Origin of the sequence: uncultured Xylophilus sp. (assembly GCA_913776965.1) — a bacterium.
In the GTDB taxonomy this organism is placed as follows: domain Bacteria; phylum Pseudomonadota; class Gammaproteobacteria; order Burkholderiales; family Burkholderiaceae_C; genus Xylophilus.
Genome location: CAJYQL010000123.1, coordinates 57,672 through 103,503 on the forward strand (window position 1 = coordinate 57,672; position 45,832 = coordinate 103,503).

Sequence of the window (45,832 nt, forward strand, 5' to 3'; positions counted from 1 at the left end):
CGGCGTGGATCGAGGCGGTGGCTGTCATGGCGGTGCAGAAGGAAGGGAACGGGCCATTGTCCTCCCGTGCGGCCCGTCCCGCCCCGGCCCCGCCGCTACGCCAGCCGCGCGTGCAACTCGTGCCGGGAGTGGATGCCGAGCCGGGCGAACGCGCGGTTGCGGTAGGTCTTGACGGTCGGCACCGCGAGCGCCAGATCGGCCGCGATGCCGTCCTGCGTCATGCCCTGCAGCAGCCGCACGCAGACCGCGCGTTCGCGCACGGTGAGCGCCGGGCAGACCTGCTGCAGGCGCGCGTCGAAACCGGCCGCCGGCGGGCCGGCCGGCAGCTGCGCGGCCAGCACGGTATGCCTGCGCACCAGCGCCAGCAGCGGCAGCGCAAGAGCGCCGAAGTCGTCCAGCGCGGTGTCGGTGAAGGCGCGCTGGTGGCCGTGCCGGTAGAAGTTGACGGCGAACACGGTGCCGTCGGCCTGCGCCTCGGCGACGGAGATGCGCTCGGCCATGCCGTGCGCCTCGTAGACCTTGGCCCGGTGCTCGGCCGACACCTCGCCGGCCGTCAGGTGGCAGAGCAGCGGCGCACGGGCCGCGGCCGCGCCGGTCGGCAGGCTGCGGTCGCGCCGGTGCGGCCCGCTCAGGTAGGCGCGCCAGCAGTCGTGGGTGGTGTCGGGCACGCCGCGGCTGGCCGACAGGAACAGCCGGGGCGCGGCGCCGACGCGGTAGACCGACCAAGACGCCGCCGGCAGCAGGTCCTGCATGCCGTCGAGCACCGCCTGGCCGAAGTCCGGGCTGCCGACATGGCCGACCCAGTCGGCCAGCACCCGGCTGCGCCGGTCGGCGACGGGTGCGGGCTGCCAGCGTCTCATGCCTGTCATCTTCCGGGATGACAGCCGCCCGTTGCCCCCGGACTTACGCTAGCCGCATGACCGCGCCGCCCCTGCTGACCGTACCGCTCGCCGCACCCGCGCTGCGACCCTTCGCCGACCTGCGGGTGACGGTCGGCGCGCCGCAGGATGCGGGATGCGGCCCGCGCGGACGGCGCAGGCTGATCCCGATCACCGGCGGCGAGATCGCAGGCGACGGCTGGCGCGGCCGGGTGCTGCCGGGCGGCGCCGACTTCCAGTCCATCGCCGTGGACGGGCTGACCGACCTGGATGCCCGCTACACCGTCGAGACCGACGCCGGCGAGCTGCTCTACGTGCACAACACCGCCTTGCGCAGCGGCCCGCCCGAGGTGATGGCGCGGCTCGCACGCGGGGAGCCGGTCGATCCGGCGCAAGTGTATTTCCGCTGCGCGCCGCGCATCGAGACGGCCGCCGCGTCGTTCGCCTGGGTGCACGCCCGCATGTTCGTCGGCGTCGGTGCGCGCTACCCGGACCGGGTGGAGATGCGCTTCTTCGTGCTCGACTGACCGTGCGCCTGCTGCGGGCCGCCGTTCGCTTCCATTCCGCCCTCCCTTGCACTGCCCATAAAAACCACCGGAGACCGTCATGCCCCTCGCCCCGTCCACCCCCCGCCAGCCGCGCCGCGGCCTGCTCGCGGCCGCCGTGCTGCTCGCCGCCGCTGCGACCGCCCTGCCGGTCGTCGCGCAGACGGCCGCCGGCTATCCGGCACGGCCGGTGCGCATCGTCGTCGGCTTCCCGGCCGGCACCGGGCCGGACATCGTGGCGCGGCTGCTCGCGCAGAAGCTGTCGGAAGGCTGGGGCCACCAGGGCGTGATCGTCGACAACAAGCCGGGCGCCGGCGGCCTGATCGCAGCCGGCGAGGCGGCACGCGCCGCGCCCGACGGCTACACGCTGCTGCTCGCCGAGACCGGCCAGCTGAGCATCGCGCCCAACAGCTACAGCCGCCTGCCCTACGACCCGAAGAACGACTTCGTGCCGGTCAGCCAGGTCGCGACCTCGGACTTCGTGCTGCTGGTCAATCCGCAGAAGACGCCGGCTCGCACGGTGCGCGACTACGTGGACTGGAGCCGGCAGCAAAAGGGCCTGTTCCTCGCGACCTTCGGGGCGGGCACGCCGGGCCATTTCGGCGCCTACATGTTCGGCGACGCGGTCGGCCAGCAGCCGGAACCGGTGCACTACAAGAGCACCGCCGACGCGCTGTCGGGCCTGTATGCCGGCGACGTGTCGGGCGTGTTTGCGACGGTCGGCCTCGCGGCGCCGAACGTGAAGGCCGGCAAGCTGGTCGCGCTCGGCAGTACCGGCGCCACCCGCAGCCCGTCGCTGCCCGACGTGCCGACCATCAAGGAACAGGGTTATCCGGGCCTGGAGTTCACTGCCTGGTTCGGCATCGTGGCCCCGGCGAAGACGCCGGCCGACATCGTGCAGAAGCTGAGCGCCGACATCGTGCGGGCGGTGCAGTCGGCCGACGGCCGGCAGAAGCTACTGGATGCGGGCTTCCGCGCGACCGGCACCGACCGCGAGGCGTTCGCCCGCACCATCGCCGCCGACACCGCGACCTGGGGCAAGGCGGTCGCCGCGACCGGCTTCAAGGCCGACTGACGCTTTGCCGGCACGACGTACGCAGGCTCAACCTGCGGTGCGCTCCAGCTCCGCCAGCCGCTCCGGCGTCCCTACGTCGGTCCAGGCGCCGGTGAACAGCGTCGCGCCGACCCGGCCGTCGGCGATCGCGGCGCGCAGCAGCGGCGCGAGCGGTGCGGCGACGCCGTCGGGATTGCCAGTAGGCAGCGGGCAATACGGCGCCGCGAACAGGGCGCGCCGGTACAGCCCGATGGTGGAATAGGTGTATCGCGGCGCCGCATCGTCCGCCGCCGGGTCGGTCGCCCGGCCTGCGGCGTCGATGCCGAAGTCGCCGCGCGGGTGGTGCGGCGGGTTGGGCACCAGCCATAGGTGCGCCAGCCGGTCGCTGGCGGCGAAGCGGGCCATGGCGGCCGGATCGAACACGAAGCCCGGCGCATGCACGTCGCCGGCCGCAAGCCAGAACACGTCGGCGAGTTGCGGCAGCGCCCGCACGATGCCGCCGGCCGTCTCCAGCGCCGCACCGTCGCCGCGCGGCTCGGAGGAATACACGATGTCCAGCGGAGCCTGCCCGCCGCCCACCGACAGGTGCGGGCCGACCTGCGCTTCGATCCGGTCGCCCAGCCAGCCGGTGTTGACCAGCAGCCGCCGCACGCCGCCGGCGGCCATCGCCTCCATCGTCCACTGCATCAGCGGCTTGCCGCGCAACGGCAGCAGCGGCTTGGGGCAGTGGTCGGTCAGGGGCCGCATGCGGCTGCCGCGGCCGGCGGCCAGCAGCATGGCGGTGGCGGGCGCGTGGGCGGGATCGGTGGGGGCATTCATCGCGCCGGATTATCCCCATCGGATGCAAAAGAGCGCCTTGCGCAGGCGGGGCCTGCGCAAGGCGCTATCGTTTGAGGAGCATCAGCCCCGTGGTGTCAATGGAAGAACAGGGCGATCAGGATGATGATCGGGATCGGCACGCCGAGGAACCAGAGCAGAAGCGAACGCATGGAAGTCTCCTGAAAAAGGGGGAATGGACGGACGGCATCAGAGGTCGCGCTGGCGGCCACCCCAGGTGGCGGCGAAGCTGGCGACGAAGGCGCCGACCAGCAGCGAGACGAAGAGCCACAGCGAGGCGGTCGCGCCGGCCTTGCGGGCGGTGTCGGCGGCTTCGCGGGCGGTGCGTTCGGTGTCCTGCAGCTTGGCCTTGGCACGGCCGTAGACGTCGGTCACCCGCTTCTCGGCTTCCTGTTGCGACAGGCCGGTGCGCTGGGCGACGATGCCGCCGACATAGCGCACGTCCTCGGCCGGCAGGGCGTCGGCGCGCAGGCTGTTGACCAGGATGCGGCCGACTTCCGTGACCGTGGCGGCGTTGACCGGCTCGTTGGCGGCCGGACGCGGCGACGGACTCGGAGCCGCGGGCGCCGGTGCGGCAGCCGGGGTGCTGCCGGCAGCAGTGGTTTCGGTGGCGGGCGTGTCCGGCGTGGCGGCGGCATCGCTGCCGGCAGGGGCCGCGGTAGCGGCAGCCGGGGCGGGCTGCGCACTGCCGGTATCGGCCGGGCGGAACAGCGAATCGATGAAGTAGTGGTACCCGGCCATCGCCGACGGACCGCTGGTGGCGCCCGACGTGCCGCCCGCAGCGGATGCAGCCGCACCGGCCACGCCGGCGGCTCCCGCACTGACCGCCGTGCCGGCCACCGCCGCACCGGTCTTCGCGCCGGCGCCGAGCACGCTGCCGATAGCCGAGGTCAGGAAGGCGGCGGTCACCAGCGTCGCCACCGCCCAGGCCAGGAAGCCGTGCACCGTGTCGCGGAAATAGACCTCGTCGGCCTGCACCGCCACCCAGCGGGTGCGCAGCCGGCCGGCCAGGTAGCCGCCCATGCCCGATGCGGCGAGCTGCGTGAAGGTGATCCACACGATGCCCGCGATGCCGAGCGTGCTCGCCCCCGCGCCCTGCGACGCCCAGGGCGACGCCGACGACAGCCCCAGTCCGGAACCGAGCAGCAGCAGGATCAGCGACAGCGATGCGGCGCCGACGGCACCGGCGAAGACGGCGCCCCAGGCCACGGCGCTGGCGGATGCCGCGCCTGCGGCCGGGCGGTCCTGCCACGGACCCGTGTCCACAGCGGCAACGGAGGGAGGAACAGTGTTCATGGTGCAGGCCTCGCAGTGGAAAGTCCTGCACCGTGCACCCGATATGCCCGCCGTGCTGTGGGCGACGGGGGCATCGGCACGTAGTCTGCGGCCCCGGCATGTGCGCCGCGGGGGCCGCCGATACGGCGTCAGGTGGCGGTCACTGAAGAGTGATGCGGAAGGCGCCGGCGGCGCAGGCCGCGGTGTACGTGTAGCGCAGGTTGGCAGCGCCCATCACACCGCCCTGGCCCGCCACGCTCTGGCTGACCGCGGCGTTGTCGGCACTGCAGGAGCCTGCGGCGATGCCGGTGATGCAGTAGTCGATGTTGAGCGGCACGGTGAATCCGGCCGACGACACCGTGCCCTGCACGTTCACGCCGCAGGTACCGGTGCCGCCGCCGGCCCCCGTTCCGCCGACGGCCAGACCGTTGCCATCGAACGCGAAGGTCACGGTGCTGCCCGGGTTGGCGGCCCGGTACGCGTTGTTGAACGGTCCGGTGAAGGCCTGCCATTGCGCGGTGTTGTACGTCTGGCTGGTGAAGGTCTGCAGGGTGGTGCTGCTGTCCTTCAGGTACTGCGACAGCCCGCGCAGCACCTGGCCGTAGGCGTTGAGTTGCGCGCCCGACACCATCGGCACCGTGGACGCGAGGTTGACGCCGGTCAGCTGGAACTGCCGGCCGATCGCACCGAGCGAGGTGTTGAAGGCGCTGCTGTTGACGCCGGTGGCGGCGGTGCCGAAGGCGTAGGTATAGGCCAGTGTGGTCAGGGGTGTCACCACACCGGTCACATCGCCACCCGCGGCATTCACGACGGCGCGCATCGGCGCTGCCAGCGTGGTGGTGGCCCCGGTGGCCTCGTCCACATAGGTGCCGCCGCTGACCTCGACGATCGCATCGCCGGTGTACGCGACGGCGACGCTGTAGGTCCCGTCGGCCCGGGTGGTGGTGGTGCCGACCACCGCGCCGGTGGCGGCGTTGCGCACGGTGACCGATGCCTGCGCGACGGGACCCTTGACCGCGGCACCGGAAATGGTGGTGCCCGTGGCGGGCGCCGGTGCGGGTGCCGGCGCGGGCGACGGTGCAGGGGTCGGGCTGGGTGCCGGGCTCGGGGATGGGGTGGGTGCGGGGCTCGGCGCCGGCGCGGGGGCAGGCGTCGCGGGGCCGCTGTCGCTGCCGCCGCAGGCTGCGAGCAGCAGACCCAGCGCCATGGTGGCGCAGCCTTGAAGGACAGTGGTGGATGGCATCGAAAGACTCCGGTCGGCGCCTGGGCGCAAGAGTTGCAGACCCGGCGATTCTTCGCGGCGCCCCCGGTGCGCGATACCCCGCGAACAGGGGGTTGCGCTGCTGTCCCCGTTCAGGTCAGGCCGCGCCGCGCGGCCTCCAGCGCGGCTTCGGCCCGGGAACCGATGCAGAGCTTGCGGTAGATCTCCTTCACGTATCCCGCCGCGGTGTGCGGGCTGATGCCCAGCAGCGCCGCGGCCTCGCCGATCCGCAGGCCCCGGCCGATGTAGCCGAGGACTTCGGTCTCCCGCGGGCTGAGCACCGGCTGGACGGCTGCTGCGCCGCACCCTGTCGGCCCGGCCGTCGCCGCAGCAGGCGCAGGCCCGAAGTCCCGCAGCACACGCCGCGCCAGCGCCGGCGACAGCGGGGGAATGCCGGCCTGCAGCTGCTGCAACTGTGCGAGCAGCAGGTCTTCCGGCTGGTCCTTCAGCAGGTATCCCTGGGCGCCGGCCCGCAGCGCATCGAACAGATGACCGTCGTCGTCGTAGATGCTGGTCACCACCGCCACCGCCTGCGGACAGTGCGCGCGCAGGCGGTGCAGCAGCGCGAGGCCGGACCCGTCCGGCAGGCCCAGGTCGACCAGCGCCACTGCCCAGTCGCGCCGGGCGTCCACCAGCGCCAGCGCCGCATGCAGGCAGTCGGCATGGCAGACCTCGGCGCCGGGCCAGGCGCGCCGGGCGAGCGCGGCGAGCCAGACGGCCTCGGCCGGCCGGTCCTCCAGCAGCAGGACCGGGATTCCGGTCATGCGGCCGCCACCGGCGCTGCCGTTGCCGTTGCCGTTGCTAGTTCTCGTGCCGGTGCCAGCGGAAGGACGATGTCCAGCACGGTACGGCCGGGCGCCGACGTCACGGTCAGCGCGCCGCCGACCTCGGCGAGCCGCTGGTGCATGTGCCGCATGCCGTGGCCGCCGCCGTCCGCCCGCGGGGCCTGCGGGCGCCTGTCCGCCGCATCGAAGCCGCAGCCGTCGTCCTGGATGCGGGTCCGCAGCCGGCCGTCGGCGCAGTGCACCTCCACCGTGACCCGACCGGCACCGGCATGGCGCACGATGTTGCTGACCGCTTCGCGGACGACCGACAGGTAGTGCCGGCAGACCCGCCAGTCCAGCGGGCGCTGCAGGTCGGGCCCTTCCTCGGGCAGGGGCCACTGCAGCGCCAGGCCCGCGGCGTCGAGCCGCTGCGCGGTTTCGTGGCGCAGCTCGGCCAGCACGGTGCCCAGCAGCGGCTGCGCGCCCGCCATGCCGCCGACCAGCGCGCGGATCTCGGTCAGGCTCTGGCGGATCAGCACGCGGGTCTGGTCCACGTCCGGCTGGTGCAGGCCGCTGAGCAGCCGGGCGCCGATGTCGTCGTGCAGGTCGCGCGCGATCCGGCGCCGCTCTTCCTGCACGCCGCGGTCGTACGCCCGCCGGCCGGCTTCGGCCTGTTGCAGCAGGGCCACCAGCCGTGCAGCCAGCGTCGCGTCGCGCAGACCGAAAAGACGCCGGCCGCCGCCCGCATAGGCCAGCCGCAAGGCCGGCGCGCCCGCGGCGGCCGGCAGTTCCAGCGCGAGGCCGTCTTCCGCGAGCGCCGGCTGCACCGGCGGCGCAGCATCGCCGGCGCAGGGCGCGATCTCCAGCGGATCGAACAGCCGCCGCAGCAGGGCCTGCCAGCGGTCGGACCGTTCGGCGGCGACCGGCGCGAACGACACGTCGATCGCCGCCTCGAACAGTTCTCCGGTGGTCGGCACGCCGCGCCGGGCGATCCGCGACCAGGCCCAGCCGCGCAGCGGCAGCCAGGCGAAGCCGCAGACCAGCAGCGCCAGCCCGAGCGACAGCTGCGGCCCCAGGTGCAGCCCGAGCAGCAGCAGCGCATCGAGCGCCAGCAGCGCCAGCGCGCCCAGCACCGCGAACAGAATGCGGAACGCCCAGTCGCCCACCTCGAACAGCCGCCAGCGGCGCAGGCCCAGGCCCAGGCCGACATACATCAGCAGGAAGAACCCGAAGGCGTAGCCCTGCGGCATCGGCGGCAGTCCGCCGAGCAGGCTGGCGCCCGGGATCGCGACGATGAACAGGCTGCAGCCGACCAGCATGGCGAGGCCGAGCCAGCGCAATGCCGCGCGTGCCGGCGGGTCGCCCCGGGTGGCCCGCCATTGCCAGACCGCGAAGACCAGCGCCAGACCCATCTCCAGCAGACAGGGCAGCCGCAGGCCCGCATCGTGGCCGTCGACCCACTGCAGCTGATCGGCCAGCAGCGCCGTACCGGCGAGCAGCGGTGCCAGCCCTTGCCAGCGCGGCGGCACCAGGGTCCGCGGATAGGACAGGAACAGCATCACCAGCGCGCTGCCGAAGGCGAGCGTGCCGACATGGTTGACACCGGAAAGGCCGCGCAGCAGCGCAGCCGGCAGCGCCAGTTCCCGGGTGCTGTAGACCGCGGCGGTCGTCGTCGCCAGCGCCAGCGTGACGCCGAGCGCGAAGAACAGCCGCACCGCCCGGTCGCGCGGCCGCAGCACCAGCATCCAGGCACCGATCAGGACCGCTGCGGCTCCTACCGCCAGCTGGAACCAGAACAACAGCGGCAGATCGGCCGCCGGCCGCAGGCCGCCGGGCAGCGGTACACGGGCCCGGCTGCCGTCGGGCCGTTCGACCAGCAGCGCTGCGTCGGCCGTGGCCTGTCGCTGCGCCAGCGCATCCTGGCGGCGGTAGAAAGCGTTCAGATCGTCGTAGCGGTCGATGAAGTCCGGCTCTTCCACCAGATCTTCGGCCCGCAGCGGCTGCGGCGCGAGGCCGGGCGCCTCGATCGCACGCACCGCCGTGCCGGCCGGCAGCCCGTGCGCGTCGGTCGCCGCGACGACCACCCGATCGGCCGCAGCGTCGGCCGCCAGGGCGATGCCGAGGGCCGGCTGCCGCAGCGCGAGCACCGTCGCCAGCGCGCAGAGGAGCAGCACGCACAGGCCGGCGCCCAGCAGCCATTGGGAAGGAGACAACCGCAGCCGTCTGTCGCTCATGCGCGCCTCGCCGAAAAGTGGACCGGAAAGGGAAAAGAGGTAGTGGTGGCCCGGACGCCCGGGCCGACGCGCGGATTGTTACCAGATTTTTCCGCCGCTCCTTGCCTGCTGAGCGGCGCGCCGGGACTATTCGGTCATTCCGCCCTGCAGGTCGCCGCGTCGCAGCGCCTGTTGCTGCACACGCATCGGGACGAACAAGGTCAGCAGCGAGGCTTCCAAATTCCGGGCCGCCGCCTCGTGGTCGCCGCTCCCGTTGCACACATACACGTCGAGCGTCACCGCGCCCCGTTCCGGCCAGGTGTGGATGCACAGATGCGATTCGGCCAGCAGCACGGTGGCCGTCACGCCGCCGGGGCCGGCGGCGGTCGCCGGAAAGGCATGCGCCAGTCGGGCGACCGGCCGCAGGCCCGCCGCCTGCACGCGGGCCTCGCAGGCGGCGAGCAGCGCGTCGGCATCGGTCAGCCAGCGCATGTCGCAGCGGCAGTGGTGGAGATCGGCGGTCAGGTGCAGGCCCTGCATGGCGGCGACTGTAGCGGAGCGCCCGCCGGAGGGCCGCCGGTAAAATGCGCGGTTTCCCGCATTTCCCGCCTCCTTTTCCGGAGCTGCCGACCCATGGCCCACACCGAATCCCCCGCGTCCTCCGCTTCCACTGCCGCCGACGCGGCCTCCGTGCCTGCAGCCGCCGACGCGCTGTCGCTGCAGGCGGTGCCGCGCGAGACGGCGATGGCCAACGCGATCCGCGCCCTGACGATGGACGCGGTGCAGCAGGCCAATTCCGGCCACCCGGGCGCGCCGATGGGCATGGCCGACATGGCCGTCGCCCTCTGGGGCCGCCACCTCAAGCACAACCCGTCCAACCCGCAGTGGGTGGACCGCGACCGCTTCGTGCTGTCCAACGGCCACGGCTCGATGCTGCTGTACGCGGTGCTGCACCTGACCGGCTACGACCTGCCGGTCGAGGAACTGAAGAACTTCCGCCAGCTGCACAGCAAGACCCCGGGCCATCCGGAAGTCGGCTACACCCCCGGCGTCGAGACCACCACCGGCCCGCTCGGCCAGGGCATCACCAACGCGGTCGGCTTCGCGCTCGCGGAGAAGCTGCTGGCGGCCGAATTCAACCGCGACGGCCACACGGTCGTCGACCACCGCACCTACGTGTTTCTGGGCGACGGCTGCCTGATGGAAGGCATCAGCCACGAGGCGGTCACGCTCGCCGGCGCCTGGAAGCTGAACAAGCTGGTCGCGCTCTACGACGACAACGGCATCTCGATCGACGGCCAGGTCGCGCCCTGGTTCATCGACGACACGCCGGCCCGCTTCCGCGCCTGCGGCTGGAACGTGGTCGGCCCGGTGGACGGCCACGACGCCGAGGCCGTCGCCGTGGCGATCGCCAGCGCCAACACCTCGGCCGACAAGCCGACGCTGGTCGTCTGCAAGACCGCCATCGGCAAGGGCTCGCCCAACCGCGCCGGCACCAGCAAGGCCCACGGCGAGCCGCTCGGCGCCGACGAGATCGCCCTGACCCGCAACGCGATCGGCTGGGCCCATGTGCCCTTCGAGATCCCGGCCGACGTGTACGCCGCCTGGGACGCGAAGGACGCCGGCGCCCAGGCCGAGGCCGACTGGCAGCAGCGCTTCGATGCCTACGCCGCCGCCCATCCCGCGCTCGCCGCCGAATTCACCCGCCGCATGCGCGGCGATTTGCCGAAGCACTTCGCGCAGACCGCGGTCGACGCCGCCATCGGCGCGCACACCAAGGCCGAGACGGTCGCGAGCCGCAAGGCCAGCCAGATCGCGCTGGAAGCCTTCACCGCCGCGCTGCCCGAACTGCTCGGCGGCAGCGCCGACCTGACCGGCTCCAACCTGACCAACACCTCGAGCACGCCAGCGCTGCGGTTCGACGCGGCCGGCGCGGTGGTCACCACGGACAGCGCCGTCGGCACCAAGGTCGGCGGCCGCCACATCAACTACGGCGTGCGCGAGTTCGGCATGGCCGCGGTCATGAACGGCATCGCGCTGCACGGCGGCTTCATCCCGTACGGCGGCACCTTCCTCACCTTCAGCGACTACAGCCGCAACGCGATCCGCATGGCCGCGCTGATGAAGGCGCGGGTGATCCACGTCTTCACCCACGACTCGATCGGCCTTGGCGAAGACGGCCCGACCCACCAGTCGATCGAGCATGCGGCCAGCCTGCGGCTGATACCGAACCTCGACGTCTGGCGCCCCGCCGACACCGCCGAGACGGCCGTCGCCTGGGCCGTCGCATTGGAGAACAAGGACCGCCCGACCGCCCTGCTGCTGTCGCGCCAGAACCTGCCCTACGCCCCCAAGACCGACCTGGGCGAGATCAGCCGCGGCGCCTACGTGCTGCGCGAGCCGGCCGCCGTCGGCCTGAAGAAGAAGCCGCAGGCGGTGATCCTGGCGACCGGCTCCGAGGTCCAGCTGGCGCTCAAGGCCCAGGAGATGCTCGCGCTGCAGAAGATCGCGGTGCGCGTGGTCTCGGTGCCGAGCACGACCGCTTTCGATCGCCAGGACACCGCCTACAAGAAGTCGGTGCTGCCCAAGGGCCTGCCGCGCGTCGCGGTCGAGATGGGCGTGACCGACGGCTGGTGGAAGTACGGCTGCGACGCGGTGGTCGGCATCGACCGCTACGGCGAATCCGCTCCCGCCGCCGTGCTGTTCAAGGCATTCGGCTTCACGCCCGAGAACCTCGCCGCCACGGTCCGCAAGGTCCTGGGCAAGAAGTGACGGCCGTCCCCGCATCCCCCGGTTTTCTTCCATCCTCAGGAGTTGACGACATGACCACCAAGATCGGCATCAACGGCTTCGGCCGCATCGGCCGCAACGTGCTGCGCTCGGCCGTGCAGAATTTTTCGGACATCGAGATCGTTGGCATCAACGACCTGCTCGAGCCCGACTACCTCGCCTACATGCTGCAGTACGACAGCGTGCACGGCCGCTTCGAGGGCACGATCGCGGTCGAGGGCAACACCCTCATCGTCAACGGCCAAAAGATCCGCCTGACCCAGGAACGCGATCCGGCGAACCTGAAGTGGGACGAGGTCGGCGCCGAAGTGGTGATCGAGTCCACCGGCCTGTTCCTCGACAAGGCCGGTGCCGGCAAGCACCTCGCCGCGGGCGCGAAGAAGGTCATCATCTCGGCGCCGTCGAAGGACGACACCCCGATGTTCGTCAAGGGTGTGAACTGCGGCACCTACGCCGGCCAGGACATCATCTCCAACGCCTCCTGCACCACCAACTGCCTGGCACCGCTCGCCAAGGTGCTGCACGACAAGTGGGGCATCAAGCGCGGCCTGATGACCACGGTGCATGCCGCCACCGCCACGCAGAAGACGGTGGACGGCCCGTCCAACAAGGACTGGCGCGGCGGCCGCGGCATCCTCGAGAACATCATCCCCAGCTCCACCGGCGCGGCCAAGGCGGTGGGCGTGGTGATCCCCGAGCTGAACAAGAAGCTGACCGGCATGAGCTTCCGCGTGCCGACCTCCGACGTGTCGGTGGTCGACCTGACGGTCGAGCTGGAAACCGAAGCCACCTACGATGAGATCAAGGCCGAGATGAAGGCCCAGTCCGAAGGCGCGCTGAAGGGCATCCTGGGCTACACCGAGGACAAGGTGGTCGCCACCGACTTCCGCGGCGACACCCGCACCTCGATCTTCGACGCCGACGCCGGCATCGCGCTCGACAAGACCTTCGTCAAGCTCGTGTCCTGGTACGACAACGAGTGGGGCTACTCGAACAAGTGCCTGGAAATGGTCCGGGTCGTGACGGCGAAGTAAGCCGCTCTCCGCACACCGCACGACGCGCCCTCCGGGGCGCGTTTTCGTTTCCGGCAGGCGTTGTCCCACAGACGGACCGGGCGGCAACGGGCGCGACCGGGCTGTCGCGCGCCTCACCCTCCGGTGTCATTTGCACCGGAGACCACCATGCCGCGCGGCGACAAGTCCAGCTACACCGACAAGCAGAAACGACAGGCCGAACACATCGAGGAAGGCTATGAGAAGCGGGGCGCGCCCAAGGCCGAAGCCGAGCGCCGCGCCTGGGCCACCGTGAACAAGGAAACCGGCGGCGGCAAGAAGAGCGGCTCCGGTCGCGAGAAGGCCGAGAACCATGCGCCGTCGCGCAAGGGCGGCCGGGCCGGCGGCGCAGCCGCTGCCAGCCGAACCGCGGCCGAGCGTTCGGCGTCGGCCAAGAAGGGCGCCGAGACCCGCAAGCGCAATGCGGCGGCGTGGGCTTCGGCCAAGAGCTGATTCCCGGCGCTTCTATCCCGCGGGCGAAAGGCCGACGTCGCGGCCGGCCCGGTCCTACGTAGGCGATGGTGGGGCTTCACTAGCGTGGGTGGCCCTCTTCCCCACGAAACGACGCCATGCCGCCCTCTTCCCGCAGTCCCGCCGCCTCGCCGGCGGACCCCAAGCCGCGCGCCGCCGCCAAGGCCGCCGCACGCAATTCCGACAGCGCACCCGCCCGGCCCGCAGCAGGCGACACCGACGATCCGGCCGTGCAGCGCGCGGCCGACACCCAGGCCACCGTGGCCGGCATGCCGCACAACCCGAACAAGGCGCAGGAGCACGGCCACGATGCCGCACTGTCGCCGCCGGTCGGCGCCCGATCCCCGGTTCCGTCGCGCCTCGTGACCGGCAGCACGCTGTCGGAGACCCAGGCGTCCGACAAGACCGGCGGCGTGATCGCCGAAGGCGTGAACGCGACCGTCGGCACCCTCGACCGGGTCCGGGTGGATTCCGGCGGCCAGCGGCTCACCACCAACCACGGCGTGCCGATCGCCGACAACCAGAATTCGCTGAAGGCCGGCGTGCGCGGCCCGGCGCTGCTGGAGGACTTCATCCTCCGTGAGAAGATCACCCACTTCGACCACGAGCGCATCCCCGAGCGGATCGTGCATGCGCGCGGTTCCGGCGCGCACGGGTATTTCGAATGCTATGCACCGCTGACCGACCTCACCCGGGCCGCGCCGTTCCGCGAGGCCGGCAAGATCACGCCGGTGTTCGTGCGCTTCTCGACGGTCGCCGGCGAGCGCGGCTCCAAGGACACGGCGCGCGACGTGCGCGGCTTCGCGGTCAAGTTCTACACCGACCAAGGCAACTGGGACCTGGTCGGCAACAACATGCCGGTGTTCTTCATCCAGGACGCGATCAAGTTCCCGGACCTGGTCCATGCGGTCAAGCCCGAGCCGCACCACGCGATGCCGCAGGCCGCGTCGGCGCACGACACCTTCTGGGACTTCGCCTCGCTGATGCCCGAATCGACCCACATGCTGCTCTGGCAGATGTCGGACCGGGCGATCCCGCGCAGCTACCGGATGATGCAGGGCTTCGGCGTGCACACCTTCCGGCTGGTCAACGATGCGGGCGAGTCGCGCTTCGTGAAGTTCCACTGGCAGCCGAAGCTCGGCACCCATTCGCTGGTCTGGGACGAGGCGGTGAAGATCTCCGGTGCCGACCCGGACTTCCACCGCCGCGACCTGTGGGAAGCGATCGAGGCGGGCGAATATCCCGAATGGGAACTCGGCCTGCAGGTCTTCACCGAGGAAGACGCGGAAAAATTCAGCTTCGACATCCTCGACGCGACGAAGATCGTGCCGGAAGAGCTCGTCCCGGTGCAGGTGGTGGGCCGCATAGTACTCAACCGCAACCCCGACAACTTCTTCGCCGAAACCGAGCAGGTCGCGTTCTGCACCGCGCACATCGTGCCGGGCCTGGACTTCACCAACGATCCGCTGCTGGCCGGCCGCATCCACTCCTATGTGGACACGCAGATCAGCCGGCTCGGCGGCCCCAACTTCCACGAGCTGCCGATCAACGCGTCGATCGCACCGGTGCACAACAACCAGCGCGACGGCATGCACCGCCAGGCGATCCACCGCGGCCGCGTGGCCTACGAGCCCAACTCGCTTGCCGGCGGCTGCCCGTTCCAGGCCGGCGCCGGCCAGGGTTTCATGAGCGTGGCGCGGCGCATCGACGCCCGGGAGTCGAGCGACAAGGTGCGCGGCAAGCCCGAGAAGTTCGCCGACCACTACACCCAGGCGACGCTGTTCTACGAGAGCCAGACCCCGGTGGAGCAGGCCCACATCGCCGCCGCATTCCGCTTCGAGCTGAGCAAGGTGACGGTGCCGGCGATCCGCGAACGCATGGTCGCCTCGCTGGTCAACGTGTCGACGACGCTGGCGCAACAGGTCGCCGACGGCCTGGGCATGGAGTTGCCCGCGGCGCTACCGCGTGCGCTGGAGAAGCCGGCCAAGCCCGAGGTGAAGGCCTCGCCCGCGCTGTCGCTGACGGCCCGGCCGGGCGACGGCGGCATCCGCACCCGCAAGATCGCGATCCTGGTGGCACCCGGCGTCGCCGGTGCGCCGCTCGCGGCGCTGCAGGCCGCACTGGTCGCCGAAGGTGCGGTGGCGCGGCTGGTCGGCCCGCGGCTCGGCGCGATGGCGACCGCCGACGGCGGCGAACCGCTGCAGGCCGATGCCACGCTGGAAAACGAGCCCGGCTTCCTGTTCGATGCGCTGGTGCTGCCGGACGGCGAGGCCGGCGTGCAGACCCTGGCCGGCATCGGCAACACGCTGGAATTCGTGAAGGACCAGTACCGCCACGGCAAGACGATCCTGGCGCTGGGCATGGGCCGGATGCTGCTGGAGGAGGCCAAAGTCTCCGCCCAGCTGCCCGACGGCAGCGACGACCCGGGCGTGCTGATCGCGACCGGCGACGACGACGTGGCAGCCGCCTTCATCGCGGCGGTGGCCCAGCACCGCCATACGGTGCGCGACCAGGACCCGCCGCCGGTCTGATGCCGAAAGTCTGCGGCGCCCGCACCGGGCGCCGCGGGCCGAACGGCTATCAGGTCGCGGTGGTGGCCGGGTAACGCCGCACCAGCGACTCGGCCACGCAGGCCGGCTTGTCGGCACCTTCGCGTTCGACCGTCACCTGCCAGGTGAGCTGCAGGCCGCCCTGCTCCACCGGCGTGCAGCCCAGCAGGTGCAGCCGCCCCCGCAGACGGCTGCCGACCGGCACCGGTGCCATGAAGCGGACCTTGTTCAGGCCGTAGTTCACGCCCATGCCGCCGTCGGTGATCTGCAGCGCGCTGTCGAAGAACGCGGGCAGCAGCGACAGCGTGAGAAAGCCGTGCGCGATAGGGGCGCCGAACGGGCCGGCGCGGGTGCGCTCGACATCCACATGGATCCACTGGTGGTCGCCAGTGGCGTCGGCGAAGCGGTCGATGCGCGACTGGTCGATGGTGATCCAGTCGCTGACGGCAACATCCTGGCCGACCAGGGTGGGCAGGTCGGCGAAACGGTAGGCATGGGCAGGCATGCGTGCACTGTCCGTCGCCGCCGCCCGCCGCGCTGTCGTGCCGGCGACAAGCAGGCACCCGACAGGGCGGGCGCGGCCGGTGACCGTCAGGCCAGCAGGTCGCCGTCGTCGCCCAGGAAGTCGCCCCCGCCGTCGTCCGACCAGCCGCCCCCGTCATCGGCAGCGGCCAGTCGCGCGTCGTCGCCGGCCCGGTCGTCGAAGAAGTTGTTGTTCGTCACCTCCTCCACGACCGGGGCGTTGCCGGGGCCCGGCGCATTGTCGAGCAACGACGACGACGATGCTTGGTGGCCACCGGCACGGTCCTGCATCAGGTGCTCGATGCCGTTGTAGAGGAACATGCCGCCCGCCACGCCGGCGGCGGCCGAGGCCGCGGTGCCGAGAAAGCTGGGCCCGCTGCGGGCGGCCGCCGGCGCGGCCTGCTGCGGGGCGGCGGCACCGCCGCCGAAGAGCCGCTCGCGCCAGCCGGCCGGTGCCGGAGCCGGCGCATAGCCGGCCGGTGCGGGGCTGGCGGACCCGTACGACGCGGCCGGTGCCACCGCGGCGCCGATCAGTCCGGGCGAGGTGGGCGCACGGCCGAAACCGGGTTCCAGCCCGCCGTGCAGGAAGCCGGCGCCGCCCGGGTCCCCGCGGCCGTCGGCCGTGCGCTCCAGTTCGGCGATGCGGGCATTGGCCTTCTCCAGCGCCTGCTCCAACAGCAGCGTGCGCTGCACCAGCAGATACGGGGCGTCGGGCTGGCGGTCGAGGGCGGCGCGGATCGCGGCGTCGGCCTGCGGGTCCTTGGCCACGCCGTGGGCGGCGGTGAGACGCTGCAGGAAGGAGTCGAGGACGTGTTGTTCGTGCGGGGTCATGGGACGGCCTTTCGCGGCAGGAAGCGGTTCGGGCCTCCTAGATCGGGACCGCGGCCGGGCGCATCAAGCCCCCGCCGGCCGCCGGACCGCCGTCTTTACGCACGGTTGCACGGCCCGGCCGCGCGCTGGGGCGGGCCGGGCGGCAGTATCAGCCGGGCGCCGCCTCGGCCGGCCAGTCGACCAGTTCGGCCAGCCGCTGGACCACCCAGCGGGCCTCGGCCGGGTTCAGGCCGGCTTCCGGTGCCAGCAGCGCCTCGTGGAAGCGGCCGAGCAGTTCGCGCTGGTCCTGCAGCGTGTCGTGGACCAGGCCCTCGGTCTGGCCGACCAGTACCTGCGCCAGGTCCTCGCAGAGTTCGTAGCGGGCCTGCACGTCCTCCAGCGGAGCCGTCAGGCGCTGCTGCCCGTCGAGGTAGAGCGCGTGGAAGGAGGCGGGCAGCTGCAGCTGGTTCTCGTCGTAGGCCATGAAGACTCCTCGGGTCAGGCGGAAGGGGGTGTCGGCGGCGTCGATGCGGCAGCCTCGGGCAGGCCGAACGCATAGGACTCCATCGACAGTACCCCGTAAAGGATGCCGCCGTCCAGCACGCGCACCGGCGCAGCGTCGCCGGCCGCGCCGGCGGCCACCAGGAGCGGCAGGAAATGCTCGGTGGTCGGATGGGCGCGGGCGGCGTGGGGTGCATCCTCCAGCGTGCGGCGCAGGCGGGCATGGTCGCGGTCGGCGACCGCCGCGCGCACCCAGCCGGCGAAGGCCTGCGCATAGTCCGCCGCGGCGGCGCCGGGGGCGGCGATCTCGTAGAGGTTGTGGGTCAGGCTGCCGGAGCCGACCACCAGCACGCCCTCCTGCCGCAGCGGCGCGAGCGCCCGGCCGAGCGCGTAGGCGCCCTCGGCGTCCAGCCCGGCGGGCATCGCGAGCTGGAACACCGGCACGTCGGCCGCCGGGAACAGGTAGCGCAGCGGCACCCAGGCGCCGTGGTCCAGGCCGCGCGCCGGATCGGCCTGCACCGGCCAGCCGGCGGCCTGCAGCAGCGCCTGCGCGCGGGCGGCGACCGCCGGCGCGCCCGGGGCGGGGTAGGCGAGGCGGTACAGCGGCGCGGGAAAGCCGCGGAAGTCGTGGATCGTCGCCGGCGCGGCGGTGGTCGCGACCCGCGCCTGCGGTGCCGTCCAGTGCGGCGACACCACCAGCACCGCCCGGGGCACAGGCAGCGCCGCGCCGAGGGCCTGCAGCTGCGGCCCGAGCCGGCCGGGCTCCAGTGCGAAGGTCGGGGCGCCGTGGGAGATGAAGAGGACCGGCATCGGTGCCGTCGTGTCGGTCAAAGGGAGTGCGGCGGAATCGCGTGTCATGCCTCCCAATCTATTGTCACCGGATCGCGCGATAAAGGGTCTGCCGCACAACAGACTGTCGCGCCCACCGCGACAATCGGCCGCATGAACAAATGGCTGGAGATGCAGGTGTTCGCGCAAGTGGTGGAGGCCGGCAGCTTCGTCGGCGCCGCCCGCACGCTCGACATGTCCCGGGCGGCGGTGTCGCGCTACGTGAGCGACCTGGAGGCGCGGCTCGGTGCGCGGCTGCTGCAGCGCACCACCCGCACCCTGTCGGTCACCGACGAGGGCGAGCGCTTCTACCAGCGCTGCCGCGACCTGCTCGAAGGCGTGGCCGCCGCCGAGGCGGAGATCACCGCGCACGGTGGCGAGGCGGTCGGGCCGCTGAAGGTCAATGCGCCGGTGAGCTTCGGCATCCTGCACCTGGCCGGCGTCTGGGCCTCGTTCGCCGCGCTGCACCCGAAGGTGAGCGTGGAGGTCACCCTGACCGACCGGCTGTCCGACATCGTGGAGGAAGGCTTCGACCTCGCGGTGCGCATCTCGCGGCTGCAGAACTCCAGCCTCGTGGCCCGCCCGCTCGCCACCGCGCGCATGGCGCTCTGCGCATCGCCCGCGTATCTGGCGCGGGCCGGCACGCCGGTCCACCCGCGCGAACTGGCCGGCCATGCGGTGCTGGCGTACAGCCACTGGGCCGGCGGCGACGAATGGGAGTTCCAGGGCCCCGACGGCCGGGTGTCGGTGCGGACCACCCCCTTCCTCCGCGCCAACAACGGCGACACCTGCCGCGCCGGCGCGCTGCTGCACCAAGGCGTGGTGCTGCAGCCGACCTTCCTCGTCGGCGAGGACCTGGCGCAGGGCCGGCTGGTGGAACTGTGCCCCGGCTACCGGGCCGACGGCATGGGCATCTATGCGATGTACGGCAGCCGCAAGCACCTGCCGCCGCGGGTGCGGCTGCTGATCGACTTTCTGGTGGCGCACTTCGCCCAGCCGCGCTGGCCGGATGGGGCGTGAATCGACCTCCAGCGCCCGCTGCACCTACACCAGCAGCTATGCATTCGATAGCATGAGCGCCCGCACCGCCATCGACGCGCCGAGCAGCCCCAGCCCGATGAAGAAGCAGCGCCGGAACACCGGCACCGGCAGCCGGCCGCGCAGCGCCTGGCCGAGCGCCATCCCGACCAGCGCCGGCGCCAGCATCAGCACCGAGCCGAGCGCCGGGAACCCGCCGCCGCCCGCCCCGGCCGGCCCGGCGAGCCACAGGCCGGCCGCCAGCGCGAGGGTCGAGGTGGTGAAGGACAGCCCCATCGCCTGCACCAGCGCATCGCGCTGCAGCCCCAGCGCCTGCAGTTAGGGCACCGCCGGCACCACGAACACGCCGGTGAGCGCGGTGACCAGCCCGGTCGCGGCGCCCACCGCCGGCCCCGCCCAGCCCTCGTGCCGCGGCGCGATCCGCAGCGTGCGGCCGGCCAGTCCCCAGGCGGCATAGGCGACCAGCGCCAGGCCCAGCAGCAGCGCACCGACCGGCCCGGCCGGCGCACCGAACAGCGCTGCCCCGCCCAGCGTGCCGACGACCACGCCCGCCTGCATGCCGCCGAGCCGGCGCAGCAGCGGCCCGAGCGTGCCCCAGGGCCGCATCTACCAGACGTTGGTGACCAGCGAGGGCACCACCAGCAGCGCCGCCGCCTGCGCCGCTGGCATGCGCAGCGCGAGCAGCCCCATCGCCACCGTCGGCAGGCCGAGCCCGACCACGCCCTTGACCAGGCCGGCGAGCACGAAGACGGCCGCCGCGGCGGCCCACTGCGACGGGGCGACGGCGGAGAAGGTGGCGAGCAGGCTGGATTCCACGGAAAAGGACCTCGTACGGCGGTGGGCAGGAACGCGCCGACTGTGCCCGCCCGCCCGGTGCCCGACCAGCCGGAATGCGCAGACCGAGCCTCAGGCTCCGGCTGAGGCTCTGCAACTCCGACCTCGTTTGATGACTACTTTTCGGGCGCACATGAGAACAGGCGTGCGCTCATGCTCATCGGTGCTTACGCTTGCGGCGCGTTTGGAGGCCTCACGCCCCCTGGGACCGTATTGTTACTTTCAGAAGCCCTCTGACGACATTAGTCGAACCGAATGTATGTCCGCGTATTTCCTAGGTATGGTTTATTGCCTTTCTTTTGACTTCATAACATCGAACACCTGCTTCACGAGGAGGGCAATTCCGGCGCCACGCTTGGATTCTTCTGGATTGTTACGGTACTTTTTAAAATATTGATCCGCTTCTGAAACTATATTGACCATACATTTCAACTTTTCGGGAAATCTGGAATAATCATTCCAAGCGATGCCGTGATATCGTGCCAACTGTGTATCGATTGATGCCACAGCACCATGACGGATGTTGATTTTGGAAAAAGACGATTTTAATTTTGTTCCCGCCTTAAAATCCTCCAAACTCCAGAGTTCAGAAAAGATTTCAGAAAAGCTTTGTTTAGTAATCGACTCTATCGGGCGCGAACCATTGAAATGAGGCACCTTAACTTTGTAAGAATCGATAATTCTGAGCAGATCCTGCGTCATCCCGTTTAATTGCGCAAGCTTTATCTCCAGCTTGCTGACCCAACGATCGATGTCGTTTGGCGTAGTAGCAATCAAATAGGTCGAACCAGTAAATGGAACGAACGCTTCGGCACCGCCTGCCCGCAACGCCCCTGCGCAAGCACCGGCACAATTGTGAGTTTTACTTTTAAGTTTATATGCCGAATAAGTTTCGTATTGATCCGTATCCCTGTTGAACGTGGTTGTAAGGTTTTCTTCCAAGAATTCATTCCACCACTTGGCCATGCGGATTAACGACAAGCCCCATACCGGCGTTTTGGGGTTGTCGGGCAAACCGGTAGTCATACAGGGGAGCGTGCGGAAGATTTCGGCCTGCGTTCCAAAATTCTTGTCGATGAAGTAGCTCGTATGGTATGTATCGGCATCTTGGTCAGGCAGATAATCCGTCTCCCACACTTGGTTGCCACGAGAATCGAAAACACCTTCTACTTTGCGATGCTGTAGATGAAGTCTGTCTGCGATTACTTGCCGACTGTGGGGAACATACACCTTATGCTCCACTTTTCTCCTGTCTACATAATTTCGCGTTTGATGAATCCATCGGCTCTCTCCGTTGACTCCCTGTTCCTCCTTGAGAAAAACCGAATGCAGCTCTTCTAATTCCGTCTCGGCCTTTTTGACGGCCCTAAGCAAAGCTTTTCTTTCTTGTGGCTCCAACGTGCCTCGAAGTTTGGTGTAGAGATTTTCAATGTACTCTTTATTGTATTCAATGTCCTCTTTCAGTTCGCGCCCTTTTCCCAGACCCTTTTGCGCCCTTTCACCTGTTTCCCTGATGGTATCCTCAATATACGTCTGCGGCATTGTGCCGCCAGGCCAAAAGCTCAAATAGAGCTGGTGCTGTGCAGCCATCACACCTTCATAAGCACCCACGTCTCTGGATCCCAGATCAGGAAATTCGGTGTTATTCAAACGCGCAGAGCGCATGCCATCAGCTACCAGCTTTCCGGCCTCCATCAATCCTCGCATAGGTAATTCGCTTATTAAATTTGGGCGATGCATGCGCATCGCTACGTGACCGGGCACTGTGCCCCCAAACCCACGTGTCGGCCAGATGAAAAAAGTAGCGCTCGACTCGAATAATTTTTCTTGAATCATTATTTATTGCCGATCTATTCAATAAAATGCAAACAGAATGATTGGAGCAATGGTAGTTGGCGTTGACCAGTCGTCAAGTGCAAAACGTCCCAGATTGACAATGAATATGCTGAAACGTCACTTTTCCACCTTTGAGCGCATCGCACCTGCGTTAATCAGTGCGTGCTCTCGCGACATCGAGAATCTGAAAACAGGGCTTTGAACTCCTGCGCCATGCGTTTCGACCTGACCGACCTGCAGTTGTTCATTCATGTGGCCGAGGCTGGCAGCCTGACCGCGGGCGCGGCGCGCAGCCACCTCACGCTCGCCAGCGCCAGCCAGCGGGTGCGCGGCATGGAGGACGTGCTGGGCGTGCCGCTGCTGGTGCGTGGCGCTCGCGGCGTACAGCCGACCGAGGCGGGCCGCACGCTGCTGCGGCAGGCGCACCGGGTGCTGCAGCAGATGGAGCAGCTGCGCGGCGAGCTGGCCGCCTACGGCTGCGGGCTGCAGGGCCAGGTCCGGCTGCTGTGCAACACCTCGGCGCGCTGGCCGAGCACCTGCCGCGGCCGCTGGCGCGGTTCCTGGCCGACCATCCGCGGCTTTCGGTCGACCTGAAGGAGCGGCCGAGCGACGAGATCGCCGATGCGCTGCGCGCCGGCTGGGCCGACGTCGGCATCGTCAGCGACGCCGCCGACACCGACGGCCTGCACTGCCGGCCGTTCCGGCCCGACCCGCTGGTGCTGGCGGTGCCGCGCGGCCATGCGCTGGCTGGCCGGCGCAGCGCCACGCTGGCGGATGCGGCCGCGTTCGACCTCGTCGGCCTCGCGGCCGGCAGCCCGCTGCAGGCGCTGGTGGCGCGGCAGGCCCGCCGCCTCGGCTGGCCGCTGCGCTGGCGGGTCCGGGTGGCCAGTGCGGAAGCGGTCTGCCGCATGGTCGCCGAAGGCATCGGCGTGGGCATCGTGCCCGCCGCGACCGCACGCCGGCTCGGCCGCTCGGTGGCGATCGCGCGGGTGCCGCTGACCGAGCCGTGGGCCCGCCGCCACCTGCTGCTGTGCACCGGCCCCGACCCGGCGGCGCTGACGCCGCATGCGGTGTGGCTGGTCGAAGCGCTGCAAGCGTCCGGCTGACGCCGCGTGGTGGTCGCCGGCCCTCAGGCGCGGGCCAGGAGAAAGGCTTCCAGGTCGTCCGGCGCCAGCGGGCGGCTGAACAGGAAGCCCTGCAGCTCGTGCACGCCGAGCGCGGTGAGCCGCGCGGCCTGGTCCTCGGTCTCGACGCCCTCGGCCACCACCTCCTTCTGCAGCGCGGTGCCGAGCGCCACGATGGCCGCGGCGATGGCGGACGCCGAGGCGTGGACGCCCACGTCGTTGACGAAGCTCTTGTCGATCTTCAGCGTGTCGAACGGCAGCAGGCTCAGGTAGCTCATCGCCGAATAGCCGACGCCGAAGTCGTCGAGCGCGATCGAGAAGCCGAACGCCCGCAGCCGCTCCAGGCGCCGCACCGCCTCGTCGATGTCCTTGATCAGCGCGCCTTCGGTGACCTCCAGCTCGATCGTGCCGGGCAGGATGCAGTGCGCGGTGACGATCTGCTCGATCCGGTCGAGGAACTGGTCGTGCATCAGCTGCACCGGCGACAGGTTGACCGACACCTGCGCCACCCCAAGGCCGCCGCCGGCGGCCCAGGCCTGCTGCTGGACGATCGCGGTCTCCAGCACCCAGTAGCCGATCTCGACGATCAGCCCGGACTCCTCGGCGAGCGGGATGAAGCGGGCCGGCGACACCGGGCCGCGCACCGGATGGTTCCAGCGCAGCAGCGCCTCGGCCGAGCGCGTGCGCCGGTCGGCGCAGGACACCCGCGGCTGGTAGACCAGGTGCAGCTGGCCCCCGGACAGCGCGTCGGCCAGCTCGCGCCGCAGCTCGATCCGCTCGGCCGAGGCGCTGTCGAGCGTGGCGTCGTAGTACACGGCCTGGTTGCGCCCGCGTGCCTTGGCGGCGTACATCGCGAGGTCGGCGCTTCGGAGCAGTTCCGAATGGTCGGCACCGTCCTGCGGGAACACCGCCACGCCCAGGCTCGCACCGACCTGGATGCGCAGCTCGTCCAGCGCGAACACCGTCTGCAGGTCGTGGAGCACCGCCAGGATCGTCTTGCGGTAGTCGCCGTCGGCATCGGCGGCCAGGGCGAACACGAATTCGTCGCCGCCGAGCCGCGCCAGGGCCGGCGGCAGGCCGCCGAGCGAGGCGGCGATCCGGCGCGCCACCAGCACCAGCAGCCGGTCGCCGGTGTCGTGGCCGTAGGCGTCGTTGACTTCCTTGAAGCCGTCGAGGTCGAGGTACACGACTGCGAAGGCGCTGCCCTCTTCCGCATGGCGCTGCGCCAGCCGGTCCAGCCGCTCGACCAGGCCCAGCCGGTTGAGCAGGCCGGTGAGGCTGTCGCGCGCCGCGCGCGCCACCAGGGTGCGTTCGTGCTCCTCGGCATTCAGCGCGACGGCGACGCGGGATTTCAGCGCCTGGAACTCGGCGGCCACCACGCCGGCGGCGGCCGGCAGGAAGGCGTAGGCCGACTGCGACGCGGTGCGGGCGATGCGTTCGCTGCCGTCGCCGGACAGCGGCACCGCCGCCTGCGGATGGACGACCGTCTCGACTGCACCCTGGGCGATGCGCAGGACGGTCGTCTCGCCGGCATGCTGGTCCACCACCGTCAGCCGCACCCCCTCGGCCGCCGGAAACTGCGCCATATGCGCGAGGCCGGGGCGGATCAGGTCGGGGATCGGGCGGCGCGCGACGATCGCCTCGTCGATCGCCGAGAGGATCTCCATGTAGGCGACGTCCTCGCCGATGGTGGCCGCCATCTGGTTGAAGGACACGGCCAGGTCGCGGAACTCGTCGTGCATGCCGGACAGCGGGATCACGTGGCCGTAGTCGCCGGCCCGCAGCGCGCGGGTGGCGCCGATCAGGGTGTCGAGCGGCGTGGTGGCGCGCCGGATGAAGAAGGCGCTGATGGTCAGGGCCGCCAGCAGCGCGGCGGCGGCCACGTAGCCGAACAGCTCGCCCATCGCGATCGGCAGATAGTCGGCGAGGTCGGGCGCCGCGACGGCCTGCAGCGTCCAGGCTTCGCCGTTCAGGTAGGGCCGCATATGGAACGGCCGTTCGATCTCGACGGTGGCGGCGGTCGGCGGGTCCGATCCGATGCACAGCGGCCGCGCGAAACCCGGTCCCCGCAAGCACAGGGTGTACAGCGGGCCGTCGAGGTTTTCCCAGAGATAGCTGTCCGACAGCACCCCCCGCGCCACGATGCGGCGCGGCCCGTCCTGGAAGGTGATCCGCACCCGCGGCTGGCCGTCGGCGCCGGTGTCGACCTGCACCCGCGCGGGCTCGTCGACCGCGGGTTCGGCAGCGGCCGGCGGCAGGCGTTCCACCATCACCTCCGCGAACACCGCCGCGCTGCGGGCCCGCGCCTCCTCGGCCGCGGCACCGGCGCCTGTGGCCTCCGCAGACCGGATGCGCAGCAGCGCCTCGGCGTGGCGCAGCCGGTCCATCAGGTTCAGGCCGGCACTCTTCGAGGCATCGCGCAGCAGCTGCTCGGTGGAGCGCTTCAGCACGTATTCGCTGAGTTCCCGCGACAGCAGCGAGGTGCAGACCAGCGGCACGGCGACGATCGCCAGGAATATCAGGAAGATCTTCTTGCCCAGGCGGCTCCGCACGAAGGCCCGCGTACTGCCTTGCATGGCCACCGGATCAGTAGTCTTCGGCCACGCCGATGAAGGCGCCGTCGTTCGCCCGGATGATGTCGTCCTGGCTGATCTTGGCGGTGAGCGGCGTGGTGGTCTTGCCGTCGGGGCCCGCGCTGTAGAGGTCGTAGTCGCTGTTGAGCGGATGGAGCGACCGGTCCTTGCGCTTCTGCCCGACCGAGGCACCTTCCATCTTCAGGTAGTAGTAGGGGTTGCCCCATTTGTCGGGCTTGGTCCAGCCGATGTCGGCCAGGCTGTCGGGCAGGGTGCCGTTGTCCTGTTCGTAGGCCTTGACCATGCTGCTGATCAGGGTCATGTCGACGATGGTCTGGTAGCGCTCGGCTTTCAGCACATAGGCCCGGTAGCTCGGCAGGGCGATCGACAGCAGCACGCCGAGCGCGGCCAGCGCCAGCATGATCTCGAGCAGCGTGAAGCCCCAGAGCGCACGCCGCGGTGCGAGCAGTTGATGCCGGGCCGCCGCCCAGCGCGGCCTGCTCATCGCAGGCCGGACAGCGGTCCGAACCGACGGCACACCACGACGCCCGCACCCGCCGGAAGACCGGCGTGGCGCGGCACGCAGAGCAGGACACGGCAGGGGGAGGCGCACATGCGGCGGGAGCATAGCCCTGTTGCACACGGATACGGGTCGGCTGCGGTGCAGTCGCGCCTTCGGCCTACAGGTCCGCCCATGCCGCCTCGGTAGCGTGCAGTGTTTACCCCGACCAGGAGACAGCCATGACCGACACCCCCGGCATCCAGCCCGACCGCATCGACATCCGCGACAGCGCCGCATTGGCCGAATGGGCGAAGAAGCTCAACGTCAGCGAACAGCAGCTCCAGGACGCGGTCGCCGCGGTCGGCGAGAAGGCCGCCGACGTGGAGATGCACCTGAAGGGCACCCGCAGCACCACCAATGCGGAACGGGTCGACGAACTCGGCGCCGCCGGCTGACCGGTCGGAAAGGCAGCACCATGGCACACGACGACACCCGGACACTGGCGGACATCGCCGCCCGCATGCGCGACATCGACATCTGCATGCTCTCGACCCACACCGACGGCGGCGCGATCGCCGGCCGGCCGATGAGCAACAACCGACAGGTGGACTACGACGGCGATTCCTACTACTTCACCTGGGCCGATTCGCGCACCGTGGCGGACATTGGGCGCGATCCGCAGGTGGCGCTCGCCTTCCAGGGCGACAAGCACTTCCAGGTCGCGGTGGAAGGCCGCGCCGAGGTGATCCGGGACAAGGCCGCCTTCGCCGAGCACTGGACGCCGGACCTCGATTACTGGTTCAAGGACGGCATCGACACCCCCAATCTCGCGATGCTGCGGGTCCGCGCGGTGCGGGTGCACTACTGGGACGGCGAAGACGAAGGCGAAGTGAAGCTCTGAGGCCGCAGGCCGGCCGCGCCGCGGCGGCCGATCAGGCGGCGCGGCGCAGGGCCGGGAACACCAGTTCCTCGACCCGCGAACCGTCCACCTCTTCCTGCGCCAGCAGTTCGGCCGTCAGCGTCTTCAGCGCGTGCAGGTGCGTCGACAGCACCTGGTCGCAGCGGGCCTGCAGGTCCACCAGCAGCGCATTGGCCTGCTGCACCGCATCGCCGATCAGCGAACCCGCATGCTGCGCCGGCACCGCGGCCAGGCTGAACAGGCCGCCCTCGGCCGACAGGCCGAAGCGGCCCACCATGTCGAGCGCCAGGCGCGAAGCCTCCTGCAGGTCCTGCGCAGCACCGCTGGAGGCCTCGTCGAGCACCAGCAGTTCCGCGCCACGGCCGGCCAGCAGCATCTGGATGCGCGCCTCGATGAAGCTCTTGGGATAGAGCACCCGGTCCTCTTCCTGCGTGACCAGCGTGACGCCGAGCGCACCGCCGCGCGGCAGGATCGTCACCTTCTCGACCTTGCCGGCGTGCAGCGCCGCCGCGACCACCGCATGGCCGGCCTCGTGCACCGCGATGCGGTGCAGCTCCGCCGGCGCCAGCGCCCGCTGCGCACCGTTCTTCTCGCCGATCCGGTTGGTCTCCACGGCTTCCATCAGGTGCTCCATCGCGACGGTGGAGGCGTCCTTGCGGGCTGCGACCAGCGCGGCATGGTTGGCGATGTAGGCCAGCGCCGCCGGCGCGAGGCCGGTGGTCATGCGGGCAAGCTGGTCGTAGTCCACGTCCTCGGCCACCGGCAGTTTCGCGGCGTACAGGCGCAGGATGTCGGCGCGGTCGCGCACGTCGGGCAGCTTGACGTCCACCCGGCGGTCGAACCGGCCCTCGCGCAGCAGCGCCTCGTCGAGGTTGTCGGCCAGGTTGGTCGCGCCGATGACGATCACGCCTTCGTTGGCGGCGAAGCCGTCCATCTCGACCAGCACCTGGTTGATGATGCGGTTGCCTTCGCTCTCGGCCGCGTTGGCACCGGGGCTGCGCTTGGACAGACCGTCGATCTCGTCGATGAACAGGATGCAGGGCGCGTTGCGGCGGGCGGTGGCGAACAGTTCCTTCACCTTGGCCACGCCCACGCCGTAGAACTTCGAGGTGAACTCGCTGCCGTTGGTGGCGATGAAGTTCACGCCGGCCTCGCCGGCCAGCGCCTTGGCGAGCAGCGTCTTGCCGACGCCCGGACCGCCCAGCATCAGCACGCCCCGCGGCGCACGGGCGCCGAGCGCGGCGAAACGCGCCGGTTCGTTCAGGAACTGCACCACGTCGGACAGCGCCGCCTTGGCCTCGCCCGCGCCGATCACCGAGGCGAAGGACACGCCCTGGGGCTTCTCGACCAGCTTGCCGATCGAGGTGACGTCGCGGCGCATCATCCAGACCACCAGGCCGATCAGCGCGACCGGCAGCGCCACGCCGAACACGGTCCGCAGCACGTCGAGCCAGCGCGCCAGGTCGCGGTCGGCCGCGCTGTCGAGCGTCACCTGCGGGAGCATCGCCAGTTCGAAGCGGGCGGCCGCCGGGTCCTGGGCCCGCTGCACCACTAGCTGCGCGAATGCGCCCCGGCTGTCGACCACGAAATACCGGTCGCCCCCGGTGGTGCTCACCATCACCGCGTCGCCGGTGATGCCGGCCGCCGCGACCCGTCCGGCACGCAGGTCCTCGAGCAGGGCCGAGCCGTCGCGCTGGTGGCGCCCCCATTCTTCGGGCGTGGCGCTCATCGCATGGCCGGCGGCGCTGTCGGGCAGGCGGCCGCGTGTGCCGTCCTGGCCGGGCCAGAAGGCCACGCCAGCCCCTGCCAGGAGCAGCAGGCCCGCCAGCAGGACCACACCGAGGCGACTTTTCACGACACGCAAGACGAACTGCTTCATGGAGGCGACAACAACCGGAAAGGCCCTGGGGCCGGAGCCGGAATTGTAGGAAATCGCCTACGTAACTGCCTGTTTTTTCGGCAATTCCCGACAAGCAGCGTGGTCGTCGCCGAACCCCCGGCACGTCTGCCGGATTTTCGAAGCCCGCAAGGCGGGGGCGGTGCGGGAGGGTAGTGGCGCCGTTGCGCCCGGATCAGCGGCCGTAGGCCGAGCCGGGCGGCAGCACGGTGCAGCGCACGCCGGCGCGCACCACTTCCAGCGGAATCACCGGATCGCGCAGTTCGGCGCCCACGCGGGCCAAGTCGAACAGGGTCATGGTGACGCCGTCGTTGCCGATCACGCGGTAGGCGCGTGCCGCCTTGCTGAGGGACTGCAGCTGCGCGAACGTGAGCCGTTCCGCCAGCGAGTCGCCGACGCAGTCGGCCTTGTCCGGCGGCACGCCGTAGCGCTCCAGTGCACTGGAAATACGCTGCGATGCACAGCCTGCCGACAGCAACGCTGCCAGGACCAGGCCGGCGCCGATGCCCGCCCTTGCGATACCCGCCATGGATTTTCCTCCCGGATGGATGTTTCCGCGCGTAACCGCCCGCGCTGCCGGCCAGCTCTCATGAGTGGGTGTTTTCGTCATTTCTGTGACCGACGGCCGATCGTAGGCAGCGGGTGGCCGACCGGCGTGCCGGATTGACCGGTGCCGGCGTAGGCTATCCGGACGACCGGACGTAGGCCGGCCCTGCGCACCCGTACGACGCCGCATCCCGCAATTCCTTAGAATCCCCGCTCCTTTGGGGAGTAGCCTGCTTCCGGTTCCCGGAAGCGCCCGCGTCAACAGACTCGGCACCGTCGCGTGCCGTGGCGCGGGCAGCCGTCAGGGTTGGCGAGACCAGCGGTGCAGGACGCGGCCCGGCCGCGCGTCCGTGCGCCGTGGCGTCTTGCACTGGCCTGGATCCCGTCTCCCCCATGAATTTCGCTTCCACCCTGCTGCTCGCCTTCGCCATGTCGACGGACGCCTTCGCCGCGGCCGTCGGCAAGGGCGCTGCCCTGCACCGTCCGCCGCTGCGCGAGGCGGTGCGCACCGGCCTGATCTTCGGCGCCATCGAGGCGGTGACCCCCGTCATCGGCTGGGCCGCCGGCCTGGTCGCAGCCAGCTACGTCAAGGCCTGGGACCACTGGATCGCCTTCGCGCTGCTCGGCGTGCTCGGCCTGCGCATGGTGCATGCCGGCTGGACCGGCGCCGACGCCGACGCGGAGGCCCCGCCGTCCGAGCGGCCGCGCCGCCACGGCTTCTGGGTGTTGGCCCTGACCGGGCTCGGCACCAGCATCGACGCGATGGCGGTGGGCGTGGGCCTGGCCTTCGTGGATGCCGACATCCTCTCGACCGCGCTGGCCATCGGGCTGGCCACGACGCTGATGGTGACCGCCGGCGTCCTGGTCGGCCGCGTCGTCGGCCGCATGGCCGGCCGGCGGGCCGAGATCGCGGGCGGCCTCGTGCTGATCGGGATCGGCTGCACCATCCTGTACGAGCACCTGACGCAGGTGGCCGGCTGATGCCCGGCCCCACGCCGCCACCGCCGCTGACGGCCCCGCTGCTGCTGTTGCTGGCAGCAGGTGCCGGCCTGTCGGTGGCGGCGCTCTACTACGCGCAGCCGATGCTCGCCGTGGTGGCGGCCGACCTGCGGGCGTCGGCCGGGGCGATCGGCTGGGTGCCGACCCTCACCCAGCTCGGCTACGCGGCTGGCATCCTGCTGCTGGCGCCGCTCGGCGACCGGTACGACCGGCGCACCATCATCCTCGGCAAGTGCGGGCTGCTCGGCGCCGCCCTGCTGGCCGCCGCCGCGGCGCCGAACCTCGGCGTCCTGCTGGCGGCGAGCCTGGCGATCGGCGTGGCGGCGACCATGGCGCAGGACCTGGTGCCGGCCGCCGCGGTGCTGGCGCCGGAAGCGCGCCGCGGCCGCACGGTGGGCACGGTGATGACCGGCCTGCTGCTCGGCATCCTACTGTCGCGGGTGGTGAGCGGACTGGTGGCCGAACACGCCGGCTGGCGCGCGATGTTCGTCGCGGCCGCCGCCGGCATGGCGCTGCTGGGTGCGGCGCTGTGGCATGGCTTGCCGCGCTTCGCGCCGACCACGCAGCTGCCCTACGGCGCGCTGCTGGCCTCGCTGCTGCCGCTGTGGCGGCGCCATGCCGGCCTGCGCCGCGCCGCCATCGCGCAGGGGCTGCTCGGGCTGGCGTTCAGCGCCTTCTGGTCCACGCTGGCGGTGATGCTGCAGGCCGCGCCCTTCCACCTGGGCAGCGCCGCCGCCGGAGCCTTCGGCGCGGCCGGCGCGGCCGGTGCGCTGGCGGCGCCGCTCGCCGGCCGGCTGGCCGACCGGCGCGGGCCGGAGCCGGTCACCCGCGTCGGCACCGCGCTGGTCGCGGCCGCCTTCCTCGCGATGGCGGCGGGCCCGGACCGGCTGTGGCTGCTGGCGGTGGGTGCGGTGGTCTTCGACCTGGGCGTGCAGGCCACGCTGATCGCCCACCAGAGCATCGTCTACGGGCTCGACCCCGGCGCCCGCAGCCGGCTCAACGCGGTGCTGGTGACCGGCATGTTCGCCGGCATGGCGGCCGGCGCGGCCCTCGGCAGCCAGTTGCTGGCGCACGCCGGCTGGCCGGGCGTCTGCCTGCTGGCGGCCGGCGCCGCGGCAGCGGCGCTGGCAGTGCGGCTGATGCCACCGCGCTGACGCCGGCGCGCGGGCTTCGTCAGCGCGCGGTGCCGGCGGCGCCCCGCCGCCGCACCCAGTCGGCGATCAGCGCGCGGATCTGCGGATGGTCGACCGGCTTGACGAGGTGCGCATCGGCGCCGGCCTCGGCCGAACGGCGGCGATCGTCGTCCTGGCCCCAGCCGGTGGCGGCCAGGATCAGCATGCCGGCGCCCCAGGGTTCGGCGCGGATGCGGCGCACCACCTCCCAGCCGTCCAGGCCTGGCATGCCGATGTCGAGCAGCAGCACGTCCGGCCGGTGCGTCCGCGCCGCCTCCAGTGCCTGCGGACCGTCGGTCGCGCGGTGCACCGTGTGGCCGTCGCGGGCGAACAGGTGCGCCAGCGCCCAGGCGGCGTCGGCGTTGTCGTCGGCGATCAGCACCACGAGCCGCGGCGGGCGGCCGTCGGCCGGCGCATCGGCCCCCGTGCCGACGGGGGCCGCAGGCATCGCCGGGGCCGGGACCGGGGCGGCAGGGACCGGCAGCGGCAGCGTCACGGTGAAGCGGCTGCCCCGGCCCGGTCCCGCACTGCTGCCGGTCACCCGGCCGCCGTGCAGCTCGACCAGGCTGCGGACCAGCGCCAGGCCGATGCCCATGCCGTGCAGCTCCTCGCCGTGCGCACCGGGCGCCTGCCGGAACATCTCGAACATCGACTCGACCGACTCCGGCGCCATGCCGATGCCGTCGTCGCTCACCTCGAACACCACCGCATCGCCCTCGCACCGCGCCGACAGCCCGACCCGCCCGCCGGGCGGCGTGTACTTGGCGGCGTTGCCGAGCAGGTTCGACAGCACCTGGCTCAGCCGCACCGGGTCGGCGCGCAGCACCGTGGCGGCGATCGGCACGTCCAGCGCCAGCCGGTGGCCGGCGGCGTTGATCTGCGGCCGCACCGCCTCGACCGCCGCCTCCACCACCGCACCGACCGCGACCCGGGCGGTCCGCAGCACCAGCTTGCCCAGCCTCAGCCGGGACATGTCGAGCAGGTCGTCGAGCAGCACCTTCATCGTCGAGGCCTGGCGGCGCACCACCTGGCCGGCCTGGGCCACCGGGTCGTCAGCGGACGGCGCGCCGCGGTCCAGCATCTCGCCCACGCCGTGGATCGCCGCCAGCGGATTGCGCAGCTCGTGCGACAGTACCGCGAGGAAACGTTCTTTGGTCGCGTCCGCCGCCTCCAGCGCGGCGCGCGCGGCTTCCTTTTCCTGCAGCGCCCGCACCAGCTCGGCCTGGCTGTCCTCCAGCGCATGGCGGGCCGCGCGTTCCTCGCTCTGATCGCGCAGGATCTTCACGAAGCCGACCGCGTCGCCGGCCCGGTCGTGCATCGCCATGGTGGCGCCGCTCGCCCAGAACTGGCTGCCGTCCTTGCGCACCTGCCGGTGCTCCAGCAGGGCGCGGCGGCCCTCCAGCGCGGTGCGCGCCTCGCGTGCGGGCACGTCGGCGGCGCGGTCGGCGTCGGTGAACAGCAGGTCGCAGGGCTGGCCGACGATCTCGTCCTCGGTGTAGCCGAGCAGCCGCTGGGCGCCGGCGTTCCAGCTGGTGATCGCCCGCTGCAGGTCGGTCGAGAAGATCGCGTATTCGGTGGCGTTCTCGATCACCAGGCGCAGCCGCTCCTCGCTGGCGCGCAGCGCGTCCTCGGCACGCTTGCGTTCGGTGATGTCCACGAAGCTGATCACCACGCCGGCGATCCGGTCCTCCAGCGTGCGGTAGGGCCGTGCCCGCACCATGAACCACTGGCCGCCGGCCTGGCCGACCTCGCGCTCCAGCGGCACCAGTTCGTCCAGCACCCGGTGCGCGTCCTCGTCGAGTTCGGGATAGTGCAGCCGGGTCTTGAGGTCCGACAGCGGCCGGCCGACGTCGGTCGGGATCAGGTGGAACAGCACCACCGCCGCCGGCGTGTAGCGGGTGATGCACAGCGCACGGTCGAGGAACACGGTCGCGATGGCGGTCGCGTCCATCAGGTTGTGCATGTCGCTGTTGGCATTGCCCAGCTGGTCGACCTTGCTCTTGAGCTCCTGGTTGACGGTGGTCAGCTCCTCGTTGATCGACTGCAGCTCCTCGCGGCTGGTCTCCAGCTCCTCGGTGGCCGAGCGCAGCTCCTCGTTCATCGCCTGCAGCTCTTCGTTGCTGGCCTTCAGCTCCTCGGTGGAGGCTTCGTACTGCTCGACGGTGTCGCGCAAATGGGACTTGAGCCGCTCCAGCTCGCGGTCGAGGTGGTGGGCGGCGGCATCGCTTTCGCGGGTCGCGGGGCCGTCGGGAATGCAGTGCGGTGCCGCATCGGTCTGCAGCAGCAGGAACACCAGCAGCAGGCCCGGCGCGAGCGCCTGGGCCGGCACCACCCGCATGCCGACGGTGGCCGGGCCGTCGCCGAGGTCGACCGCCAGCGGCATCACGTCCACCGTCTCGCCCGACTGCGCGGCCTGGTAGAGGGCGGCACGCAGTTCGATGCGCAGGCTGGGATGGATCGCCCGCAGCAGGTTGCGCGTCGGCTCGCCGCCGGCGAACTGCAGGAAGCGGCCGGCCGAGGGCGACAGGTGCAGCAGCTCGTATTCGGCATCGACCAGCAGCGACGGCGGCGCGAGCTGCTCGACCAGCTGGAGGTGCATGTCGCCCCAGGACTGCGCGCGGCCTTCCAGCAGCTCGCCGGCACGGCCGAAAGGCGGCACGGCCGCGAAGACGCCGCCCGGCCGCTGCCCGGCGCGGCCGTCGAGCGACAGGGCCAGCGCGGCGCCCGGCGTTTCCGGCAGCGGCAGCCGGCTGCGCGACAGCGGCCGCTGGGCGTAGAAGCGGTGCTTCTTGTCGAGCACCGCGAACTGCGGGCTGGCCTCGTCGATCGACTCCGACGCGCCGAGCATCAGCAGCGCCTCGGGCTGCATCGCGAAATGGAAGGTCTCCACCAGGCGCGCCTGGGCCGGCCGGGTGAGGTAGATCATTAGGTTGCGGCAGGTGACCAGGTCCAGCCGCGAGAAGGGCGAGTCCTTCAGCACGTCGTGCACCGCGAACAGCACCATCTCGCGCAGCTCGCGGCGCACCCGCAGCCCGCCCAGCTCCTTGACGAAGAAGCGCCGCAGCCGGTCTTCGTTCACGTCGGCCTGGATCGTCGGCGGATACAGGCCTTCGCGCGCCACGCGGATCGCATCCTCGTCGAGGTCGGTGGCGAACACCTGGATCATCGGCGGCGCCTCCAGCGTGCGGGCATGCTCGGTCAGCAGCATGGCGATGCTGTAGGCCTCCTCGCCGGTGGCGCAGGCCACCGTCCAGACCCGCAGCGTGTCCGACGGGCCCTTGCCGGCGAACAGCCGCGGCAGGCGGGCCTGCAGCGCGTCGAAGCTGTCGGCGTCGCGGAAGAAGTTGGTCACGCTGATCAGCAGGTCCTGCAGCAGCGCGCCCGCCTCGCCCGGCCGGGTGCGCAGCACGTCGAGGTAGTCGCGCAGCTCGGCGACGCCGTTGACCTGCATGCGCCGGCCGATGCGGCGCAGGATGGTCGCACGCTTGTAGTACGAGAAGTTGCGGCCGGTCCGTCCGCGCAGGAAGGCCAGCACGTCGCGCAGCGCGGCTTCCTGGCTGCCGCCCTCCTCCCGTGCGGCCGGCACCGCCTCGCCGGCGGGCTCCTCCGGCGGCAACCGGACCGCGTGCTCCAGCCGGCAGTAGGCCAGCACCCGCGCGGCGATCTGCCCGACCGGCAGCACCCAGTCGACCATGCCGGTGTCGATGGCGGCGCGCGGCATGCCGTCGTATTCGGCCTCCCCCGGGTCCTGCACCACCGTCAGCCCGCCGCGTTCCTTGATCCGCTTCAGGCCGATCGCGCCGTCGCCGTCGCTGCCGGACAGCACCACCGCCGTCGCATGCGGGCCATGGGTATCGGCGAGCGTGCGGAAGAACAGGTCCACCGCGACCTGGCGGTAGCGCTCGGCCGGCTGGTCGGCCAGCGCGATGTAGCCGTCGAGCGACCGCAGCGTCTTGCGCGGCGGCACGAGGTAGACGGTGTCGGGTTCGATGCGGGCCGTCTGCGCCACCGCGACCACCCGCAGCGGCGTGCACGGCTGCAGCAGCTCCTGCAGCCGGCTTTCCTCGTCGGGCGGCAGGTGCACCACCACCACAAAGGCCACGCCGGGCCGCAGCGGCAGCGAGCCGAGGAAGGTGCGCAGTGCCGGCAGTGCGCCGGCCGAGCCACCCAGGCCCACCAGCGGCAGCAGCTGGTTGCCGCGCACCGGTGTGGCGTCGTCGGCGTCGTGGGCGGCCGCTTCCTCGGCGTGGTCGGGATTCAGTTCTTCCATGGGCACGCGGTCCTTCCTGGTGGCGACCGGCATTGTCGCAAGCCCCGGCGGACCGCCCGGCCCCCGTCCCAGGGCTATGCTGCGGCGATGCACGAGCCGTTGCGCAAGACCTTTCTGCTCCTCCTCCTGGCCGCTGTGACCGCCGCCTGCTGGTGGGTCCGGCCCGACGATGCCGCCCGCCGCTTCGTGCAGGACGGCCTGCAGCGCTCGCTCGCGAGCTTCGCCGCGGCCCGCGCGATCGGCGCCGCACTGGCGGTGGCCCAGGGCACCGAGGTGACGGCGCAGCCGCTGGGCGTCGGCGTGGTGCTGGCGCCCGGGCAGGCGCTCAAGCCGGCGAGCGACCTGGTCGAACAGTTCGCGACGCTGATGCTCGCGGCCAGCGCAGCCTTCGGGGTGCAGCTGCTGCTGGCGAACATCGGCGCGCACTGGCTCGTCTCGGCGCTGCTCACCGCCGCGCTGGTCGCCTGGGTCGCGCTGCGCTGGCGGTCCGATGCCCCGCGGCGCCGGGCGGCGCGCCGGCTGGCACCGGTGCTGGCCGCGCTGCTGCTGGCACGCTTCGCCGTGCCGGCACTGGCGGCCGGCAACGAGGCCCTGTTCCGGCTGGTGATGGCACCCGACTACGCCGTGGCGCAGGCGACCCTCGCCAATGCGGGCCAGCGCCCGCCGGCCGACGAGGGCTGGCTCGACCGGCTGAAGCGCGCACCGCAGGAGGTGCAGCAGCGCCTGGGCGACCTCGCCGCACGCGTGGGCCGGGCGGTGGAGCAGATGGTCCGGCTGATCGCCTTTTTCCTGCTGCAGACGCTGCTGCTGCCGCTGTTCTTCCTGTGGCTGCTGCGGCGGCTGTGCCGGATGCTGCTGGCCTGACGCCGCACCCGGTGCGACTGGCTATGCTCGCGGCCCTATGTACGCGCACTCCTTCGGCCTGACGCACGAGCCGTTCTCCATCGCGCCGGACCCGCGCTACCTGTTCATGAGCGAGCGCCACCGGGAGGCGCTGGCACACCTGCTCTACGGCCTGGGCGGCGGTGGCGGCTTCGTGCTGCTGACCGGCGAGATCGGCACCGGCAAGACCACCGTCTGCCGCTGTTTCCTGGAGCAGGTGCCGGCGGGCTGCCACGTCGCCTACATCTTCAATCCGCGGCTGACGGTGCACGAGCTGCTGCAGATCGTCTGCGACGAGTTCGGCGTGCCGCATGCCGCGGCGGGCCCCGGCCCCGAGACGGCACGCGACTGCATCGAGCCGCTCAACGCCTTCCTGCTGCGCACCCATGCGGCCGGCGAGAGCGCGGTGCTGGTGATCGACGAGGCGCAGAACCTGTCGGCCGACGTGCTGGAGCAGCTGCGCCTGCTGACCAACCTGGAAACCAGCGAGCGCAAGCTGCTGCAGATCGTGCTGATCGGCCAGCCCGAACTGCGCGGCCAGCTCGCCCGCCCGGAGCTGGAGCAGCTGGCGCAGCGGGTGATCGCCCGCTACCACCTCGATGCGCTGAGCGAGGCCGAGACGGCGCAGTACGTCGCCCACCGGCTGGCGGTCGCCGGCCATGCCGGCGCCCTGCCCTTCGACCGCGGGGCGCTGCGGCGCATCCACCGCGCGACGCGCGGCGTGCCGCGGCGCATCAACCTGCTGTGCGGGCGGGCGCTGCTCGGCGCCTATGCGCGCGGCCGGCAGACGGTGGACCGCCGCATGGTGGACCAGGCGGCGCGCGAGGTGTTCGGCACCCTTGGCGAGGCGCCGGCGGCCCGCGGTCCGCGGCGCGGCTGGGTGCTGGCGGGCGGCGGACTGCTGGCGGGGGCGGCGCTTGCCGCAGGCGCGTTCGTCTGGGCACCGGGACGGACCGGCACGCCCGGCCCGGCCGCGCCGCTGGCCGCCTCGCCGGTCGCGCCGAAACCAGAACGCACAGCGCCGGAGTCGGAACGCGCCCTGCCGACGGCGACCGCGCCTGCGGCGTCCGACCTCGCCGGCGTCTTCGCCGAATGGCCGCGGCAAGAGGACGCAGCCTGGCGCGCTCTGGCGCCGGCCTGGGGGGTTGCCGCGCCGGCCGCTGCCGACGGCGATCCCTGCCGCGTGCTGGCGCGCCGGCAGCTGGCGTGCTTCCGGGGCAGCCGTATCGGCTTGGGGCTGCTGCGCCAGCTCGACCGGCCGGGCGTCCTGACGCTCTACGACGAAGCGCAGCGGCCGGCCTATGCGCTGCTGACCGGCCTGGACGGCGATGCGGTGGTACTGCAGGCGGGCGACCGGACCGTGCGGGTGCCGCCGGCCCTGCTGGCGGCCCACTGGCGCGGCGAGTTCGCCACGCTGTGGCGCGAGGGTGCGCCGGCCGATCCGATGGCCGGTAGCGCCGACGACTGGCTGGCGGCCCAGCTGGCGCGCACCGAACCGCCCGCCGCCGGCCCGCCGCCGTCGCTGCGCAACCGCATCTACCGCTTCCAGCTGGCCCAGGGACTGACGCCCGACGGCCGCGCCGGACCGATCACCTTCATGCAGCTCAACCGCGCGACCGGCGTGGACGAACCCCGCCTCGCGCAACCGCCGGTGGCGACGCCCTCCCCCGCCCGCTGAGACTGCACGCCGACGTCTCCCGCTCCTGCCATGTCCTACATCCTCGATGCCCTGCGCCGCGCCGAAGCCGAACGGGCCCGCGGTGCGATACCCGGCCTGCACACGCCGGCGCATCCCTCCCCCGACGCCGCCCTGCCCGGCCCGTCGCTCTGGCGGCGCGCGCTGCCGCCCGTGGCCGCTGCCGCGACCGGTGCCGCGGTGCTCGGCGGTGCGGCCTGGCTGCTGCTCGACCGGCCGCCGGCCGCGGCCGTGGTGGCGGCATCGTCGTCGGTCGCGCCGGCCGGCGGATCGCCCGCGACGGGGGCGGCCGCACCGGTACTGCCGGCGACGACGGCAGGGGCTGGCGCCGCGACCGCTCCGTCGCCCCTGCCGGCTCCGGCTCCGGCGCCGGCGCCGGCGCCCGCCGTAGCGGCCCCCTCGTTGCCGCCGCCGGTGACTGCCTCGGTCACGCCGGCGCCGAATGCCGTGCCGCGCGCGGCGAACCCGCCGGCCGTCGCGGCGCCCACCCCGCGGCCGCCGGCAGCGGCCCCGGTGGCTCGCGCGTCCGGTACCCCGACGCCGGCGCCGACGCCCACAGCAGTGTCGCCCGCGGCTGCCACGTCTTCGCTTCCTGCGTCGGCTTCGGCCCCTGTTCCGGCTCCAGCTGCATCGTCGCCCGCCACCGCGGCCCCGCTTCCGCCGATCCCCGCCGCCAGCGCACTGCCGGCCGACCTGCGCCAGCGTCTGCCCGCCCTGGCCGTCAGCGGTGCCACCTATTCGGCGAACCCGGCCTACCGGATGGTGATCGTGAACGGCCAGGTGCTGCACGAAGGCGACGGAGCTGCGCCCGGCGTGACGCTGGAGCGCATCGAGCCGCGCTCGGTGGTGCTGGTGTTCCAGGGGCAGCGCTTCCGCGTCGGCTACTGAGCCGCCCGGCTGTCGCCTCCGCACGTCGGAGGGCGTCGCGCGGACTCCTGACTTTCCCGCAGTCGGGGGTTGACACCCACGCGCCGCCGAGGGCCGGCGGTTAATGTGTGCTATCAACGCCCCCTTTTTTCGTTGTCCGGATACCGCCATGGCCCTGTCCCACCTCCGCATCGGCGCGCGCCTGTCGCTCGCCTTCGCCGCCCTCATCCTGCTCACGGTGGCGATCCTGGCCGTGGGCATCTTCCGGCTGCAGTCCGTCGCGACCGAGACCGAAGCGATGATGGCGCGGCCGCTCACCAAGGAGCGGCTGGTGTCAGACTGGTACCGGACCATCCACACCAGCGTGCGCCGCACCACCGCGATCGCCAAGAGTGCCGACCCGTCGCTCGCCGCCTTCTTCGCCCAGGAGGCCGCCGAGGCCACCAAGGCCTCCACCGCCCAGCAGGAGCAGCTGCAGGCGCTGCTGGAGACGGCGGAGGAAAAGACGCTGTTCGACGGCCTGCTGCAGAACCGCAAGCAGTACGTGGCCGCCCGCGACGCGCTGTCGAAGGCCAAGGCCGACGGCCAGGCCGACGAGGCCGAGCGCATCTTCACCGCCGACTTCCAGCCCGCCGGCGTGCGCTACCTGGGCAGCCTGCAGGCGCTGCTCGACCAGCAGCGCGCCAGCATCAACGCCACCGCCGAGAGCATCCGCGAGGACTTCGTGCGTGGCCGCACCCAGATGCTGGTGCTGGGCGCGCTGGCGGTGCTGGCGGCCGCCGCGCTCGCCTGGTTCATCACCCGCGGCATCACCACGCCGCTCGACCGCGCGGTGAGCGCCGCCCGCACCGTGGCCGCCGGCGACCTGACGCTGCGCCTGGACAGCACCGCGCGCGACGAGACCGGCGAACTGCTGCAGGCGATCGACACCATGGGCGACCGGCTGCGCGGCACCGTCGGCCAGGTCCGCCAGGGCGCCGACGCGATCGCCGGCGCCTCCAGCGAGATCGCCAGCGGCAACCTGGACCTGTCGTCGCGCACCGAGGAGCAGGCCAGCGCCCTGCAGCAGACTGCCGCGACGATGGAGCAGATGACCGCCACCGTACGCCAGAACGCCGAGAACGCCCGACGCGCCCACCAGCTGGCGCAGTCCACCTCCGACCTTGCGGTGCGCGGCGGCGAGGTGGTGGGCAACGTGGTCGAGACGATGGGCGGCATCCACACCGCCTCGCGCCGCATCGTGGACATCATCTCGGTGATCGACGGCATCGCGTTCCAGACCAACATCCTGGCGCTCAACGCAGCGGTCGAAGCCGCACGCGCCGGCGAGCAGGGCCGCGGCTTCGCGGTCGTGGCGTCGGAAGTGCGCACGCTTGCGCAGCGCAGCGCCGCCGCAGCCAAGGAGATCAAGGGCCTGATCGACGATTCGGTGCAGCGGGTGGATGCCGGCAACGGCCTGGTGGAGGATGCCGGCGCCGTGATGCGCGACGTGGTCGCGGGCGTGCGGCGCATGACCGATCTCGTCGGCGAGATCACCGCCGCCAGCCAGGAACAGACGCACGGGCTGGAGCAGGTGAACCACGCGGTCGCGCAGATGGATCGGGTGACGCAGCAGAACGCCGCGCTGGTGGAAGAAGCCGCCGCCGCCGCCGCGTCGCTGGAGACGCAGGCCGCCCGGCTGGTGCAGGCGGTGGCGGTGTTCCGGATCGGCGACGCAGGTGCGGCGTCGGCGGCTGCCCTTCGGGGCGGCCACGCGCCGCGGCTCGCTGCCGGCTGAGCGGCCCGGCCCTGCAGGCACGGCCGCGGCGCCTCAGCGGTAGAACGCCTCGACCCGGCCCTTGAGCTTGAGCAGCAGCGGCCGGCCCTTGCGGTCGACCGTCTTGCCGGCGGGGACCTTGATCCAGCCTTCGCCGATGCAGTATTCCTCCACGTCGCCCCGCTCCTGGCCGTTGAAGCGGATGCCGATGTCGTGCTGGAACACGGCCGCATCGTGGTGCGGGCTGCGCGGATCGGCCGAGAGATGGTCGGGCAGGGGCGGACGGTCGGGGGCGGTGGGGGTGGAGGCGTCGGTCATGCGCGGAATGCTGCGGGCAAAGACCACGATTCTGCCGTGTCAGCCCGGGGCATCGCGTGCCAGCGCCGCTGTCAGGAAGTCGACGAAGGCCCTGACCCGCGCCGATCGCTGATGGCGCTGGGGATAGACCGCGTAGATGTCGGCATCGGGCGTGCGCCACTGCGGCAGCACCGGCATCAGCCGACCGCTCGCCAGGTGGCGGGCGATGTCCCACTCCGCGCGCATCAGGATGCCGTGGCCCTCCAGCGCCCACAGCACCGCGATCGCGCCGTCGTTGGTCGCGAGGGTGCCGCGGGTCTTGACCGCCTCGGTCTTCTGCGCCGCGCCGCGGCCCTGGCTCAAGCGCCAGACGCCGTAGGCCTCGTCGCCCTGGCGGATGCCGATGCAGGCATGGCGCACCAGGTCGTGCGGCACCCGGGGCGTGCCGGCGCGCGCCAGGTAGGCCGGCGCCGCGCAGAGCAGCCGCCGGTTGGCCGCCACGCGGCGCGCCACCACCCGCGACTCGGGCGGCGCGCCGAAGCGGATGCAGACGTCGAACGCGTCCTCGGTCAGCGCCGGCGGGTTGACCGACAGCTGCAGCTGCACCTCCACCTGCGGATGGCGGCGAGCGAATTTCGAGATCACCGGCGCGACGTGGCTGCGGCCGAAACCCAGCGTCGCGTTGACCCGCAGCAGGCCACGCGGCTCGGCCTGCGCGCTGCCGAGCAGCTGCGCCAGGTCGTCGATCTCGCCCAGGATGCGGCGCGCGTATTCCAGCGCCAGCTCGCCTTCGGGCGTGAGGCCCATGCGGCGGGTGCTGCGGTTGACGAGCAGGGTGCCGAGCCGCGCCTCCATCGCCGCGAGCCGCTTGCTGACCGCGGGTGTGGTGACGCCCAGTTCGCGCGCTGCGGCGCTCAGGCTGCCCGCGCCGGCGAGCGTGCTGAAGAAGGCCAGATCGGCCGGCTGGAGGGCGGTACTCACGACGGCGACAGGCCTTTCGATTGTTGACTGCAGGTTAACGACGGCTTGATTTCCGCGCTGTGCAGGAGCGGCTGGCCGATCCTACAGTGGCGCCTCGACCGCCCTTCCCTCTCGCACCGCGCACCGCCAGGAGACCCGCATGAACCGCCCCTACCGCATCGCCACCATTCCCGGAGACGGGATCGGCAAGGAGGTCGTGCCCGCGGGGCGCGAAGTGCTGGAGGCCCTCGCCGCGGCCGACCCGGCGCTGCGCTTCGAATTCGAGGATTTCGGCTGGGGCGGCGACTGGTTCCGCGCCCACGGCGAGATGATGCCGGCCGACGGCCTGGACGCGCTGCGCGACAAGGACGCGATCCTGTTCGGCTCCGCCGGCGACCCGCACATCCCCGACCACGTCACGCTCTGGGGCCTGCGGCTGAAGATCTGCCAGGGCTTCGACCAGTACGCCAACGTGCGGCCGACGCGCACCCTGCCGGGCATCGACGGCCCGTTGAAGCGCTGCGGCCCGCAGGACCTGGACTGGGTGATCGTGCGCGAGAACTCGGAAGGCGAATACGCCGGCGTCGGCGGCCGGGTGCACCAAGGCCATCCGATCGAGGCGGCAACCGACGTCAGCATGATGACCCGCGCCGGCGTGGAGCGGATCATGCGCTTCGCCTTCAAGCTGGCGCAGTCGCGGCCCCGCAGGCTGCTGACCGTCGTCACCAAGAGCAACGCGCAGCGCCACGCGATGGTGATGTGGGACGAGATCGCGGTGCAGGTCGCCAAAGAGTTTCCGGACGTGACCTGGGACAAGGAACTGGTCGACGCCGCCACCGCCCGCATGGTCAACCGGCCGGCGACGCTCGACACCATCGTCGCCACCAACCTGCATGCCGATATCCTGAGCGACCTGGCCGCGGCGCTCGCGGGCAGCCTGGGCATCGCGCCGACCGGCAACATCGATCCGGAACGCCGCTACCCGAGTATGTTCGAGCCGATCCACGGCTCGGCCTTCGACATCATGGGCCAGGGCCTGGCCAATCCGGTCGGCACCTTCTGGTCGGTGGTGATGCTGCTGGAGCACCTGGGCGAGCACGCCGCCGCGCAGCGCCTGATGCAGGCGGTGGAGGCGGTCACCGCCGACCCGGCGCTGCACACCCGCGACCTCGGCGGCAGCGCCACCACCGCGCAGGTCACGGCCGCCGTCTGCCGCCAGCTGGCCGCGGCGCCGGTGCGGCAGCCGCGCGCCGCCTGATCCGACCGGCGCCGCGGGCGCCGCGCAGCCCGGGGCGCCGCCGCCCGGGCGTCCGACACCCCTCCAGGAGACATCACCATGGCATCCCCCCCTTTCGCCCCGCCACGCCGGGCGGCGCTTCTTCGTGCGCGCCGCCGCCTGCGGCCTGGCTGGCGTGGCGCCCTGGGCCGCCGCCCAGACCGCCGGCTGGCCCTCGCGGCCGATCAGCCTGGTCGTGCCCTTCGCGGCCGGCGGCACGACCGACGTGCTGGCGCGGGCGTTGGCCGACCCGCTCGGACAGGCGCTGGGCCAGCCGGTGATCGTGGAGAGCAAGCCCGGCGCCGGCGCCACGCTCGGCGCCGACTTCGTGGCCAAGGCCAGGCCCGACGGCTACACGCTGCTGATGGGCGCGGTGCACCACACGATCGCGACCAGCGTCTACAGGAAGCTGCCCTACGACTTCCAGAAAAGCTTCGCGCCGATCACCACCGTCGCGCTGGTGCCCAACGTGCTGGTGGTGAACGCCGAACGCACGCCGGCGAAGACGGTCGCCGAATTCGTCGCCTTCGCCAAGGCGTCGCCGACCGAGCTGGCCTACGGCTCCAACGGCAACGGCACCGCGCAGCATCTGATCGGCACGCAGTTCCAGGCGAGCACCGGCACGAAGCTGCTGCACGTGCCCTACAAGGGCAGCGGCCCGCTCACCACCGACCTGCTCGGCGGCCAGGTGGCGCTGTCGTTCGACACCGTCACGCCGGTGCTGCAGCACATCCAGGCCGGCAGGCTGCGGCCGCTGGCGGTGACGACGGCGCAGCGCTCCGCGGTGCTGCCGGACGTGCCGACGCTGCAGGAGGCGGGCCTGAAGGGCTTCGACATCGGCACCTGGTTCGGCGTGCTGGCGCCGGCCGGCACGCCGCCGGAGGTGGTGCAGAAGCTCAACGCCGCGATGGTGAAGATCATCCGCTCGCCCGACTTCGGCCAGCGCATGCGCGCGATCGGCGCCGACCCGGTCGGCAATTCCCCGCAGGAGATGGCGCGGCAGATCGCCGAGGAAACCGCCAAGTTCGCCACGCTGGTGCGGGACGGGAAGGTGACGGTCGATTGATGCGGCCGGAGCGCGGGGCGTTCGCCGGCCCCGCGTGCCGTCACGCGCCGGCGCCTGCCGGGTGCCGGGTGCCGCACACTGCGGCGTAGCGACCGCTCGGCGAGCAGAACAGGCCACAGCGCCCGTCCCACCTGCACCAAATGCTATATATTTTGTAGCATTGTGTCCCAGCGCAGTGCCTCGCGCCGCCGACGGTTCGGCTGCGCCTTCAGCGTCCCGTCCCCAGATCCGGATGCGCCGCGAACGCCGCCGCCAGCGCATCGACGAATCCCCGCACCTTGCGGGCGATCTGCCGGCCGGCGGGATACACCGCGTGCAGCGGGATCGCCGGCAGCGGCCAGTCCTGCAGGATCGGCACCAGCGTTCCGGCGCGCAGGGCCGGCCCGACCACGAATGCCGGCTCCAGCGCGATGCCGGCACCGGCCACGGCGGCCGCCAGCAGCGTCGGGCCGTCGTTGCATTCGAAGCGCGGCAGCAGTGGCACGCGCAGCGTCGACTCGCCGTGCGGAAAGTGCCAGACCCGCCCCCAGCGCAGCTCGGAAAAATGCAGGCAGGCATGGTCCGCCAGGTCCGGCGGCGCAGCCGGCGTACCGTGGCGCGCTAGGTAGCCGGGCGACGCGCACACGACCAGCGGCGAGCGGCCGATCGCGCGCGTGACCAGGGTCGGCTCCACCGCCAGCGCACCGCGGATCGCCAGGTCGAAGCCCTCCCCCACCAGATCGACCGGCGCGGTGGACAGGCGCAGGTCGACCGACACCCCGGGATGCGCCGCGAGGTAGCGGGCGACCACCGGCGCCAGGTGCTGTGGCCCCAGGTCGGGCGGCGCCGCGATGCGCAGCCGGCCGACCGCTTCGGTCTGGAAGGCGGTGGCGGCGCGCTCGGCGCCGCGGATCTGGTCGGTGATGCCGGCGAGCGCGGCCTGGTAGGCCCGCCCCGCTTCGGTCAGCCGGACCGCGCGGGTGGAGCGCTGCA

At 71.7% G+C, this 45,832-nt stretch carries 38 protein-coding genes, 2 pseudogenes and 1 riboswitch (1 of these 41 running past the window's edge); of the genes and pseudogenes, 18 read left to right on the forward strand and 22 right to left on the reverse strand.

Annotated elements, in window-relative coordinates; genetic code table 11:
* Together QZ500_RS17300 and QZ500_RS17305 are read right to left on the reverse strand one after the other, a co-directional pair.
* Positions 1–28, reverse strand: partial view of an aminopeptidase P N-terminal domain-containing protein gene (locus tag QZ500_RS17300; protein WP_295856949.1) — the beginning only. The gene continues 1,364 nt to the left of window position 1, outside the view; only the first 28 of its 1,392 coding nucleotides appear in the window; its start codon is at positions 26–28; its stop codon lies off the left edge, out of view.
* A 67-nt stretch (positions 29–95) separates the two neighbouring features.
* Positions 96–860, reverse strand: a complete 765-nt coding sequence (locus tag QZ500_RS17305; RefSeq protein WP_295856951.1) for a helix-turn-helix transcriptional regulator — start codon at positions 858–860, stop codon at positions 96–98.
* Positions 861–916: 56 nt separating this feature from the next.
* Between QZ500_RS17305 and QZ500_RS17310 the strand changes: the two genes are divergently transcribed.
* Both QZ500_RS17310 and QZ500_RS17315 read left to right on the forward strand, forming a co-directional pair.
* Positions 917–1,405 carry a DUF3237 domain-containing protein gene (locus tag QZ500_RS17310; protein ID WP_295856953.1) on the forward strand — a complete coding sequence of 163 codons (489 nt, stop codon included), beginning with the start codon at positions 917–919 and terminating at the stop codon, positions 1,403–1,405.
* Between the two features lie 79 nt (positions 1,406–1,484).
* A complete protein-coding gene (locus tag QZ500_RS17315) occupies positions 1,485–2,498 on the forward strand; it encodes a tripartite tricarboxylate transporter substrate binding protein (RefSeq protein WP_295856955.1) in 1,014 nt (337 codons plus the stop codon).
* Positions 2,499–2,525: 27 nt separating this feature from the next.
* Here QZ500_RS17315 and QZ500_RS17320 read toward each other — a convergent pair whose 3' ends face one another.
* The 6 genes from QZ500_RS17320 to QZ500_RS17345 form a co-directional block, all read right to left on the reverse strand.
* Entirely contained in the window at positions 2,526–3,296 is a 771-nt protein-coding gene (locus QZ500_RS17320) for a nucleotidyltransferase family protein (protein ID WP_295856957.1), read from the reverse strand.
* A 207-nt stretch (positions 3,297–3,503) separates the two neighbouring features.
* Positions 3,504–4,610, reverse strand: coding sequence for a hypothetical protein (locus tag QZ500_RS17325; RefSeq protein ID WP_295856959.1), 1,107 nt, complete (start codon positions 4,608–4,610; stop codon positions 3,504–3,506).
* A gap of 139 nt (positions 4,611–4,749) precedes the next feature.
* Entirely contained in the window at positions 4,750–5,832 is a 1,083-nt protein-coding gene (locus QZ500_RS17330; protein WP_295856961.1) for a hypothetical protein, read from the reverse strand.
* Between the two features lie 110 nt (positions 5,833–5,942).
* Positions 5,943–6,614, reverse strand: coding sequence for a response regulator transcription factor (locus QZ500_RS17335; protein ID WP_295856962.1), 672 nt, complete (start codon positions 6,612–6,614; stop codon positions 5,943–5,945).
* Positions 6,611–8,848, reverse strand: coding sequence for an ATP-binding protein (locus QZ500_RS17340; protein WP_295856964.1), 2,238 nt, complete (start codon positions 8,846–8,848; stop codon positions 6,611–6,613). The genes QZ500_RS17335 and QZ500_RS17340 overlap by 4 nt, the downstream gene beginning before the upstream one ends.
* A 126-nt stretch (positions 8,849–8,974) precedes the next feature.
* Positions 8,975–9,367, reverse strand: coding sequence for an S-adenosylmethionine decarboxylase family protein (locus tag QZ500_RS17345; protein WP_295856967.1), 393 nt, complete (start codon positions 9,365–9,367; stop codon positions 8,975–8,977).
* A gap of 204 nt (positions 9,368–9,571) precedes the next feature.
* Here QZ500_RS17345 and tkt point away from each other — a divergent pair, with 204 nt between their 5' ends.
* The 4 genes from tkt (at position 9,572) to QZ500_RS17365 (ending at position 15,671) form a co-directional block, all read left to right on the forward strand.
* Complete coding sequence (gene tkt, locus QZ500_RS17350) at positions 9,572–11,599, forward strand: transketolase (protein WP_295857019.1); 2,028 nt, start codon at positions 9,572–9,574, stop codon at positions 11,597–11,599.
* 50 nt (positions 11,600–11,649) lie between these two features.
* On the forward strand, positions 11,650–12,651 hold the full coding sequence (gene gap / locus QZ500_RS17355) for a type I glyceraldehyde-3-phosphate dehydrogenase (RefSeq protein ID WP_295856968.1): 1,002 nt from the start codon (positions 11,650–11,652) through the stop codon (positions 12,649–12,651).
* 147 nt (positions 12,652–12,798) lie between these two features.
* Positions 12,799–13,122, forward strand: coding sequence for a plasmid stabilization protein (locus QZ500_RS17360; RefSeq protein WP_295856970.1), 324 nt, complete (start codon positions 12,799–12,801; stop codon positions 13,120–13,122).
* 116 nt (positions 13,123–13,238) lie between these two features.
* A complete protein-coding gene (locus QZ500_RS17365) occupies positions 13,239–15,671 on the forward strand; it encodes a catalase (protein ID WP_295856971.1) in 2,433 nt (810 codons plus the stop codon).
* 49 nt (positions 15,672–15,720) lie between these two features.
* Here the strand turns inward: QZ500_RS17365 and QZ500_RS17370 are convergent, their stop codons facing one another.
* The 4 genes from QZ500_RS17370 to QZ500_RS17385 all read right to left on the reverse strand — a co-directional run bounded on the left by QZ500_RS17370 (position 15,721) and on the right by QZ500_RS17385 (position 18,380).
* Positions 15,721–16,194: a MaoC family dehydratase gene (locus tag QZ500_RS17370; RefSeq protein ID WP_295856973.1), complete on the reverse strand. Its 474-nt coding sequence runs from the start codon at positions 16,192–16,194 to the stop codon at positions 15,721–15,723.
* Between the two features lie 86 nt (positions 16,195–16,280).
* Positions 16,281–17,042 carry a DUF2076 family protein gene (locus tag QZ500_RS17375; RefSeq protein WP_295856975.1) on the reverse strand — a complete coding sequence of 254 codons (762 nt, stop codon included), beginning with the start codon at positions 17,040–17,042 and terminating at the stop codon, positions 16,281–16,283.
* A gap of 148 nt (positions 17,043–17,190) precedes the next feature.
* Positions 17,191–17,505 carry a hypothetical protein gene (locus QZ500_RS17380; RefSeq protein ID WP_295856977.1) on the reverse strand — a complete coding sequence of 105 codons (315 nt, stop codon included), beginning with the start codon at positions 17,503–17,505 and terminating at the stop codon, positions 17,191–17,193.
* 14 nt (positions 17,506–17,519) lie between these two features.
* A complete protein-coding gene (locus tag QZ500_RS17385; RefSeq protein ID WP_295856979.1) occupies positions 17,520–18,380 on the reverse strand; it encodes a class III extradiol ring-cleavage dioxygenase in 861 nt (286 codons plus the stop codon).
* An 84-nt stretch (positions 18,381–18,464) separates the two neighbouring features.
* On the opposite strand from QZ500_RS17385, the gene QZ500_RS17390 reads away from it, so the two are divergent.
* Positions 18,465–19,370 carry a LysR family transcriptional regulator gene (locus QZ500_RS17390; protein WP_295856981.1) on the forward strand — a complete coding sequence of 302 codons (906 nt, stop codon included), beginning with the start codon at positions 18,465–18,467 and terminating at the stop codon, positions 19,368–19,370.
* A gap of 36 nt (positions 19,371–19,406) precedes the next feature.
* On the opposite strand, the pseudogene QZ500_RS17395 reads toward QZ500_RS17390, so the two are convergent.
* Both QZ500_RS17395 and QZ500_RS17400 read right to left on the reverse strand, forming a co-directional pair.
* Positions 19,407–20,192: pseudogene (locus QZ500_RS17395) on the reverse strand (sulfite exporter TauE/SafE family protein).
* A 315-nt stretch (positions 20,193–20,507) separates the two neighbouring features.
* Positions 20,508–22,058 carry a hypothetical protein gene (locus QZ500_RS17400; protein WP_295856983.1) on the reverse strand — a complete coding sequence of 517 codons (1,551 nt, stop codon included), beginning with the start codon at positions 22,056–22,058 and terminating at the stop codon, positions 20,508–20,510.
* 213 nt (positions 22,059–22,271) lie between these two features.
* On the opposite strand from QZ500_RS17400, the pseudogene QZ500_RS17405 reads away from it, so the two are divergent.
* Positions 22,272–23,164, forward strand: a pseudogene (locus tag QZ500_RS17405) (LysR substrate-binding domain-containing protein).
* Between the two features lie 23 nt (positions 23,165–23,187).
* Here QZ500_RS17405 and QZ500_RS17410 read toward each other — a convergent pair.
* Positions 23,188–25,758, reverse strand: coding sequence for an EAL domain-containing protein (locus tag QZ500_RS17410; protein ID WP_295856985.1), 2,571 nt, complete (start codon positions 25,756–25,758; stop codon positions 23,188–23,190).
* A 10-nt stretch (positions 25,759–25,768) separates the two neighbouring features.
* Positions 25,769–26,260, reverse strand: a complete 492-nt coding sequence (locus tag QZ500_RS17415) for a type IV pilin protein (RefSeq protein WP_295856986.1) — start codon at positions 26,258–26,260, stop codon at positions 25,769–25,771.
* Positions 26,261–26,496: 236 nt separating this feature from the next.
* On the opposite strand from QZ500_RS17415, the gene QZ500_RS17420 reads away from it, so the two are divergent.
* Both QZ500_RS17420 and QZ500_RS17425 read left to right on the forward strand, forming a co-directional pair.
* Positions 26,497–26,712 carry a DUF3606 domain-containing protein gene (locus QZ500_RS17420; protein WP_295856988.1) on the forward strand — a complete coding sequence of 72 codons (216 nt, stop codon included), beginning with the start codon at positions 26,497–26,499 and terminating at the stop codon, positions 26,710–26,712.
* A 20-nt stretch (positions 26,713–26,732) separates the two neighbouring features.
* The gene (locus QZ500_RS17425) at positions 26,733–27,158 is read left to right on the forward strand and encodes a pyridoxamine 5'-phosphate oxidase family protein (RefSeq protein ID WP_295856989.1); all 426 of its coding nucleotides are present in this window, start codon (positions 26,733–26,735) and stop codon (positions 27,156–27,158) included.
* A 31-nt stretch (positions 27,159–27,189) separates the two neighbouring features.
* On the opposite strand, the gene QZ500_RS17430 is transcribed toward QZ500_RS17425, so the two are convergent.
* Together QZ500_RS17430 and QZ500_RS17435 are read right to left on the reverse strand one after the other, a co-directional pair.
* A complete protein-coding gene (locus QZ500_RS17430; RefSeq protein ID WP_295856991.1) occupies positions 27,190–29,055 on the reverse strand; it encodes an AAA family ATPase in 1,866 nt (621 codons plus the stop codon).
* 193 nt (positions 29,056–29,248) lie between these two features.
* Positions 29,249–29,602 carry a hypothetical protein gene (locus QZ500_RS17435; protein WP_295856993.1) on the reverse strand — a complete coding sequence of 118 codons (354 nt, stop codon included), beginning with the start codon at positions 29,600–29,602 and terminating at the stop codon, positions 29,249–29,251.
* A 232-nt stretch (positions 29,603–29,834) separates the two neighbouring features.
* Positions 29,835–29,951: riboswitch (yybP-ykoY riboswitch) on the forward strand.
* 61 nt (positions 29,952–30,012) lie between these two features.
* Here QZ500_RS17435 and mntP point away from each other — a divergent pair.
* Positions 30,013–30,600, forward strand: coding sequence for a manganese efflux pump MntP (mntP, locus tag QZ500_RS17440; RefSeq protein ID WP_295856995.1), 588 nt, complete (start codon positions 30,013–30,015; stop codon positions 30,598–30,600).
* A complete protein-coding gene (locus tag QZ500_RS17445) occupies positions 30,600–31,772 on the forward strand; it encodes an MFS transporter (protein ID WP_295856997.1) in 1,173 nt (390 codons plus the stop codon). The genes mntP and QZ500_RS17445 overlap by 1 nt, the downstream gene beginning before the upstream one ends.
* A 19-nt stretch (positions 31,773–31,791) precedes the next feature.
* Here QZ500_RS17445 and QZ500_RS17450 read toward each other — a convergent pair whose 3' ends face one another.
* Positions 31,792–36,060, reverse strand: coding sequence for a CheR family methyltransferase (locus QZ500_RS17450; protein ID WP_295856999.1), 4,269 nt, complete (start codon positions 36,058–36,060; stop codon positions 31,792–31,794).
* 87 nt (positions 36,061–36,147) lie between these two features.
* On the opposite strand from QZ500_RS17450, the gene QZ500_RS17455 reads away from it, so the two are divergent.
* From QZ500_RS17455 to QZ500_RS17470, 4 genes are all read left to right on the forward strand, one after another.
* Positions 36,148–36,924: a hypothetical protein gene (locus QZ500_RS17455; protein WP_295857001.1), complete on the forward strand. Its 777-nt coding sequence runs from the start codon at positions 36,148–36,150 to the stop codon at positions 36,922–36,924.
* 37 nt (positions 36,925–36,961) lie between these two features.
* Positions 36,962–38,620 (forward strand): AAA family ATPase, encoded by a 1,659-nt coding sequence (locus QZ500_RS17460; RefSeq protein ID WP_295857002.1) that lies wholly within the window; start codon positions 36,962–36,964, stop codon positions 38,618–38,620.
* Between the two features lie 30 nt (positions 38,621–38,650).
* The gene (locus QZ500_RS17465; protein ID WP_295857004.1) at positions 38,651–39,526 is read left to right on the forward strand and encodes a general secretion pathway protein GspB; all 876 of its coding nucleotides are present in this window, start codon (positions 38,651–38,653) and stop codon (positions 39,524–39,526) included.
* 148 nt (positions 39,527–39,674) lie between these two features.
* A complete protein-coding gene (locus QZ500_RS17470; protein ID WP_295857007.1) occupies positions 39,675–41,282 on the forward strand; it encodes a methyl-accepting chemotaxis protein in 1,608 nt (535 codons plus the stop codon).
* 33 nt (positions 41,283–41,315) lie between these two features.
* Here QZ500_RS17470 and QZ500_RS17475 read toward each other — a convergent pair whose 3' ends face one another.
* Both QZ500_RS17475 and QZ500_RS17480 read right to left on the reverse strand, forming a co-directional pair.
* A complete protein-coding gene (locus QZ500_RS17475) occupies positions 41,316–41,579 on the reverse strand; it encodes a DUF3297 family protein (protein ID WP_295857009.1) in 264 nt (87 codons plus the stop codon).
* Between the two features lie 39 nt (positions 41,580–41,618).
* Positions 41,619–42,539 carry a LysR substrate-binding domain-containing protein gene (locus tag QZ500_RS17480; protein WP_295857011.1) on the reverse strand — a complete coding sequence of 307 codons (921 nt, stop codon included), beginning with the start codon at positions 42,537–42,539 and terminating at the stop codon, positions 41,619–41,621.
* 139 nt (positions 42,540–42,678) lie between these two features.
* Between QZ500_RS17480 and QZ500_RS17485 the strand changes: the two genes are divergently transcribed.
* Both QZ500_RS17485 and QZ500_RS17490 read left to right on the forward strand, forming a co-directional pair.
* On the forward strand, positions 42,679–43,776 hold the full coding sequence (locus tag QZ500_RS17485) for a tartrate dehydrogenase (RefSeq protein ID WP_295857013.1): 1,098 nt from the start codon (positions 42,679–42,681) through the stop codon (positions 43,774–43,776).
* 145 nt (positions 43,777–43,921) lie between these two features.
* The gene (locus QZ500_RS17490) at positions 43,922–44,860 is read left to right on the forward strand and encodes a tripartite tricarboxylate transporter substrate binding protein (protein ID WP_295857021.1); all 939 of its coding nucleotides are present in this window, start codon (positions 43,922–43,924) and stop codon (positions 44,858–44,860) included.
* 208 nt (positions 44,861–45,068) lie between these two features.
* Here QZ500_RS17490 and QZ500_RS17495 read toward each other — a convergent pair.
* Positions 45,069–45,832, reverse strand: a 764-nt coding sequence (locus tag QZ500_RS17495) for a substrate binding domain-containing protein (RefSeq protein WP_295857015.1), incomplete at its 5' end; no start/stop codon positions are given.

Coding starts and splice junctions, on each gene's coding strand:
- QZ500_RS17360 (WP_295856970.1), top strand. CDS start 12,799: ATGCCGCGCGGCGACAAGTCCAGCTACACCGACAAGCAGAAACGACAG.
- QZ500_RS17400 (WP_295856983.1), bottom strand. CDS start 22,058: ATGATTCAAGAAAAATTATTCGAGTCGAGCGCTACTTTTTTCATCTGG.
- QZ500_RS17445 (WP_295856997.1), top strand. CDS start 30,600: ATGCCCGGCCCCACGCCGCCACCGCCGCTGACGGCCCCGCTGCTGCTG.
- QZ500_RS17320 (WP_295856957.1), bottom strand. CDS start 3,296: ATGAATGCCCCCACCGATCCCGCCCACGCGCCCGCCACCGCCATGCTG.
- QZ500_RS17390 (WP_295856981.1), top strand. CDS start 18,465: ATGAACAAATGGCTGGAGATGCAGGTGTTCGCGCAAGTGGTGGAGGCC.
- QZ500_RS17330 (WP_295856961.1), bottom strand. CDS start 5,832: ATGCCATCCACCACTGTCCTTCAAGGCTGCGCCACCATGGCGCTGGGT.
- QZ500_RS17430 (WP_295856991.1), bottom strand. CDS start 29,055: ATGAAGCAGTTCGTCTTGCGTGTCGTGAAAAGTCGCCTCGGTGTGGTC.
- gap (WP_295856968.1), top strand. CDS start 11,650: ATGACCACCAAGATCGGCATCAACGGCTTCGGCCGCATCGGCCGCAAC.
- QZ500_RS17365 (WP_295856971.1), top strand. CDS start 13,239: ATGCCGCCCTCTTCCCGCAGTCCCGCCGCCTCGCCGGCGGACCCCAAG.
- QZ500_RS17425 (WP_295856989.1), top strand. CDS start 26,733: ATGGCACACGACGACACCCGGACACTGGCGGACATCGCCGCCCGCATG.
- QZ500_RS17335 (WP_295856962.1), bottom strand. CDS start 6,614: ATGACCGGAATCCCGGTCCTGCTGCTGGAGGACCGGCCGGCCGAGGCC.
- QZ500_RS17455 (WP_295857001.1), top strand. CDS start 36,148: ATGCACGAGCCGTTGCGCAAGACCTTTCTGCTCCTCCTCCTGGCCGCT.
- mntP (WP_295856995.1), top strand. CDS start 30,013: ATGAATTTCGCTTCCACCCTGCTGCTCGCCTTCGCCATGTCGACGGAC.
- QZ500_RS17310 (WP_295856953.1), top strand. CDS start 917: ATGACCGCGCCGCCCCTGCTGACCGTACCGCTCGCCGCACCCGCGCTG.
- QZ500_RS17340 (WP_295856964.1), bottom strand. CDS start 8,848: ATGAGCGACAGACGGCTGCGGTTGTCTCCTTCCCAATGGCTGCTGGGC.
- QZ500_RS17325 (WP_295856959.1), bottom strand. CDS start 4,610: ATGAACACTGTTCCTCCCTCCGTTGCCGCTGTGGACACGGGTCCGTGG.
- QZ500_RS17420 (WP_295856988.1), top strand. CDS start 26,497: ATGACCGACACCCCCGGCATCCAGCCCGACCGCATCGACATCCGCGAC.
- QZ500_RS17465 (WP_295857004.1), top strand. CDS start 38,651: ATGTCCTACATCCTCGATGCCCTGCGCCGCGCCGAAGCCGAACGGGCC.
- QZ500_RS17475 (WP_295857009.1), bottom strand. CDS start 41,579: ATGACCGACGCCTCCACCCCCACCGCCCCCGACCGTCCGCCCCTGCCC.
- QZ500_RS17315 (WP_295856955.1), top strand. CDS start 1,485: ATGCCCCTCGCCCCGTCCACCCCCCGCCAGCCGCGCCGCGGCCTGCTC.
- QZ500_RS17460 (WP_295857002.1), top strand. CDS start 36,962: ATGTACGCGCACTCCTTCGGCCTGACGCACGAGCCGTTCTCCATCGCG.
- QZ500_RS17380 (WP_295856977.1), bottom strand. CDS start 17,505: ATGGCCTACGACGAGAACCAGCTGCAGCTGCCCGCCTCCTTCCACGCG.
- QZ500_RS17450 (WP_295856999.1), bottom strand. CDS start 36,060: ATGGAAGAACTGAATCCCGACCACGCCGAGGAAGCGGCCGCCCACGAC.
- QZ500_RS17385 (WP_295856979.1), bottom strand. CDS start 18,380: ATGACACGCGATTCCGCCGCACTCCCTTTGACCGACACGACGGCACCG.
- QZ500_RS17415 (WP_295856986.1), bottom strand. CDS start 26,260: ATGAGCAGGCCGCGCTGGGCGGCGGCCCGGCATCAACTGCTCGCACCG.
- tkt (WP_295857019.1), top strand. CDS start 9,572: ATGGCCAACGCGATCCGCGCCCTGACGATGGACGCGGTGCAGCAGGCC.
- QZ500_RS17345 (WP_295856967.1), bottom strand. CDS start 9,367: ATGCAGGGCCTGCACCTGACCGCCGATCTCCACCACTGCCGCTGCGAC.
- QZ500_RS17370 (WP_295856973.1), bottom strand. CDS start 16,194: ATGCCTGCCCATGCCTACCGTTTCGCCGACCTGCCCACCCTGGTCGGC.
- QZ500_RS17435 (WP_295856993.1), bottom strand. CDS start 29,602: ATGGCGGGTATCGCAAGGGCGGGCATCGGCGCCGGCCTGGTCCTGGCA.
- QZ500_RS17485 (WP_295857013.1), top strand. CDS start 42,679: ATGAACCGCCCCTACCGCATCGCCACCATTCCCGGAGACGGGATCGGC.
- QZ500_RS17375 (WP_295856975.1), bottom strand. CDS start 17,042: ATGACCCCGCACGAACAACACGTCCTCGACTCCTTCCTGCAGCGTCTC.
- QZ500_RS17470 (WP_295857007.1), top strand. CDS start 39,675: ATGGCCCTGTCCCACCTCCGCATCGGCGCGCGCCTGTCGCTCGCCTTC.
- QZ500_RS17305 (WP_295856951.1), bottom strand. CDS start 860: ATGAGACGCTGGCAGCCCGCACCCGTCGCCGACCGGCGCAGCCGGGTG.
- QZ500_RS17410 (WP_295856985.1), bottom strand. CDS start 25,758: ATGCAAGGCAGTACGCGGGCCTTCGTGCGGAGCCGCCTGGGCAAGAAG.